Consider the following 54,621-nt stretch of genomic DNA (forward strand, 5'->3'; position numbering starts at 1 on the left):
GCCGCATGAGCACCCTCACCGAGGTCGCCTCCGGTTACCGGGCGGGCCGCACCCTGCCGTTGCGGGTGGAGCTGGCCCGCCAGCTGGGGCGCCGCCGCACCCTGGTGATGGGCGCGGTCCTGGCCGCGCTGCCCTTCGTCCTGCTCATCGCCTTCGCGATCGGCGGCGAGCCGGGCGGCCGCAACGACAGGCTCACCCTGATGGACACGGCGACCGCGTCCGGCGCCAACTTCGCCGCGGTGAACCTGTTCGTCTCCGCGGGCTTCCTGCTGGTCATCCCGGTCGCCCTGTTCTGTGGTGACACCGTGGCCGCCGAGGCCGGCTGGTCGTCCCTGCGCTATCTGCTGGCCGCTCCGGTGCCGCGCGCCCGGCTGCTGTGGTCCAAGCTCGCGGTCGGGCTGTTGCTCAGCCTCGCCGCGATGGTCCTGCTGCCGGTGGTCGCGCTCGCCGTCGGCTCGGCCGCCTACGGCTGGGGCCCGCTGGAACTGCCCACCGGCGGGGCGCTCGCCGCCGGCACGGCCGCACAGCGGCTGCTGGTGGTCGTGGCCTACCTCTTCGTCTCCCAGCTGGTCACCGCGGGCCTCGCCTTCTGGCTGTCCACCCGGACCGACGCGCCGCTCGGCGCGGTCGGCGGCGCCGTCGGCCTGACCATCGTCGGCAACGTCCTGGACGCCGTCACCGCCCTCGGCGACTGGCGCGACTTCCTGCCCGCGCACTGGCAGTTCGCCTGGGCCGACGCCGTCCAGCCCACCCCCGAGTGGTCCGGCATGGTCCAGGGCGCCGCCGTCTCCGTGACGTACGCGCTGGTGCTGTTCGCCCTCGCGTTCCGGGGGTTCGCCCGCAAGGACGTGGTCTCCTAGGCCGGCCGCCGCGGCTCGCCACCGGCGCGCCGGCCGTGCCGCGGACGACGAACGGCGGGCCACCGGAGAACCGGTGACCCGCCGAGGGGGAAGCGGCCTGACTCAGCCGTTGCCCGCGCCGTTGCCCGACAGGGCCGAGATGTCGTCCAGGATGTGCGACAGCGGCTCGTCGCCCTTGGCCTGGGTGGAGTTCTCGACGCACTGCTGGTTCTGCGGCGCCGACAGGACCGGGATGTCCTGCACGCCCACGTTGGCGGGGGCGAGGATCGACTGGGTGTTGAGCTTCGCTGGCAGGCCGATGCACGGCTTGTTCAGCGAGCCCTGGACCAGCGACAGCTGCGGGCTCATGTCACCCTTGGTGACCGAGTTGCCGAACTCCTGCGAGGCGCCGTTGCCGCTGGCGGAGGTCGTGCCGCTGTCGTCACCGATGGCCAGGGCCTGGGTCGCGGTGGCACCCGTCAGGCCGGCGACGGAGGCGGCGAGGGCCGCGGTTGCCCACAGCTTCTTCATGTTCGTTCCCTTTCGAAAGGCGGACTCCGGGGGAGGAGCTGCGTGTTCGTCAACGCCCGCGCAGCCGGGAAGGTTGCGGCTTTGCCCCGATTGGCCCAGCGCGTCCGCGGCGAGCCGCGCGCCGTCCTCACCGGCACGCGCGCGCCACCCCGCACGGGCGCCGGTGAGCCGCGGTGGCCGTGGTTCGAGGCGGCACGCACGACGGCGGGCCGCCGGAAGACCGGCGGCCCGCTGAGGGGACGTCGAGGTGCGCCCCCGGGCTCAGTGGTCGAACCCGTTCACCCGGCGCGGCTCAGTTGTTGGCGGCGCCGTTGCCCGCGAGCACCGAGATGTCGTCCAGGATGTGCGACAGCGGCTCGTCGCCCTTGGCCTGGGTGGAGTTCTCGACGCACTGCTGGTTCTGCGGGGCGGACAGGATCGGGATGTCCTGGACGCCGACGTTGGCGCCCGCCAGCGACTGCAGGTTGACCTTGGCCGGCAGGCCGATGCAGGGCTTGTTGAAGGAGCCCTGGATGAGCGCCATCTGGGGGCTCATGTTGCCGTAGGTGGCCGAGTTGCCGAACGACTGGGACGCGCCATTGCCGCTGGCGGACGTCGTGCCGCTGTCGTTGCCGATGGCGAGCGCGGGGGCGGCGGCGGCAGCCGAGACGCCGACGACGGAAGCGGCGATCGCGGCGGATGCCAGTACCTTCTTGATCACTTGCTGGTCCCTTCTGGATGAACCCCGTGCACCGGAGCGCTCTGACCAACTGCCCGACGTGCCGCCGGTTCCGCCCATTCACTCCAATGGCCCACATTCGGCGCAGGGGGAAACCGAATGGGTGAAGGTCCGCAACCAAACCTGGCGCGCCGGGTTGAGTCGGGGGCAGGCACACGGTCCTGGCCGCGGGCCGGGACAGCGAAAGAAGGAAGAGCGAAATGCTGAAGAAGGCGATGGCCGCGGCGGCGGTCGCCGCTTCCGTCCTCGGCGCGTCGGCGGCGGCGGCCCCCCAGGCGCTTGCCATCGGGGACGACAGCGGCACCACCTCCGCCAGCGGCAACGGTGCGCACTCGGCGTTCGGCAACTCGGCGACCAAGGGCGACATGAGCCCGCAGGCCACCCTGGTGCAGGGCTCGCTGAACAAGCTGTGCGTCGGCCTCCCGGTCAAGGCCAACGTCCAGTCCGTCCTCGCCCTGGTCAACGGGGGTGTCCAGGACATCCCGGTCCTGTCCGCGCCGCAGAACCAGCAGTGCGCCGAGAACTCCACCCAGGCCAAGGGCGACGAGCCGCTGTCGCACATCCTGGACGACATCTCGGCCCTGTCGGGCAACGGCGTCGCCAACGGCTGACCTTCGCGCGCGTGAGGCGTCCGGGCGGTCCGTCCCTTCCTGCGCGGGCCGCCCGGACGTGATTTCGACGAGGCGAGGAATCGTCACTTCAGGTCGCTGCGGAACCTTTTCCCTTACTGCGTTCCACTGATCATATGAAGGCGTTCGAGTGAATTCCTGGACGGCACGCGTTCCGGAGTTTCTTCGGACGTCTATCCCTCGTTTTGCAGCCCGCAGGTCATGGTGCGAGCCGTTCCGGCTGTGCTCGCTCGGTTATCCGACCGTCATTCGACGTGACCGCAGAGAAGGGAATGTCATGAAGAAGAGCGCTGCTGTCGTCGCGGGGCTGGTCCTGGCCCTGGGTGGGGCCGCACCGGCCTTCGCCGACGCCGGTGCCAACGGTGCGGCCATCGGGTCGCCCGGTGTCCTCTCCGGCAACGTGGTCCAGATCCCGATCCACGTGCCGATCAACGTCTGTGGCAACTCGGTCAACGTGACCGCGGCGCTGAACCCCGCGTTCGGCAACGTCTGCGTCAACGACTGACGACACGTCACTCCGGCCCCCGGGCTGGGCTGAGGCCGGCCTTGGAGACACCGCACGCGTTCCAAGGCCGGCTTTTCCCACTTCTTCAAGCAGGAAGACCACGAGATTGCGACAGACCCTGAGCAGGGGAATGGTCGCGGCGGCAGCCGCGACGAGCATTCTGTCCCTGTGCGGCAGTCCCGCACTCGCCGACACGCAGACGAACGACACGCAGGCCAAGGGCACCACCAGTGGCTCACCCGGCGTTCTGGCCGGCAACACCGTCGAGAGCCCGGTCGAGATCCCCCTCAACGCCTGCGGCAACACCGTCGACCCGGTCGGCGCCCTCAACCCGGCCTTCGGCAACTCCTGCGCCCACACGGGCCGGCCGGAGGGCCGCGGCGGCCCCGCCGACGACGACGGATACGGCGGCGACGGTCATGGTGACGGTGGCTACGGCCATGGTGACGGTGGCGACGGTCGCGGTGACGGTGGCTACGGCCATGGTGACGGTGGCGACGGTCGTGGTGACGGTGGCTACGGCCATGGTGACGGCGGCGACGGTCGCGGTGACGGTGGCTACGGCCATGGTGATGGCGGCGACGGTCGTGGTGACGGTGGCTACGGCCATGGTGATGGCGGCGACGGTCGTGGTGACGGTGGCTACGGCCATGGTGATGGCGGCGACGGTCGTGGTGACGGTGGCTACGGCCATGGTGACGGCGGCGACGGTCGCGGTGACGGTGGCTACGGCCATGGTGACGGCGGCGACGGTCGCGGTGACGGTGGCTACGGCCATGGTGACGGCGGCGACGGTCGCGGTGACGGTGGCTACGGCCATGGTGACGGCGGCGACGGTCACGGTGACGGCGGCGACGGCCATGGTGACGGCGGCTACGGCAGCCCACCGGGCGGCGGCGACCACGGGACCCCGCCCGGCGATGACTGCGAGGAGACCCCTCCCGGTGGTGGGGATACGCCTCCTGGCGGGGGTGACACGCCTCCGGGTGGTGGGGATACGCCTCCTGGCGGGGGTGACACGCCTCCCGGTGGTGGGGACACGCCTCCTGGCGGGGGTGACACGCCTCCCGGTGGTGGGGATACGCCTCCTGGCGGGGGTGACACGCCTCCCGGTGGTGGGGACACGCCTCCGGGTGGTGGCGGACACGAGACCCCGCCCGGCGGTGGTGACCACGCCGTGCCGCCCAGCATGGCGGAGACCGGCAGCGAGGGTCTGCTGGCAGCGTCCGGATTCAGCGCGGCGCTGATCACCGCCGGCGCCCTTCTCTACCGGCGGGGCCGGGCCGCGTCCCGTCGATGACCGCACCGGGTGCCGGACGCCCAGCGCCCGGCACCCACCCCGCCCGTCAGCCCTGCGGCCCCGCGGTTACGCGGGGCCGTTCGGCGTCTCCGGGCGACGCCGGGCCGTACTCGGCGCACCCCAGCAGGGCGCCGGCCGCCGACAGCGGGTCGTCGTGGCCTGCCGGGCGTGCCTCGGGGCCTGCGGTCCGCGTCACGAGCCCCAGGTCGAGCGGTCGGTGGTGGGCCGGCCGGTGGAGGCGGGGGCGTGGGGGCCACGCCCGCCGCCGGCATTCTGTGCGTCACCGGCTGCCCGTTCGCTCCTCGTCGGTCGGCTCGGCCGGGTGCGGCAACGCGACGGACCGGGGTGACGCCTGACGCACCACCCGCGCCTGCTCGACGGCACCCGAACGGTCGGACGTTTCCGGCGCCGACCCGCCCCGCGCGCCCCCTCGCCCGCTCGCGCCCAGCGCTTCACCCGCCGTCTCGGCCGTCTCGGCCGACGTCCCGGCCGCAGGCTCCGTCGCCCCCGGCCGCAGCCGGGTCAGCAGGCGGCGGCTCACGTGGCGGCCCCACAGGGCCCACATGGCCCGCCCGGGCGCCGGGTCGTCGTCGGCGTGCCAGGCCGGCTCGCGGTCGCCCCGCGTACGGCGCAGCGCCGTCAGCGGCGCGTAGTTCTCCACCACGAAGACCCGCCCGGGCCGTTCCGCGCCCGACGGCAGCGGACGGTGGGTCAGGTCCAGGTGCTGGGCGCGGACGACGTCCAGCCCCGCGGTGTCGGTGAACAGCCGGAACTGAGCGCCGGCGCGCGGGTTGAAGTCCAGCAGGTGCGGCCGGCCGGCCGGGCCGTGGCGGCGGAAGTCCAGGTCGAGGATGCCCCGGTAGCCCAGTTCCCGGGCGAGGCGCTCGGCCGGCACCCGCACCGACGCGTCCGGCGTCCACTCGCCGACCGCCGTCAGTCCCGCGCCGCGCGGCCAGGCCAGCAGTTTGCGGCCGGTGCCGCCGGCCCGCACCGCGCCCGAGCGGTCGGCGTACCCGTGGAAGAACCAGTCACGGTCGTCACCCGGCGGCAGGAACTGCTGCAGCAGCAGGCGGCTTCCCGCCTCCTCGCGGCGCGCATACAGCTCGCACGCCTCCCGTGCGGAGCGCACCACCACCGTGCTGCGCAACCCCGACCCCGGCGGCAGCAGCCAGGGCCGGCTCCACTTCGCCACCATCGGCAGCCCCAGCCGCCGGGCGGCCGCGACGGCCTGCGCCGCGCTCTCCGGGACGAGCGTCACCGGGTGCGCCACGTCCGCCGCCGCGCACAGCCGGGCCAGCTCCGCCTTGTCGGCGACCCGTTCGGGCAGCCCGTCCGGCTGCGGTGGGAGCAGGTAGGCGGGCGACAGCTCCGCGCCGAGCCTGCTCACCGCGACCGCGCCCGCGTCGTCCAGCGCGATCAGCACGGCGGGCCGCGCCACCCGGGCCGCCACCCGCAGCAGGACGGCGGCGACCTCGGCGACCGGGGCACCCGGGGCGGGCGGCGGGTGCAACTGCCGTACGTAACGGGAGGCGCGCACCGGACTGCCCGTCACGTCCGCGACCAGGTGCACCTCCACTCCCGCTCGGCCGAGGGAGCGCACGGCGCCAAGCGTCCCATGGTGAAAGGGATTCGGGTCGATCCGCAGGAGAACGGCGGGGACGCGGGTGTCGAGTGGGGGCACGGGCATTTCCTCGGATCGTCTTTCGGGTCGGTTCACCGGGGTGAGCGACGGGGCCACTCGAAAGCCGTAGCCACGGTGGCGTACTTCCTTTTCATGTGACTTTCTGTGACTGGGCGTCAGTCGTATTCCGTGCTGAATCCCGTCCCGGTGCTTGCCGCGTTTCGAGAGTTGAGAGAGGAGCAGGCATGGCCCCACAGCAGCGACGCGCCCGGTCCCGGCGGCTGACCGTCGTGGCGGCGGTCGTCACCTCGGCCGCCCTCGCGTCCGGTCCCGGTTTCGCCGCGGGCACGGGGGTGATCCGGGCCGCCGACCCTCCCGCTCCGCCCACCCCGGCCGCACCCGCGCCGACGCCCGGGCCGGACCCGGCCGGTACGCCAGCCCCGGCGCCGCCCCCCGCCGCGCCGAAGCCCGCCTTCGGCGCCTACCTGGGCTACAGCCCCCGCGGCATCGCCCGGATGGCTGAGCTGAGCAAGTGGCTGGACGGCGCCGAACTGCGGGTCGGCCACACCTACCTGCCGGGCGACCGGTGGAGCAACATCGAGGGCAGGCCGGGGTTCCTGGCCGACTGGGCGCGCTGGCGGCGTGAGAAGGAGGACCGGATCTTCGTCCTCAACGTGCCCATGCTGGAGCGCAACGAGGCCGGCGTGTCCGACGCCCGGGTGCGCTCGCTGCTGCGCAGGGGCGCCGCCGGCTGGTTCGACCACCACTACCGGGCCCTCGCCGAGCGGCTGGTCGCGCTGGGCGTGCCGGACACGGTGATCGTGCTCGGCTGGGAGATGAACGGCATCACGTACACCCATCGCTGCGGCCCGGACCCGGAGGCCTGGAAGACGTACTGGAACAGGATCGTCACCACCATGCGCTCCGTGCCGGGCCAGGAATTCAGGTTCGACTTCACGCCGAGCCGGGGCCGGGACGCCGTTCCGTGGACGCGGTGCTATCCGGGGGACGACACCGTCGACATCATCGGAATGGATTCCTACGACCAGCCGACGGGGCGGACCTTCGACGAACAGGTGACGGAACCGTTCGGCCTGCAGGAACACGTGGACTTCGCCGCGGAACACGGCAAGGCCATTTCCTATCCCGAATGGGGACTGTTCCGCAACGGCGACAACGCCGAGTACATGCGGCGCATGCTCGCCTGGATCGACGAACACCGGCCGCTGTACAACACCCTGACGGATTACTGCCCGCACGGCGTCTGGCAGTGCCGGCAGAACCCGCGCTCCTCGGAGATCTACCGCGCGGCCCTGTCCGGTCGCCAGGAGGGCCCGGCTCCGGAGCCCACCACGCCCGTCCCGGCCCCGAAGCCCGTCCCGACCCAGCCGCCCGCCGAACCCCCGGTGAACTGCGCGCCGCTGGACCTCGGCGACTGGGTCGAGTACTGGATCGGCGGCAGGCTGTGCGTCCGCCTCGACTGGTGGACGCGCAACGGGTGACCGGCCGACCCGGTGAGCCCGGGGTGGCGGCGGGCCCGCGTCAGGACCCGCCGCCACCCTCGGGCCTCCTCCCGGACCGCTGCTCCCTGCGAAGCAGCAGCTCCTTGCCCCGCCGCCGCACGGCCACACCGCACAGCGCCGCCGACAGCAGCGGCGCGGTGTGCCGCCGGGCCAGCAGCAGCCGCTGGTTGACGACCGGTTCGGGCCGCCAGTGGAGTTTGTAGGGCTCGTTGCCGCGCAGCAGGCTCAGCGTGCCGTGCGGGCCGCCGCCGGTGTGCTCGGCGCAGGCGTCGAGCAGCATCACCGCGACGTCCGCCTTGCGTTCCCGTAACCGGGGATGGGCGCCGTACAGGTAGCCGCCGGCCAGCCGCCGGGACACCAGGGTCAGATCGACGGCCACCACGTCGTCGTCCAGCCGGAACTCGGTGACCACCGCGTCCCCGGAGCGCACCATCGGCGCCACCGAGCGCACCAGGTGCTCGCAGAACCGTGCCTGAAGGTGCTCGCCGGTCACCTTGCGGCCCTGCCACTGCAGCCGGTGCAGCTCCAGCAGCCGCCGCAGCGCCGAGTCCACGCCGTCCGGCCGTACCACCGCCCGTTCGACGCCCAGCGCGGTCAGCTTGCGCAGCTTGGCGCGCACCCGCTGCTGGGCCTTGGCCGACGGCAGCCGGGCCACCAGGTCCGCCATCGGCACGGCGGGCAGCTCCAGGCACACCGAGTCGCTCACCCGGCGCCGGAGCCCGCTCCAGCGGTCGTAGACGTGCTCGACCGCGCTGCCGGGCCGTACCTCGCGGAAGTCGATCAGCGCGGTACGGGCGGCCGCCGCCAGACCCTCGGTCAGCGCGGCGACGGCCGCCTCGCCGTGCTCGTCGTCGACCAGGACGTCCCCGTAGTCGGAGATCGTGCCGCCCAGCGGCACCAGCGCCGGCAGCGGACGGCGTACGGCGGTCAGCGGGGCGGCGGCGACCAGCTCGCCCCCCGGGCCGCCGTCCCGCACCAGCAGGACCCGCAGCCGGCCGCGCCGCCCGTACGACAGCCACCAGGAGTGCAGCCAGGCGTGGCTCTGGAACGGAGTGGCCGCCGCGCACCGCCGGTACAGCCGCCCCCAGGCGGGCCCCAGCTCGGCGAACGCGCTTTCGTCGGTGAGCAGTTCGGTGGTGTACGCGGGGCTCACAGCGCCCCGTGGGTGTCGGCGGCCAGGGCCGGGCCGGGGACGGCCGCCGCGCGCCCGGTCTCCTCCTCCCGGCCGCGCCGCGGCCGCACCAGCAGCACCAGGCCGCCCAGCAGCCCGCCCGCGCTGACGCCCACCAGAGCGGTGACCGCCGCCGACGCCCCGGTCGGCTCGGCCGGCTCGACGGCCCGGGCGAACGGGCGCAGCTGCACGTGCGTGCCGTCCTTGGCCTTCGCGGCGTGCTCGGTCAGCGAGCGGGAGACCGCGTTGGCCATGTCGGCGGCCAGGTCGGGCTGGGCGGAGGTGGCGGTGATCGCCACCATCGGGGCGTCCGGGGAGGTCGCCGTGCGCACGCTGCCCTGGAGGGTGCGCACCGGCACCCCGGCCCACACCTGGGCGTCCCCGAGGACCGCGACCTGGGTGGCGACCCGCCCGTAGGCCTGCGCGAAGCCGAGCGCGGACGCCGGGTCGGACTCCTTGGTGGGGACGGCGACGACGTAGGCCGTCGCCGAGTACACCGGCGGCTTCAGCGCGCCGTACGCGCCGCCGAGCAGCCCGCCGGTGACCGCGCCGGCGACGAGAAGGGACCACGGGGGGAGGGCCCTGAGGCGGGCGGCAGCGGTCCGGCGGGGGTGCCTGGTCGGGTTGTCGGTCATGACGATGTGACTCCCTGGGATGCGGACGACGGTACGGACGACAGGGGCTGACCGGCGACGACGGCCGTGTACACGTCCATGAGCCGGGCGGCGCTGCGGGCGATGTCGTAGTGGCGGGCGGCGTCGGGCGCGGTACGCGGGCGGGGGCCCCGTGCGCGGTCCTCGGCGACGGCCCGGGCGAACGCGGCGGGGCCGCCCGTGACCCGGAGCGCGCCGGGCGCCGCGTGCGCGGGCAGGTCCTCGATCGCGGGGCACGACGTGTAGAGCACCGGCAGCCCGGCGGCGAGCCCCTCCACCACGGCCAGCCCGAAGGCCTCCTCGGCGGACGGCGCGGCGAGGACGTCCATGGCGCAGGTGAGGGCGGGCAGGTCGGGGCCGGGGGTGCCGTCGGGGACGTAGGGCCGTTCCCCGGTCAGCAGGACGCGGTCGGCGACGCCGGCGTGGTACGCGGTGCGCCGCAGCACGCTCTCCTCGGGGCCGCCGCCGACCACCAGCAGCCGGCAGTCCGGGGGCAGCAGGGCCAGCGCGCGCACCAGCACGTCGAAGCGCTTGCCGGCGGTGAGCCGGCCGACGGCGCCGATGACGTGGGCGTCGTCGGGCAGGCCCAGGCGCCGGCGGGTGCGGTGCCGGACGGCCGGGTCGAAGCGGAACCGGGCCAGGTCGATGCCGTTGGGCACCACCTCGATGCGCGGCCCCGGCACACCCCAGTGCCGGAGGCGGGCGGCGACCGTGGGGGAGACGGCGACCGTGGCGCGGCCCAGCCGTTCCCCGGCCAGATAGAGCGCGCGGACCCCGGCGCCGAGCCGGCGCCCCTCCATCTGGGACTCGCCGAGGGAGTGCTCGGTCGCCACGATCGCCCGCACCCCGGCGAGCCGTGCCGCCAGCCGTCCGTACAGGCAGGCCCGGTAGAGGTGGGTGTGGACCAGGTCGTAGCCGCCGGAGCGGATGATCCGCGCCAGCCGGGGCAGCGCGGCCAGGTCGCGGTTGCCGGCCATGCCGAGGTCGGTGACGCGCACCCCGTCCGCGGCCAGCCCGTCGGCGACGGCGCCCGGGTGGGTCAGGGTCACGACGTCGCACGGGACCGGCAGATGCCGCAGCAGCAGCCGCAGTTGCTGCTCGGCGCCGCCCACGCCCAGCCCGGTGATGACGTGCAGCGCCTTCATCCCAGCCCCTCGACGGGTCGCCGGCGCAACGGGTGCAGCCGGTGTTTCAGGAACAGCCGTACGGTGCCGTCGCGCTGCCCGACATGCACCCGGGGCAGGGCGTGCCGACCGGTCAGGGGGCCGGGGTCGATGGCGCACCCGTATCCGTAGCCGGCCTCGCGCACGGCGTCGGCGGTCCGCCGGTCGGCGGCCCCGTACGGGTAGCAGAACCCGGCCACCGGCGCGCCCAGCAGCTCCTCCAGCGCGGTGCGGCTGTCGACGGTCTCCGCCTTGAGCGCGAGGTCGTCGGCGCCGGTCAGGTCGATGTGGGTCAGGCCGTGCGAGCCGATCTCGACACCGCGGGCGGCGGCCTCGCGGATGCCGTCGGCGGTCAGCAGCGGCTTGCGCGGGCCGCGCGGGTCCCAGGCGTTGTCGCCGCCGAGCCGGCCCGGCAGCACGAACAGGGTGGCGGTGCAGCCGTGGCGTTCGAGGACGGGCAGGGCGCCGGTGAGGAAGTCGGCGTACCCGTCGTCGAAGGTCAGGCCGACCAGTCCGGCGTCCTCGCCCCGGGCGCGGGCGGCGAGCAGGTCGGCCACGCGCACGCCGCGCAGGCCGCGGCGGCGCAGCCACGCCAGCTGGCCGTCCAGTCGCTCGGGTGTGACCGTGACGCGGTACGGGTCGTCGGAGCAGTCGCCCACCGAGTGGTACATCGCCACCCAGGGGGCCCGGCCGGGCCGGTGCGCGGGCCGTCTTTCGATGTCAGCGGGAACGGGCATACGGCAGCCTTCGGGTCGCGGAACGTACGGATCTCAGCGCGGTGGCGACGCCCTGGGCGCCGAACGCCCGGCCGAGCAGGACGAAGACGGCGGTCACGGTGAGGGCACCCACGGCGAACGCCGCCACCGGGCCGGCGAACCGGCTCGCGGCGCACGTCCCCGCGACGGTGGCGGCCACCGCGGCACCCACCGGGCGGCTCAGCTCGCGCAGCACCGAACGCACCCGTATCGGCACGGCGCGCGGCCGGGCGTGCCGGGCGGACCCGGTGAGACCGGCCAGCAGCACCAGCGCGGTCACGGTGATGCCGGCCGCGTTGGCGGCGGCGATCCCGGCGACGCCCCAGGGGCGCACGGCGAGCGTGCCCGCCCACGCGGTGACCACGATCCCGACGGTCATCGCGCCGACCGGGTACCAGGTGGCGCGGCCCGTCGAGAAGTAGGCGCGGGCCAGCGTGCCCACCAGGGTCTGGCCCAGCAGCCCGAGCGCGTACACCCGCATCACACCGGCCGTCGCGGCCGTGTCCCGGGCGTCGAACGCGCCTTGCTGGAAGAGGAGTTCGACGATCGGCCGGGCGCAGGCGATGACCACGGAGGTGCCCAGCAGGACCATGCACGCGGCCAGCGCCAGGTCCCGCTCCACCCGGCCGCGCGCCCGCTCGGCGTCCCCCTCGGCCAGTGCCCGTGCGACCACCGGGAAGGTGACGGTGCACAGCATCAGGGAGAGGATCATCGGCATCTGCGCGACCTTCTGCGCGTAGTTGAGGTGTGAGATGGCGCCGGCGGGCAGCCGCGAGGCGAGGAACCGCTCGACGAGGACCTGCGACTGGCGGCACAGCGCGAACAGCAGGACCGTCGCGACGACGGCGGCGCCGAGCGGTCGCGGCTCCTGTCCGGGCCCGGCCGCCCCGGCGTCCGCCGCAGCGCCCCGCCGACGCAGCTGCCGGAGCAGGGACGGCAGTTGTACGAGGACCATCAGGCACCCGCCGACCGCCACGCCGGCCGCCGCCGCGCGCACGCCCCAGCGTTCCCCGAGGGCGACCATGCCGGTGATGATGCCGACGTTGTACGCCACGTAGATCGCCGCCGGGGCCACGAACCGGCGGTGGGCGCGCAGGGCGGCGCTGCAGTACCCGGCGAGGCCGAAGCTGACCACGCAGGTCGCGGTGAGCCGGGTGCAGTCGACGGCGAGCACCGGATCGGGCAGGCCGGGGGCGAGCACCCCGACCACCTGGGGCGCGAGCACGGCGACCAGGGCGCCGACCGCGACGAACGCCAGCGACAGCCGGGGCAGCGTCCCGGCGACCAGGGCGCGCACCGGGTCGCCGGGGGCGCCCCGCGCGCGCCGGGCCAGCGCCAGGCTGAACGCCGGGATCAACGCGAACGCCAGTCCGTCCTCGATGAGCAGCGTGGCCGCGAACTCGGGCACGGTCCACGCCACGAGGAAGGCGTCCGTGCCCGGGCCCGCTCCGAACATCCGCGCCAGCGCCTGGTCCCGCACCAGCCCGAGCAGCGCACCCGCCACCGACAGCCCGGCGGTCACCAGGGCTGCCTTGGCGAGGAACCCGCGTGAGACCGGCGGCAGCGCGCCGGCCGCGGCAGACGCCACGGGCGTCCGGTGCGGTGCGGCGGTCGGGGGCGGTACGGCCGGCACGGGGGGCGGTGCCGGGGGTCCGGGTGGCGTGCCGGGGGCGGGTCCGCGGTGGGGCCGGGGTGTCCCCGAGGGGGCCGGGACCGTCATCGGGGGAGGACCCTCTCGTGCCGGGAAGGCGCCGGGCGGGCGGAGGCGGGCTCGGGAGAGCGGGGTTCTGGGGCAAGGGACCACCACGCCGTGAGGCCGAGGCAGACGGCGGTCAGCACCGTGGAAGGGCCGCCGATGTCGGCGTACAGGAAGTCGGTGAGCTGCCAGATCAGCAGACCGGAGGCGACCAGCGCGCAGTCCAGGCCGGGTCTGCCCCGGTGGGTCCGCAGGACGCCCCGCAGCGCACGCACCAGCAGCGCCAGCCAGCACCCGGCGAGGGCGAGCAGCCCGATGAGGCCCTGCTCGCTGAGGATCAGCAGGTACATGTTGTGCGGGGAGAGCAGCGGCTGCTTCACGAAGCCCGACCCCGCGCCGTCGGTGTCGCTGCCGGCGGACAGCGCCACGGAGGCGTGGCTGTCGCGGTACTCGGGGAAGCCCTTCAACCCCACGCCGGTCAACGGCCGTTCCCACCACATGTCGGCCGCCGCCGCCCACATCGTGTACCGGTCGGTGACCGACTGGTCGGGCGCGTCGGTGACCTGGGTGATGCTGCCGACCCGCTCCTGCAACATCGCCGTACCGACTCCGAACCCGCCGACCAGCACCACCCCGAGCGCCGCGACGACCGCCCCGACCGCGAGCGCCCGGCGCAGCCCGGCCAGCACCAGCTGCGCCGAGCAGGTGACGGCGGTGGCGATCCAGGCGCCCCGGCTGAAGGAGAGCGCGAGGGGCAGCAGGAGCGTGGCCGCGCACAGGGCGGCGACCACCCGCCCCCGGCCGCGGCCGCGCTCGCCCGCCAGGCGCCGGTCAGCCGCCGCCGTACGGCCCAGAGCCAGACCCACCGCGCAGACGATGCCGAAGGACACGACCGTCGCCATGCCCATCACGTCCTGCGGCCCGAAGGTGCCGACCGCGCGGATCGGCCGGCCCTGGTAGGACGCGCCGGTCGCGGTGACGTACTGGTGCACGCCGACCGCGCCCTGCCAGCCCGCCAGCCCCACGAACGACCAGGCCAGCAGCCGGAAGTCGCGCCGGTCGCGGATGAGCAGCAGTACGGCGGCCGGGACCAGCACGAAGATCTGCAGGTACCGGCCGAGGCCGGTGATCCCGGCCCCCGGCGACACCGCGCCCGCCGCCGCCAGCGCCGCGCCCACCACCGGCAGGCCGAACACGAGGGCGGCGGTACGGGACAGCGGGCGCCGCCGCTGCCGCAGCAGCCGCACCCCGCAGTACAGGACGACCAGCGCGGACAGCGCGTCGGCCGGGCCCGCGCCGCCCTCGCCGCCGGGGCCGGCGGGCAGCGCGACCAGGCCGATCACGGCGGCCACGGGGAGCACCGGCGACCAGGATCGGGGTGGGTCGAGGGGCAGGGCGAGGGCCATCGGTGTCAGCTCCCGGTCGGTCGCACGAGGGCGGCCGCGGTGCGCAGCAGGATGCACACGTCCTGCCACAGCGACCAGTTGTCGATGTACGCGTTGTCGAAGCGGGCCCGGTCCTCGATCGAGGTGTCGCCGCGCAGCCCGTGGATCTGGGCCAGGCCGGTGATGCCGGTGCGCATGCGGTGGCGGGCCGCGTAGCCGGGGTAGATCTGGCTGAACTGGCCGACGAAGTAAGGGCGTTCGGGGCGCGGGCCGACCAGACTCATGTCGCCGCGCAGGACGTTCCACAGTTGCAGCAGCTCGTCGAGGGAGGACTGCCGCAGGAAGCGGCAGAAGGGGCGCATCCGCTGCTCGCCGGCGACGCTCCACCGGGTCGCCGCCTCGTGCTCGTCGGCCGGGCGGTGGGTGCGGAACTTCAGCAGGGTGAAGGGGCGCCCGTCCTTGCCGACGCGCTCCTGCCGGAAGACCACCCCCGGCCCCTCGGTGAGCCGCAGCACCGCCGCGCACACCAGCAGCAGCGGGCTGACCACCAGCAGCAGCGACCCCGACACGGCGATGTCGAGCAGCCGCTTGCCGAGGCTGCCCCGGCGCCGGACGCCCAGGTCCAGCCGGCGGCAGGCGAACCCGGCGAGCTGGTCGCGGGCGGCGTACGAGGGCGAGTCGGCGTCGAGCTCCCACACCGCGCAGCCGGACTCGGTGAGCGCCCGCAGCAGCGGGCCCCGCGCGGTGCGCACGGCGGGGTGGACGCACAGGACGTCCCGGACACCGTTCTGGATGAGGGCCCGCTGCACCTCCTGATCGGTCGTCAGCACCGGCAGCCCTTCGGTGCCGTCCGGGCGGTCGGCGACGATCCCGACCGGCCGCACCCCGCAGCGCGGATGGCGCAGCACGGCGGCGGCGACCCGCTGGGCGGTGCCGGCCGGCCCGACGACGAGCGCCGCGCGCGGGTGACGCAGCAGGGACCGGCGGCGCCGGGCGTGGACCACGGCCCGGCCCGCCGCCGCCAGCGCGCACTGGCCGGCGAGACCGGCCACGAGGGTGCGCGCGGTCAGTGCGTGGGCCGGGGCGTACGCCGCGACGAGCGTGCCGAGGGCGAGCCAGGCGACCGCGATCCGGCCGCAGACGGCGGGTAGTTCGTCGAGCACGCCGGCCACCGGCCGGGTCCGGTGCGGCCGCACCAGCAGGGTGGCCGCGACCAGGAGCGCGGCGAGCAGCGGGTGGCGCCGCGCCTCGGTCAGCGCCGCGGCGGCCGCGAGGGCGGCGAGGCCGTCGGTGAGCAGCAGTGGCAGTGGTGAGGCGGGCCGGGCCGGGGGCCGCCGGAGCGGGAACCGGAAGCCGGCGCCGGTGTCCCGCCGGGGCAGGACCGAGACGGACGCGAACCCGGGCTGCGCGCCGGAGGAGGGGACGGTGCTTTCCGCGGTCACGAGTGGATGGACTCCCTGCACTCGGTGGGCTCGGCGCGCCCTACGTCTGGTCCGGCCTCCGGAGCGCCACGGCCGGTGTCGGTGGCCCGCCCGGCGGCCGGGCGGGTGCCGAGCAGTTCGCGGTAGAGGTCCGCGAACCGCTCGGCCGTGTGCCGCACGTCGTGCGTGGCCAGCACGTGCCGGCGCGCCCGGCGGCCGAGCGACGCGCGCAGCGGCGGATCGAGCAGCAGGCCGGCGACGGCCCCGGCGAGCGCGCCGGGCCGTCCGGCGGGCACCAGGCAGTGCTCGGCGGACCCGGGCGGCAGGCTCTCCCGGGCGCCGTCCACGTCGGTCACCACCACCGGCCGGCCGCAGGCCATCGCCTCCAGCGGCGCGAGCGCCATGCCCTCCCAGCGCGAGGGAAGCACCACCAGGTCGGCGGCCCGGTACCAGGGGGCGGCCTCGTCGACGGCGCCCGCGAACAGCACCGACTCCGGCGCCCCGGCGCGCAGGGCGGCGCCGTCCGGCCCGTCGCCGACCAGCACCAGCCGGGCGCCGGGCACCCGGGCCCGTACGGTGTCCCAGGCGGCCAGCAGCACGTCCTGGCCCTTCTGCCGGCACAGCCGCCCCACGCACACCACCAGCGGTGCCGCCGGGTCCAGGCCGGGGAGGAGCGCGGTGCGCACGCTGTCGGCGGGGGCCGGGCGGAAGCGGCCGGGGTCGATGCCGTTGGGGATGACCCGGTACCGCGCGGTGACTCCGGCGCGCTGCCCGGTCTCCCGCTCCGCCTCGCTCACGCAGACCAGCCGGTGTGCCCAACGCGCCCCCAGCCGCTCCCACTTCAGCGACAGCGCGGCCATGGCCCCGCCGACCGCCTCGAACGACCAGGCGTGCGGCTGGAACACCGTCGGGATCCGCCCGCGCACCGCGAGCCGCCCGGCCAGACCGGCCTTCGCGCTGTGCGCGTGCACCAGGTCGGGCCGTACGGCGCCGACGACGCGGGCGAGCCGGCGTACCTCGCCGGGCAGCGCGGCCCCGGGTGCCCGTGCCGCCTCCCACCGCCGTACGTCCGCGCCCAGCGCCACCAGGGTCTCGGTGAGCGGTCCGGCGGGGCAGGCGACCGTGACCCGCAGCCCGGCGGCGAGCTGGGCCCGCGCCAAATCCGTCACGACGCGGGCGACCCCGCCGTCGACCGGCTGGGTCAGATGCAGGACCCGCGGTTGCCGGTCGGGTGCTGGCTGGTGCATGGCACGTCTTCCTCGCTCACGGACGGTGCTCGGGACGGGCGGGAACGCGCCTGTGGTCACTTCCGCGCGTCGGCGGCGGCGAAGAGCCGGCCGGTCCCCGCCGCGTCCCGCTGGGGAACGAGCCGGACCGCAGGCTGGTCACCGCCGCCCGCCGAACAGCCGCCCGGATCGAACGCATCCGCACCGGCTCCGAGGGGGTCGGCGTACGCCGGGACACACGCCGCCGGAGCCGCCCCCGGCTCGCTGATCGCGCGGTTCCGCGCGGAGTCGGCGGGCTGGGCGGGAGCCGCCGACGAGAGGCCGGCACGGTGAACGGTCGAGAACGTGAGCGAATCTCCCGTACGGCCGCGGCCCCCGCCGCCGCCCGGCGCAGCGGCGGACGCGGTGGGCCCGGGGGGACCGGGGAAGTGCCCATGACCGACGTGACCCTTTCGTGCGATTTGCTGGCTATAGGGGTGCCTCGGACGGGCCGCAACTCTAGCGACTGTACGGACTAATCGGGTGAAACCGGTCAAGTGTGTCGGAATCGCAGGACCGGGCTCTCGGGTACATCACCCCATTGGCGGCACAACCCCCGGCGGCGTGCGGCGTTGACACAGCGCCGGGCATCCCCGCCCGGGTGTTTGTGTCAAAACCCCAAGGAGCACCTCTCCATGTCGCGTATCGCGAAGGGCCTGGTCCTGACCTCCGTTGCCGCCGCGGCCGTCGCCGGCGCCTCCGGCATCGCCGCCGCCGACAGCGGCGCGAACGGTGTCGCCGCGCACTCCCCGGGCGTGCTGTCGGGCAACGTCGTCCAGGTTCCCGTCCACGTGCCGGTCAACGTCTGCGGTAACACGGTCAACGCGCCCGGCCTGCTGAACCCGGCCTTCGGCAACATCTGCGTCAACGACTGACCTCGGTCTGACGTTCACCGACGGACGGCCGCCCTCCAGCCGGGAGGGCGGCCGTTCGCGTTGCTCCGAACGGACGGCCCGCCGTGCGGGACCGCCGACGGGCCCGGATGACACCGCTCGCCTGTGCGGATGCGGCCGTGCGGGTGGTGGCCCGGGGTTAGGGATCTGTTGCGGAGCGTGAGTGACGCTCGCACGGGGGGTCCGACGCACCATCGAAAGGAACCCTCATGCGTTGTCTGCCCGTCCGGCGTATCGCGTCCACCGCACTGTGCGCCGCTCTGGTCATCGGGATCGCCGGCCCCGCCGCCGCGGCCGCCGACGGAACCCCCGAGCCGGGAACGCGCCCGTGCGGCGTCCCGAGCGCCCGTCCCCGGCGCGGACGCGCTGTCCTCCCGGAGCAGGACGCTCGGCGATCTCGGTTCCGTCCTCACCCCGGTCACGGAGCTGCTCGACACCGTCCTGAAGGCCGACAACGGCCAGCTCACCCCCGAGCAGGCCACCCGGCTCGGTGACGCCGTCAAGACGGCCGTCGCCGGGATGGCGGCGGCCCCGGCCGTGACCCTGCCGCAGACACGGACCCCCGCGCTGCCGCAGACCCCAGCGCTTCCCGCGCTGCCCGAACTCCCCGCCCTGCCTGCCGTACCCGCCGTGCCCCCGCTGCCGCTGCCGGCCGTCAAGAGCGGTCAGGCGGACGACAAGGCGGACGCCCGGCGGGCGGCGTCGGCCGATGTCCAGGACGACGCGATCGCCGCCGTCCAGAAGGCGGTCGGAGAACTGCTCGCGGCGGCGACCTCGGGCGACGTCGGCAAGGTCGTCCCCTCGGCCACCGGCGTGATCAACAGCCTGGTCGACCTGGTCGCCGCGACCCTGCTCGGCGCCGGACTGCCCGCCGCCGACATGACCGGCCTGCCCGAGCTGGCGAGCCTGCCCGCCGATGCCGCGTCCCTGCCCGCCGCCGAGACGCCGTCGTTGCCCGCGGAGGTGCCCGCGCTGCCGGCCGGCATCCTGCTGCCCGCGTCCTGAGCCCGACGGCACCACGGGTACCCGTGCCGCTTGCCGCACCCCGGAAATCCGGACGTCAAGTCCGGGCCTCATGTGCGGATCCCGTGCGAGGACGGGAAAGGCCGATGGACCGCCCCCTTCGATCGGGTGGCCCGCCGCCGGGGTGCGGAAAGTCTCCGCGCACGGGGTTTCCGCCGCGCCCGGGAATCGTTACGCACGGCGTAAGGAACTCCCTGGTGACTTGAGTTGCCGAGTTGCCGGGTTGCCGAAGAAAGGAACCCGATGAAGTCCCTGAAGGCTGCCGCTGTCGTTGCCGGAACCGTGGCCCTCGCCGGCGCCGCCGCGCCCGCGTTCGCCCACAGCACCGCCGACCTCACGCCCACCAGCCTCAACGGCGCCGTGAACACGCTCACCAAGGGGCCTCTGGGCACCCACGACCTGATGCCCCTGCAGCACCAGTCGGACGCCCTCGACACCGAGAACCAGGACTCCGTGCTGAGCACCGTCAAGGGCGCCACCGGCGCGCTCAACTCCGGCAACGCGCTGCTCGGCGGGCTGCCCCTGAAGGGCTGACCGCACGACCCCGCGCACAGGGCCGGTTCCGTACCGCACGGGACCGGCCCTCGGCGTCGCCCGGCGACCCGGACCGGGCGGGCGCGCCGGGTCGTTCGAAGCGGGCCCGTACGGGTCCCTCGTTCGTGTGGAGCCCCCCGGCCGCGTCCTCCGCTCGGGTGAGAACCCGTCCGGCGGCCCCCGGCGCGTCGATAAGGTCGCGCGGTGACCTCAACCTCAAGCGAAACCCGCCCCTTCCGCCCCGCCGACCTGGGCACCCTGGTCGTCATGCCGTGGAGCGGCGAGGCCCCCGACGGCACCGACATGCCCTACCTGCTCGCCTACTCCCTCGGCGACGGCCCGGAGGGCCCCGAGGCCGCCACCGCGGCCATCGAGCGGATGCTCGCCGACCAGGGACTGCCCGTAGGCGGCGACGTCGTCGACGGCACCGGGCGGCCCAGCCTGCCCGTCACGCTCCTGGTGGAGTCCGGTGCGGCCGTGCTGAACATGCCGAGCCTCAACGCCCAGTGCACGCCACCGCAGGAGTGGCTGGCCGCCGTCGACGAGCGCGGCTACGCCTACCTCGTCTTCACCAGCCGTCCCTGGCCCGAGGCGGAGCCCGGCAAGGCCGTGGAGCCGGAGGCGCTGGCCGCGTTCGCGGGCGCCGAGGAGACCCTGAAGGCCGCCGCCCACGTCGTCCTGCCCGCCCGGAGCCTGCGCGCCTGACCCCTCCCGGACAGCGCGACCGAGAATTCCGGCGACGTGGTCGGCTGAGTTGACAATTCGGCTTTCGGGCGAATAGCGCACCCGGGGGAAATGTGGACTGGGTCGTTTCGCCGCTCGTTACTCGGTACGCACGCACAGCCCGCTCCGCACACCGAAAGGGTCCGGACCCGAGATGAAGTCGACCACCCGAGGAACCGTCGCCGCAGTACTCATGGCGGCCGGCGCCGCCACCGCGACCCCCGCCGCCGCGGTCGGAACGGTCCCCGTGCCCGTCCCCCTGGACGGCGTCGAGAACTCCCTCAACGTGGAACTGCCCCGGATCGGCGGCGAGGTACCGCTGCCCGTGCCCGGGGTGCCCAACGGGCCGCAGTACGTCGAGGGCCGGCTCATCCCCGAGCGGGTGATCCCGCAGCTGCCGGTCGGCGCCGGGCTTCCGGGCGCCCAGGTGCGCGCCCCGCTGCCGGAGATCCTCGGCGACGAGTTCAACCATGTCGGTGTCTCGGCGCCCGCCTCCGACCTGCGCACCCTCGGCCCCGGCGTCGCGCTGGACGCCCCCCTCACCCCGCCCAACGCCGACAACTTCGGCCTGCCGGACCTGAAGCTGCCGCAGGCCGGCGTGATCACCCCGGTGCTGCAGGCGGTGCCCGGCGCCGACCTGGGGCTGGGCCCGGGCCTGTAGCCGGCCTCCCGCCGCGTCGGACGGGTCCGGGCACGCCGGCCCGGACCCGTCGCCCGTTCCGCGCCGGTCGGGCGGCCCGTCGGGGGTCCGAGGGTGACCGGGCGGCCCCGCCGGCGGTTAGCGCTGTGGACGACGTACGGCCCCACCGGACGAGGAGCACAGCATGGTCGTAGACGTGAGCGGACTGCCCGTCGGCGCGGAGCGCCCCCGGGCGGACGCGGTGAGACCGGTACGCGGTAGAGGGGTGCGCCGCCGGGACCTGGTGCGCGGACTGCTCGGGGCCGCGGCGGCAACCGCCGCCATCGTCCCCGTGGCCGCCGCCTCCCGCCCCCCGCACGACCCGGGCGGCGGCGCCGGCGACACCGGCTTCGACGAGTTCTACCGCGGCCGCCGCCTGGTGGGCGTACCGCCCGCCACGGACCGCGTCGCCGCCGGCCCCGCCGACGACGACGGACGGTGGCGGGTCACCGTGGACGGGCGCCCGCTGCACCTCATGCGCCGCGCCGACGGCACCTGGCTGAGCATGGTCGACCACTACCGCTCGTACGCCACCCCGCTGGCCGCCGCTCGCGCCGCCGTCGACGAACTCGGTCCCGGAGAGCACCTGCTCGACACCCGCACCGGCCATCCGCACCTGGGGGGACACCATGGTCTACACCCGTAAGGACGTCAGCACGCTCACCGCCGGCGAGCGCCGCCGCTTCGTCAGGGCGCTGCTGGAGCTCAAACGGCGCGGCGAGTACGACGACTTCGTGCGCATGCACATCGACTACTACGTCTCCGACGGCGAGCACGGCCTGCGCACCGCCCACATGGCGCCCTCCTTCCTGCCCTGGCACCGCAGGTTCCTGCTGGACCTGGAGCGGGCGCTGCGCCGGGTCGACGACTCGGTGACCGTGCCCTACTGGGACTGGACGCGGGACCGGTCGGCCGGCGCGATCCCCTGGACGGCGGACCTCCTCGGCGGTACCGGGCGGCCCTCCGACCGCCGGGTGACGACCGGGCCGTTCGCCTACGCCACCGGCGACTGGACGCTCACAGTGGGCGTCACCGACGGGGAGTTCCTCACCCGCGACCTCGGCCGGTCCCGCGACCCGATCGAGCTGCCCACCCGCGGCGAGCTGGAAGGGGCGCTGGAGGACCCGGTGTACGACGCCTCGCCCTGGAACTCCACGTCCGGCGAGGGCTTCCGCAACAAGCTGGAGGGCTGGGGGAGCGGGCGCGGCAGCGCCTCCTGGCGCAACCACAACCGAGTGCACCGCTGGGTCGGCGGGGTGATGGTCGGCGGGGCGTCGGTCAACGACCCCGTCTTCTGGCTCCACCACGCCTTCGTCGACCTGCAGTGGAGCCGCTGGCAGCGGCGCCACGCCGAACACCGGTACCTGCCGGCCGAGCCGCCGGGCTGGGGCGACCTCCAGCACGGCCGGATCGTCGCCCGGCACGAGAAACTCCCGCCGTGGGACGTCACCCCCGACGAGCTGGAGGACGTCAGCGGGATCTACCGCTACGGCTGAGCCGCGCCACGGAGGCTCGCCGGGCGGGCCTCACACGGAGAAGAGCCCCGGCGCTCAGGGTGCCGGGGCTCCGTCATGCCCGAAGGGGCGCGCGGCGCGGGTGCCGCGCGGGACGAACGGTCGGACGGACCGTCAGTCGCCGTAGGCGCCGCCGCCGCTGTGGTCGTCGTCCCCGCCGTTGTTGACGCAGCTGTTGCCGAACGCCGGGTTCAGCAGACCGATCACGTCCACGGTGTTGCCGCAGAGGTTGACGGGGATGTTGACCGGGACCTGGACGACGTTGCCCGACAGCACACCGGGGGAACCGACGGCCGCGCCGTGCGCGTCCGCGTCGGCCGAGGCCAGGGCGGCCCCGCCGAGGACCATGGCGCCGGTGCCGACGGCCACCGCGGTCGCCTTCGCGATGCGAGACATCACGTACTCCTTCTTACTCGGGACGTGCGGCAGCAGGTGGCGCGGCCGCACGCCCCGTTCAACGCCGCCGCTCGGGGCGGGTCACGCACGGATCGGCCGGATCGGTGCGGATCACCCTTCTGCCCACCACCGCCGCCCGGGGGACGGGCGGTCAGTCGATGCCGCGGCAGATGTGCGGTTCGAGGTCGCACTCGTCGTCGTAGCCGGCGAGCAGCAGCGGCGGTGAGGGCTGCTGCCGGTCGGGCGGGGGCTCGGCGCCGGCGCGGTGTCCGGACGGGCGGGGCGCGGGCGCGGGGGGCGGGGGTGTCGGGGGCGGGGCGGTGCGCGCCGGGTGCGTCATCTCGGCTTCTCCTTCTGTCTCCTCCGCAGGACTTCCGTCGGTCCTACGCCGGTCCTACGTCGGTCCTCCAGCGGACCGCGGCCGGACGTCCAGCCGTTCCCGACGCCCGGTCGGCACGCTGGGCGGCATGGACGGTTCTTCACCGCGCAGCTCGCTCCTGAGGTCGGTCGGGTGGGCCGTCGTCCACTCCCTGGTGGCCGTCGGCTCGCTGTACATGGCGGTGCCGGAGGCCTGGGCCGCGCTGGCGGAGCATCGGCGGCGCCGGGCGGCCGGCCGGGACGGGGCGCGGCCGCTCGCCGGCCCGCCCGCCGGCCACCCGGAGCGGCTGAGCCCCGAGGTGCCGCTGAGCCCGCTGGAGCGGTGGCTCTCCGAGGAACTGCTCCGGCAGCCGCCCAAGCGCCCCGGGAGATGAACCGCCGCCCCGTCAGCGGGGGACCGGCCGCTGGAACAGCTCGCTGCGGACCGTGATGTCCCGGTTGCCGAAGGCCAGCTGGTCCAGCACCTTGCGGTAGACCGGGGTGCGGGAGACCAGCGCGGCCATCCTGGGGCGGACCACCGAGGCGAGCCCCCCGGTGGACAGCATCATCCGGCCCTGCGTCGCCTGCAGCCGCATCACTCGTCGCACGTCACGCCGCCGCAGGACCGCGTACCGGTCGAGCGCCCCGTCGTCACCGGAGCGCAGGGACGCCAGCAGCGCGGGATGGGCGGCCACCGCGTCCTGGACGGCCAGGTTGATGCCCTGCGCGCCGATCGGCCCGTGGGTGTGCGCGCTGTCCCCGATCAGCAGCAGCCCCGGGCGGGCCCACTCGCGCGCGATGCCGGAGAACACGTCGAGCAGCGACAGGTCCCGGAACGAGGTGATCTCCTCGTCGATCCGCTCCGCCTGGTCGGGAACGGCCGCGCGCAGCCCCTCCTTGATGTGGTCCAGGCCGCGCGCCGACAGCTCCCGGTACGTGCCGTGCGGCAGCGTCCAGCCGATCTGCACGGCCCCCGGGTGGGACGCGTACGCCAGGGCCGGGTTGCCGCCCGCCCGGAAGATCCGTACCTCCCTGGGGGCGGTTCCCCGCGCGGGCAGCCGGAACCAGAGCACGTCCTGGTCGAAGACGTCGTGCCGGTCGTAGCCGATGGCGGCGAGCCGGCGGACCTTGGAGTAGCGGCCGTCCGCGGCGACGACGCGGTGGGCGTGCACCAGGACGTCGCCGTCCGGGCCGCGCCCGAGGGCGCCGCGCACCCGCTGCCGGGTGTCCTCGACCAGCGCCGAGCAGCGGGTGGCGGACAGGTACTCGAAGCCGTCGTGGGCGCGGCACTGGGTGAGCAGCTCCTCCAGCAGGTGCCGTTGCGGCAGGCTCAGCAGGCAGTTGAACGGCCCGGGCAGCCGGCGGTAGTCGCCGTCGATCAGGACCCGGCCGCGCTCCTGCAGAAGGAAGCGGTCGTGCTCGTGGCAGCCGCGCTCGCGCGCCCCGTCGAGGACGCCGAGCGCGTGCAGCAGCGCCTGGCCGCCCGGCTGGAGTATCTCGCCCCGGTACTCGCGCTCCAGCGAGCTCACCTTCTCCATGACGGCGACCCGGACGCCGGAGCGCAGGAGCAGCAGGGCGAGCGTCAGGCCGGCGGGGCCGCCGCCGACGACGCAGACATCGGTGTACGTCTCGGTCACCGCTCACCTCACATGTCGAGGACGACGTCGTACTCGGTGAGCCAGGCGTTCAGCCACAGGGCCATCTCCAGGCTGCCGCGGTCGTAGGGCCGGCTGATGTCGCCGAGCGGGCGCTCGACCGCCCGGGCCGCGCGGGCCCGGTCGAGGAGCGGGAGCACGGGGGCGTCGGAGTCGGCCAGCACGTCCCGCAGTTCGGCGCGCAGGGCCTGCTCGTAGGCCGGGTCCTGGGTGGCGGGGTAGGGGCTCTTGACGCGCTGGAGCACCGACCGGGGCAGCAGATCCGCGGCCGCGGCGCGCAGCAGGCTCTTCTCCCGCCCGTCGAACGACTTCATCGCCCACGGCGTGTTGAAGACGTACTCGACGAGCCGGTGGTCGCAGAACGGCACCCGGACCTCCAGCCCGACGGCCATGCTCATCCGGTCCTTGCGGTCCAGCAGGGTCTGCACGAACCGGGTCAGGTTGAGGTAGCCGACCTTGCGCATCAGCCGGTCGTCGGGGCTGTCCCCGGGCAGCACGGGCACCTCGGCCAGCGCCTCCCGGTAGCGGGCCTCGCGGTAGCCGGGGATGTCCAGCTTGTCGAGGAAGCCCCGGTTGAGCAGGGCGAGGCCGCCGAAGTAGCGGGCCGAGCCGGAGGTCAGCCAGGGGAAGGTGTCGGCGTGCACGGCGCCGGGGTTGCGGAACCAGCGGTAGCCGCCGAAGAGTTCGTCGGCGGCCTCGCCGGACAGGGCCACCGTGGAGTGCCGTTTCACGGCGCCGAACAGCAGGTGCAGGGAGGGCCACATGTCGCCCCAGAAGGCCGGCGGCTGGTCGACGGCGCGCAGTACGGCGGCCCGCAGCTCGGCCCGGGCCAGTTCCTCGCTGCCGAGGACGACCTCGGTGTGCACGGTGCCGACGTGGTCCGCCAGGTCCCGGACGAACGGCGCGTCGCGCATGCCGCGCACCGCGTCCGGTTCGAAGCCCTCGTCGGCGTGGGTGAAGTCCACCGAGAAGGACCGTACGGGGCCGCTGCCGCGGGCCGCCGCCGAGCGGGCGGCGAGGGCGGTCACCGTGGAGGAGTCCAGGCCGCCGGAGAGCAGCAGGCACAGCGGGACGTCCGACACCATCTGGCGGTCGACGATGTCCTCCAGCAGGCCGCGCACCGTGGAGATGGTGGTCGGCAGGTCGTCGGTGTGCTCCCGGGCCTCGAGGGTCCAGTAGGCCCGCTTGCGCAGCCCCTGCCGGCCGATGCGGACCAGGTGGCCCGGCCGGACCTCGTACATCCCCGAGAAGACCGTCGCCTCCGGGGTCTTGACCATGTCCAGGACCTCGCACAGGCCCTCCACGGCCACCCGGCGCGGGGTCAGCGGATTGGCCAGGAGGGCCTTGGGTTCGGAACCGAACAGCACGCCGTGCTCGGTGGGCAGGTAGAACAGCGGCTTGACGCCCATGCGGTCGCGCAGCAGCAGCAGTTCCTCGGTGCGCGGGTCCCAGACGGCCAGCGCGAACATGCCGTTGAGGCGGGGAGCCAGCTCCTCGCCCCACTGGAGGTAGCCGCGCAGCACGACCTCGGTGTCGCTGGCCGTGCGGAAGCGGTGGCCGAGGGTGGTCAGCTCGGCGCGCAGCTCACGGTAGTTGTAGATCTCCCCGCAGAAGGTGAGCACGGCCAGGGTGCGGCCCTCGTCGTCCTGCGCTGTCATGGGCTGGCGCCCGCCCGCCAGGTCGATCACGGAGAGCCTGCGGTGGCCGAGCGCCGCGTGCCGGTCCGTCCACAGCCCCTCGGCGTCGGGGCCGCGGCAGGCCATGGTCCGGGTCATCGCCCACGCGGTCGCCGTCTCCCGCGTCAGGTCGCGCTCGTAGTCGATCCATCCTGCAATGCCGCACATCACCGATCTCCCTCGGATGGGGGCCGCCGGCGGGCACCGCGGTCCGGGCGCGGATCCGCGGTGCCTCGGCGGCCTGTGGTGGGGCGGACGCTCATGCCCGCTGGTCGATACCGGCGCTGACCAGGTCCAGCAGTTGCCGGGGCGTCTTCAGCTCGCCGACGACGTCGTCGGGGAGTTCGACCGCGTAGTCGCGCTCGATGCGGCTGACGGTGTTGAACAGGGCGAGCGAGTCGTAGCCGAGGTCGGCGAAGGCGGTGTCCAGGATGTCGCCGTCGAGGTCGACGGCCTCGTCCTCGCCGGCGCACTCGCGCAGCAGCTCCACCAGGTCCTTGATCTCGAACGTGGCCATGGCAGGAAGTCCTTTCGGGTCGGTCGGTACGGGGGTCAGGCGCCGGTGCGGACCACCAGCGCGGAGTTGAAGCCGCCGTGGCCGCGGGAGACGACCAGGGCGCTGCGCAGGGGCAGCTCGCGCGGGGTGTCGCGGACCAGGTCCAGCAGGTCCGGGTGGGCGGGGTCGGCCACGTTGACCGTGGGCGGCACGACGCCGTCGCGCAGGGACAGCAGGGCCGTGGCCACGTCGAGCGCGGCGCCGCCGGCCAGCAGCCGGCCGGTCGTCGTCTTCGGCACGGTGACCGGCACGGCACGCGGCCCGAACACCGTGGCGAGCGCCTCCGCCTCGACGCGGTCCAGCTCGGGCACGGCGTAGCCGTCGGCGAAGACGACGTCGATGTCCGCGGGGGCCGTCCGGGCGTCCGCCAGGGCGAGTTCCACCGCGCGGCGCAGCCCCGGTTCCCGCCCGGAGCCGGGACGGGGGTCGAACGTGGCCGCGTAGCCGGCGAGTTCGCCGTAGACGCGGTCCACTCCGCGGGCACGGGCCTGCTCGGCGCTCTCCGCGATCAGCAGGGCGCCGCCCTCGCCGACGACGGCGCCGCGCGCCCGCCGGTCGAACGGCAGATAGGCGGCGGCCGGGTCGTCGGCGGTGCTCACCCGGCCGGAGCGGATGACGCACAGCCAGCTCCACGGGGACAGCGAGCCGTCCACGCCGCCGGTCACCATCAGCGCGGTGCCGGCGCGCACGTGGCGGCGGGCCTTGGCCAGCGCGTCCAGCCCGCCGGCCTGGTCCGCGACGATCGCACCGCCCGGTCCGCGCAGGCCGTGCCGGATGGAGATCTGGCCGGTGTTGACGGGGTAGAACCAGGCGAACGACTGGTAGGCGCTGACGTACTTGCCGCCCTTGGACCACAGGGCCTCCAGCTCCTTCTGCCCGAACTCGAAGCCGCCGGCCGAGGCGGCGGTGACCACTCCGCAGGCGTACGGCGGCAGCGAGGCGGGATCGGCGCCGGCGTCCCGCAGCGCCTCCTCGGCCGCGATCAGGGCGAGCCGGGTCATCCGGTCGGTCTGCGGCAGCAGCCGGCCGGGCAGCCGGCCGGCGGCCGGGTACTCGGGCATCTCCCCGGCGACCCGGGCGGAGTAGCCGGTGGGGTCGAAGCGGGTGATGCGGCGGATGCCGCTGTCCCCGCGCAGTACGGCGGACCAGTAGTCGGCGGTGGTCAGGCCCGTGGGGGCGACGACGCCGATGCCGGTGAACACGGTCGGGGACGGCGGGCCGGCGGGGCCGTCGGGCCGGGCGGTGCGGGCCGGCGCCGGTGCGGGCGGGGAGGTCGCGCGGCTCACGGTGTCACCCCGGCCGGACGGCCGAGCACCAGGGCGCTCTGGAAGCCGCCGAAGCCACTGGCCACACTGAGCACCGTGTCGACCCGGTGCTCCCGGGCGGTCAGCGGTACGTAGTCGAGGTCGCACTCCGGGTCCGGCTCGTGCAGGTTGGCCGTGGGCGGGACCACCGAGTGCTCGACGGCCAGGGCGCAGGCGGCGGTCTCCAGCGCGCCGATGGCGCCGAGCGAGTGCCCGATCATCGACTTGATGGAGCTGACCGGGATGTCGTAGGCGTGTCCGCCGAGGCCGCGCTTGAGGGCGTTGGTCTCGTGGCGGTCGTTCTGCTTGGTCGCCGAGCCGTGGGCGTTGACGTAGTCGATGTCGGTCGGGTCGCGGCGGGCCATGTCCAGGGCGGCGGTGATGGCGTCCGCCATCTCCAGGCCCTCGTCGCTGAGCCCGGTCATGGAGTACGCGTTGCACCGGGAGGCGTGGCCGGTGATCTCGGCGTACACGTGGGCGTCGCGGCGCCGGGCGTGCTCCAGTTCCTCCAGGACGAAGACGGCGCAGCCCTCGCCGAGCACGAAGCCGTTGCGGGTGCGGTCGAAGGGCCGGGACGCCGTTTCGGGGCTGTCGTTGCGGGCGGTGGTCGCCTTGATCGCGTCGAAGCAGGCCACGGTGATGGGGGAGATCGCGGCGTCCGACGCGCCCGTCGTGATGACGTCCGCGTGCCCCTCCCGGATCAGGTCGGCGGCGTGCCCGAGGACGTCGACGCCGGAGGTGCAGCCGGTGGAGACCACCCCCACCGGTCCCTCCGCCTCGGCGATCCAGGCGAGTTCGGCGGCCATGGAGGACGGCACGAAGTAGTCGTACAGGTAGGGCGAGGCGTGGAACTCGTCGACCAGCCAGGACTTCCCCTCGTCGCTGACCAGGGCGTACTCGCTGTCCAGGCTCATGGTGCTGCCGCAGGCGGTGCCCATCATCACGCCGGTGCGGTGCGGGTCCGACTGGCCGAGCACCCCGCTGTCCTCCAGGGCCTCCCTTCCGGCCACCACGGCGAACTGGGTGGTGCGGTCCCACTGCCTGCTCTGCCGGCGGGTGAGGCCGGCGGCTATCGGGTCGAAGTCGCATTCCGCGGCCACCCGGGAACGGAACGGCGAGGCGTCGAACAAGGTGATGGTCCGGGTCGCCGTCCGCCCCGAGGTGAGGAGTTCCCAGTACTGTTTTCTGCCGATTCCGCCAGGGGACACCACGCCGATTCCGGTGATGACGACGCGGCGCCCCTCGGGTATTCCTGTCACCGTATCTCCCTCCACTGGCGCTTCCCGGGCCATGGCTGTCCGCGGCCTGAGCGCCGGGCCGGAGTCGAGAATGCGGTGACGCGATCGAGGGTGCTTCGAAACCCGATCGACGGACCGCGGACGATCGGATCTCGAACGGGCCTCGAAGACCCCTTGGTCCACTGATCCGGCACACCGTCGTCGGAGCGAAGGGGAACGTGAATATGCGGCGCGACGAAGGAACGTACGACGTCGTCATCGTCGGAACCGGTCTGTCCGGGACGATGCTGGGCGCCATTCTGGCGAAACACGGATTCCGTACGCTGCTGCTGGACGGAGCCCAGCATCCGCGCTTCGCCGTCGGGGAATCCACGATCGGGCAGACGCTGTTCATTCTGCGTCTTCTCGCACACCGTTACGGGGTGCCCGAAATAGGTCACCTCGGAAGCTTCGACAGCGTGCTGAAACACGTGGGCTCCGCGCACGGCCAGAAGAGCAATTTCGGATTCATCATCCACCGGGACGGCGAGGAGCCGGACCCGCGCGAGACGAACATGTTCCGGCTGCTCGACGTCACCGGCAACGCGGCCCACTTCTTCCGCCAGGACAGCGACGCCTACATGTTCCACACGGCGCTGGCCTACGGCTGCGAGGCACGGCAGAACTACCGGGTCTCCAAGGTGGACTTCGCCGACGACGCCGTCACCGTCATCGGCGCCGACGGCTCCAGCTACCAGGCCCGCTACATCGTCGACGCCAGCGGTTTCCGCTCGCCGCTCGCCGAGCAGTTCGGGCTGCGCGAGGAGCCGGGCAATATCAGGCACCACGCCCGGTCCGTCTTCACGCACATGATCGGGGTCGAGCCGGCCGACGACCACCTGCTGCACGGGGACGAGGACCGGCCGCCGGTGCCCTGGCACACCGGGACGCTGCACCACATGTTCGACCGGGGCTGGCTCTGGGTCATCCCGTTCGACAACCACCCGGGGGCGACGAACCCGCTGTGCAGCGTGGGGCTGCAACTGGACGAGCGGCGCTACCCGGAGGAGCCGGGGCTGTCCCCGGAGGACGAGTTCTGGAAGCACGTACGGCGCTTCCCGGCCGTCGAGCGGCAGCTGGCCAACGCCCGCAGCGTCCGGGAGTGGGTGCGCACGCCGCGCATGCAGTACTCCTCGACGCGCACGGTCGGCCCGCGCTGGTGCCTGATGTCCCACGCGGCCGGCTTCATCGACCCGCTGTTCTCGCGCGGTCTGTCCAACACCTGCGAGCTGATCAACACCCTGGCGTGGCGGCTGATGGAGGCGCTGCGCGAGGACGACTTCGAGATGGCGCGGTTCGAGCCGGTGGAGCGGCTGGAGCTCGGGCTGCTGGACTACAACGACAAGCTGGTCAACGCCTCCTACATCGGCTTCCAGAACTACGACCTGTGGAACGCGGTCTTCCGGATCTGGGTGGCGGGCAGCGCGGTGGGCAGCAAGCGGTTCCTCAACGCGCTGGCGGCCGCCAAGGCGTCCGGCGACGACGGGCCGCTGCGCGCGCTCGACGACAGCAAGTACCCCGGGCTGTGGTGCCCCACCGACTTCAGCGCGGAGCTGTTCGAGGAACTCGTCGCGCAGTGCGACGCGGTGGACGCGGGCCGGGTGCCGGCGCAGGAGGCCGCGGACACCATGCTGCAGCGGATCCGGGAGTCCGACTGGATGTTCCCGGCGCTCGGGCTGAACCGGCCCGAGGAGCGGTTCATCAGCCCCACCGCGGAGAACATGCAGGTCGTCGCCGAGTGGGCCAAGAACCACCCGCGCCAGGAGATCCGCGACCTGCTGGCGGTGTCACCGCAGAAGGTGCAGTCGACGCTGTGAGCCCCGCACCCGGCTTCCCGGGCCGATGACGGTGCCCCGGGCCGATGACGGTGCCCCGGTCTGACGACGCCGTGCGGGCGGTCTGACGACGCCGTGCGGGCGGTCTGACGACGCCGTGCGGGCGGGCCGACCGCCCGGGCGGACGTCGTGTGCCGCCACCGGAGATGTCCGGTGGCGGCACGTCGTGTTCGGGGCGGGGAGCGGGCGCGGGGCGTGTTCGGGGCGGGGAGAGGGCGCGGGAGGGGATGGGGCGTGTTCGGGGTGGGGGCCGGTGGCGGGGGTGCGGTGGCGGGTGCGAGGGCATCGGTGTGCGGGGCGCCCCCTGGTGTGGGGTCGCCCCGTCGTGTGGGTGGTTCCGGGGTGCGGGTGGGTGGTTGGGTGACCGTGTCGGGTGGTGGCCGCGTCGTGCCGGTGACGTCCGGGTGCGGGGCGCCGCGAGCCACCGGGATCGCGGGACGCGAGCCGGGGCTCGGGACGGAATCGCCGGTCAGCCTTCCGTGGCCAGGGTCAGCCCGGCGCCGAGGGCCTCGCGGTCGGGCCAGGCGGCGTACTCGCGCCGCCAGTACATCAGGGGGCCGTGGGTCCGCAGCGCGTCGCCGCCGACGATGGTGCCGATGACGACGGTGTGGTCGCCGGCGGCGATGGCCGAGTCCAGCCGGCACTCGGCGTAGGCGACGGTGTGGTCCGGCAGCCAGGGCAGACCGAGCGAGTCGGTGGGCCGCCAGTCGACGGCGGCGAAGCGGTCCGCGTCGCGGGCGGCGAAGTGGGCGGAGACCCATTCGCGGTTGGCCCGCAGCATGTTGACGGCGAAGGCGCCGGCGCCCAGCATCTCCCGCAGGACCCGGCTGCCGCTGTTGACGCACACCAGCAGCAGGGGCGGGTCCTGGGACACGCTGCACGCCGCGCTACAGGTGAAGCCGCACGGGGCGCCGTCGGCGTCCACGGTGGTGACCACGGTCACGCCGGTGGGCAGCGCCCCCATGACGGCGCGGAAGGTGTCGGCGTCGACGGGAACGGCCGGGCCGTTCGGGCGGTGCTGGACAGCCATGGGACATCCTCGTTTCCGGAGTGCTACAGGGCGGGGGCGGAGGCGCGGCGGGCTGCGGGACGCGGGGGCAGGGGGAGGCGGGGGTGCGGGGCGCGGGCGCGGACGTCGGCCGCGAGGATCTCCTGGTGCAGCTGCCACAGTTCCGGTGAGGGCTCCAGTCCGAGCTCACGCCGCAGCAGGTCGCGGACCTTCTGGTAGGCGTGCAGGGCCTCGCTGCGCCGTCCGGAGCGGTGCAGGGCCGTGATGAGCTGGCCGTGGAACCACTCGTTGAGCGGGTGCGCGGTGACCAGGGAGCGCAGATCGGCGATGAGTTCCCGGTGGTTGCCCAGGTGCATCTCGGACCGGACACGCAGTTCCTGGGCCGCTATATGGCGCTCCTCCAGGTTCACCACATAGCCGTGCAGTACGTTTCCGCACTCGACGCCGGCCAGCGGGGAACCCGTCCACAGGGCGAGTGCCTCTTTCGCGTAGCGGGCGGTGGTCCGGAAGTCCTCGGCCGTCGCGGAAACCTGTGCGCCGGCCATGAGCGAGTCGAACGCGGTGATGTCGAGGGAGCTTTCCTCCACCTGGAGGACGTAGCCCGGCGCGGCGGTCCTGACGATCTCCTCCGCCTTTTCCGGGCCGACCGCGCGTGCCAGTGACTTACGCAGGTGGTAGACGTACGTCTGCGTGGTGGTGACCGCGGTCTGCGGTGACTTCTCGCCCCAGAGTTCCTCGATGAAGGCGTCGAGCGGGACGACCTGATTCGCCCTCAGCAGAAGAAGTGCTAAAACCTTCTTCACCTTCGGGGCGCGGGGGGTGTATATGTGCTGATCGTGCGTCACTTCCAGTGGGCCGAGAAGCTTGTATTTCACTCAGCTGTCCTTCCGGTGGAAATTGCCGGTTGCTCGACGAGCACTGGCCAGAACTTTATGGCTTGTCTAGATCACCAGCAATGGAGCCTTCTGAAGGTTGGCCTCGGTGGGCCGGGCGGATCAACGGCGATGTAACTTTCGATGTAGCGGGACGGAAGGAAATCACCACGTTTGGTGAGATGTGCCCGACTCGGGAAACTGGCTGGAATGACGCCCTCCGCAACTTCGGCCCGCGGCGTCCCTCGTCCGGCGCTGGATCACCCCTAGGACCGCCGGTGCGACGGTGTGCGCTCCGTCCACGTTCGAGCGACGCAGGGGAGTGCCATGCCGATCGCCCTGCCGGTGACCCCCATCCCGGCCCACTCGCTGCTGGTGTTCCTCCTCCAGGCCGGACTGCTCGTCCTGCTGGCCCTGGTGCTCGGCCGGCTGGCCGTGCGCTGCCGGCTGCCCGCCGTGGTGGGGGAACTGTCCGTCGGCGTGCTGCTGGGGCCGACGGTGCTCTCCCACGCCTGCCCCGCGCTGTCGGACTGGCTGCTGCCGCAGCGCGCCGACCAGTTCCACCTGCTGGACGCGGTCGGGCAGTTGGGCGTCCTGCTGCTGGTCGGCGTCACCGGGATGGAGCTCGACCTCGGACTGGTCCGGCGCCGGCGGCGCACCGCGCTCGGTATCAGCGTGACCGGGCTGGCGCTGCCGCTCGGACTGGGCTTCCTGGCCGGCTGGTACGCGCCGGGCTCCTTCGTCGGCGAGGCGGTGCGGGAGCGCTACGTCTTCGCCCTCTTCCTCGGCGTGGCGCTGTGCGTCAGCGCGATACCGGTCATCACCAAGACGCTGGCCGACATGAACCTGCTGCACCGCAACGTCGGTCAGCTGACCCTGGCGGCGGGCGTGATCGACGACGTCGTCGGCTGGATCCTGCTGTCGGTCGTCTCGGCCGCGGCGACCACCGGTGTCCGGGGCGGGGCGGTGGCCGCCTCGCTGCTGTGGCTGGTCGTGGTGGTGGGCGCGGCGGCGACGGTGGGGCGCCGGCTGGTGGGCGCCGCCATGCGGGCCGCCGAGCGCGGCCGGGCGCCGGGCTCGCCCGTCGCCGTGGCGGTCGCGACGGTCCTGCTGTGCGGGGCGGCGACCCAGGCGGCCGGGCTGGAGGCGGTGTTCGGAGCGTTCCTGGCCGGCCTGCTGCTGCGGCCGTCCGGGGCGGCGCAGTACGCGCGGCTGGCGCCGGTGCGCTCGTTCGTGATGAGTGTGCTGGCGCCGCTGTTCTTCGCCACGGCGGGGCTGCGGGTGGACCTCTCGGCGCTGGGGCGCCCCGCGGTGCTGGGAGCGGCCCTGGCGGTGCTGGGGCTCGCCGTGGCGGGGAAGTTCGTCGGGGCCTTCCTGGGGGCCCGGTTCAGCCGGCTCAGCGGGTGGGAGGCGCTGGCGGTGGGCGCGGGCATGAACGCGCGCGGGGTGATCGAGATCGTCGTGGCGTCGGTCGGGCTGCGGCTCGGGGTGCTGACGACGCAGTCGTACACCGTGGTCGTGCTGGTGGCGGTCGCCACGTCGGTGATGGCCCCGCCGGTGCTGCGCCTGGCGACCAACCGCATCGAGCACACGGCGGAGGAAGCCCTCAGGGCGCGCGTCACCGAGCGGACCCGCGGCGACGAGACCCAGATGGACCCGGCCTGACCCTCGCCGGGGCCCGACCCGTGGACGACGTCGTCCCGGCCGAGCCTGCCCCCGGGACACGCGCTTCCGCGAGCGCGGTCGCGGCCCGGGCGGGCTGCGGTGCTCCCGGTGGTGGGCGGGGCGCGGTGCCGTCCCCCTCGGCCCCGCGGCCGGTCAGCCCGTGAGCAGCGCCGACACCGTGGAGCGGATGTGCTCCCGCAGTACGTCCGTGCTCAGGTCCTCGTAGAACGACGTGTACATCACCAGCGGGCCCATCATCGCCCCGAACGCGCACCCCAGCCGGATGCGGTCGGCCGGCGGCAGTGAGGGGTCGGCGAACAGTCTGCCCAGCGGCTCGCCCTGCGCCTCGATCTGCGGGCCGAGCACCGGATCGTCGGCGAACAGCTTCTGGAAGGCGTCGTCGTTGCGGTCCCAGACCATGAACAACTGCCGGTTGGCCAGGGCGATCTCGATGATCTGGTCGAACGCGCGCTGCCAGGCCGCCGCGTCCTTCCCGGCCACCGCCAGGCGGTCCGCGATCCCGCCGTTGACCTCCATGATCTGTTCGACGATGGAGCGCGCGATGTCCTCCTTCGTCCGGAAGTGGTAGTAGATCGCGGCCTTGCTCACGTTCAGCCGTTCCGCGATCTCGCGCAGCGAGGTGCCGCCGTATCCCTGGGTGGTGAACAGTTCCCGGGCCACCGCGAGCAGCCGGTCGCGGGTGTTGGCGGCCGGTTCCTTCCTGCTGACCTGGTCCTTCACTGTCTGGCTGGCCATGTCGACAGACGTCTCCTTGACGATCGGCTAGTGCTTGGCTTACCGTTTGGCAAGTGACCGCTGGCCGCTCTACCAAGTCGGAACTTGCCGCTAGGGCCAATTATCCGCTGAACAGTAGCAAGTAGGAATCCACGCGCGGTCGCGCCGGACCGGCTCCGCCGGTCGCATCCCCCTGACCACTGTGCGATGAGGAGAGGACCGTGTCGGTTTCCGTCGGAGGTGACACCGCCATCAGCGTCAAGGGCCTCGTGAAGCGGTTCGGTGACTACGAGGCCCTCAAGGGCGTCGATCTGGACGTGCCCACGGGCTCCGTCGTCGGCGTCCTCGGCCCGAACGGTGCGGGCAAGACCACGACCGTCCGAGTGCTCACGACGCTGCTGCGGCCCGACGCCGGCCAGGTGCTGGTCGCGGGTCACGACGTGCTCAAGAACCCGGGCGGGGTGCGCCGCGCCATCGGGCTCACGGGCCAGTACGCCGCGCTGGACGAGTTCCAGAGCGGCCGCGACAACCTGGTCATGATCGGCCGCCTGGCCGGGCTGCCCCGGCGCGCCGCCCGTGACCGTGCCGAGGAGCTGCTGGAGGAGTTCGACCTGGTCGAGGCCTCCGTCCGCCCCGTGAAGGGGTACTCGGGCGGTATGCGGCGCCGGCTCGACCTGGCCGCGAGCCTGGTCGCCCGCCCCCGCATCCTGTTCCTGGACGAGCCCACCACCGGCCTGGACCCGCGCAGCCGCAACGTCATGTGGGACGTCATCCGCGACCTGGTGGCCGACGGGACGACGCTCTTCCTGACCACCCAGTACCTGGAGGAGGCCGACCAGCTGGCCGACCAGATCGTGGTGATCGACCGCGGCCGGACCGTCGCCAAGGGCACCCCCCGCGAGCTCAAGTCCGTTCTCGGCGGCGCCCAGTTGGAGGTCGTGGTGTCGGCCGGCAGCGATCCGGCCGCCGCCGCGCTCGTCCTCGGCCAGTTCGGCACCGGTCCGGCCACCATCGACTCCGCGACCCGTCACGTGCAGGTGCCGGTGGCCACCCGCGCCCGGCTGGCCACCGATGTCGTCCAGGCGCTGCACGTCTCCGGGATCGACCTGGACGACTGCTCGGTACGGCGCCCCTCCCTGGACGACGTCTTCCTCGCGCTGACCGGTCACTCGACCCTCGGCGAGGACCGGGTGGCGTTCGAGAGCGACACCGTCGTCCAGGCCGGCTGACCCCGCACCGCAGCATTGGAGAACACGAGATGACCACCCTCACGGTTGCCCCCGGAAGGGGCACCGGCGCCGGGCCGCACCCGGTCGCCCGGATCAGCCAGGTGCTCGGCGACACCGTCGTCCTCGCCCGCCGCAATCTGGCGCGGACGCTGAGCGAGCCGGAGTCCCTGATCGACGTGACGCTCACCCCCGTGGTGTTCACGCTGCTCTTCGCCTACGTGGTGGGCGGCGCCATCGCGCTGCCCGACGGGGTCAGCTACCACGACTACCTGATCCCCGGCATGTTCGCGATGACCATGGCCTCGGCCTCCACCGGCACCGCGACCGCCGTCAACCACGACATGGCGAACGGCATCATCGACCGGTTCCGCTCGCTGCCGATGTCCCGGGCCGGGGTGCTGGCCGGGCAGAGCCTCGCGGACCTGCTGACCACCGTCATCGCCGTCGTCGTGCTCGCCGCGACCGGCCTCGCCATCGGCTGGCGCATCCACACGGACGCCGCGCACGCGGTCGAGGGCTTCGCCCTCATCCTGCTCTTCGCCTACGCCCTCAACTGGGGCATGGCCTGCCTCGGCATGGTCTTCCGCAGCGCCGAGGGCGTCCAGCAGTTCGGGGTGCTGATGATGCTCGGACTGACCTTCGTCTCCAGCGCCTTCGTCCCCACCGAGGGCATGCCGGCCTGGCTGCGCGAGGTGGCCAACTGGAACCCGCTCAGCGCGCTGTCCGCGGCGATCCGGGAACTCTTCGGGAACCCCAACCCGGCGAGCGGCGTCCACGCCTGGCCGCTGCAGCACCCGGTGCTCGCCACCACCGTCTACTCCGTCGCGATGATCGTGCTCTTCGCCCCGCTCGCCGTACGGCTCTACCGGACCCGCACCGCAAAGTAGTCAATTCAAGCGAACACAGACCCCTCTCATCTTTGAGCGGGGTCTGCCGGTTATTCCCCGACGATCGCACTCGGCGCGGAGGGGCTAATTCCGCATGCCCTCACCGCCCGGAAACGGTCTTCATTGCCCAACCTTTACTCCAGGAAACGGAGGTGTCCGATAGGATGCGTCAGTAATGGCCTATCTGCACATGTTGGCGCTCCGCTCGATCGGTTAACGTCCCGGCATTGTTCGAGTCGTACTCACGGGGGTTCAACGGATGTCGTCGAAGCAGATCCGGATACTTCTGGTCGATCATCAGACGCTGCTCAGAGAGTCGCTCGGCGCGCTGCTCGCCGCCGAGCGGGACCTGGTGCTGGTCGGGTGTGTCGCCGGCGCCGACGAGGCGGTCGCCCTGGCGGGGCGGACCCAGCCGGAGATCGTCATCTTCGACGCCGACCGGCCGGAGCGGGTCAAGGAGGTGTACCTGCGACTGCGCCAGGCCGCCCGCGACTCCCGCTTCCTGGTGCTCAGCTCGCACGACCACCCCGCTCTGCTGCAGGAACTGCTGGCCGTCGGGGTCAGCGGATATCTGACCAAGACCGTGACCGTGCTGGAACTGGTCACGGCCATCCGCACGGTCGCCGCGCGCGACGGGCGGGTGGTCCTCTCGGTGGCCCGCTCCAGTATCGAGGGACTCGGCCGGGCGGAGGACGACGGGGGGCTGTCCCAGCGGGAGAAGGAGATCCTCAGGCGCATCGCGGACGGTCTGAGCAACGGGCAGATAGCCCGTCGGCTCGCCATTTCCGAAGGCACCGTCAAACGCCATGTGCACAGCATCTTCGTCAAGCTCGGAGCGGTCTCCCGAATTGATGCGGTGAATAAATACACGGGCACTCTGTCCGGGCGTGTGAAGCTCTACGAGCCCGCCTCCTGAAAGGCGTCGGGCAATTCGTCCGATCGGCTGAAATCATCTCTGTACGCCTATAGATGACTCCTTTACCTTGCGCCTATGGCCCAGAGTCGATATCGGAGTAAATATCGCCCGGAATTCGATGGGATCAGAGCACTCGCCGTGCTGGGCGTGCTCTTCTACCACGTCGGACTCGTGCCCTGGGGATGGGTCGGCGTCCCTCTCTTCTTCGTCCTGAGCGGGCACTTCGTCACCCGCACGCTGCTCAAGGACCCGGCCGCGACCCGCACCCGGCGGGCCCGCGGCTTCGCCCGCAACCGGCTGCTCCGCCTGGCCCCGCTCCACCTGGCGTTCTGCGCGGTGCTGACCGTGCTGGCCGCCGTCCACTACGGCGACGGATCGATCGGGCGCAATCTGCCCTACCTGTGGACGTGGACCTTCGATCTGACGACCATGGCGCACGATTTCCGGCCCACCTCGATGCAGCTCTACACCCACATGTGGTCGCTCGCCGTCGAGGTGCAGGCCTACGTCCTGTGGGCCCTGCTGGCGCTGCTGCTGCCGCGCCGGTGGCTGGTGCGCACGCTCGTCGTCCTGGCACTGGCCGGTCCGGTGCTGCGGGTGGCGCTGTGGCTGGTGCTGACCGGGACCGGCCATCCGCCGGAGCTCCGGCCGGTGACCCTCTACACCTCGCCGGTGACGTACGCCGACGCCTTCGCGGCCGGGGCGCTGACCGCGCTCGACGAGGTACGGGCGCGGCTGCGCACGGTCGCACGCGTGATGCCGGCGCTGTTCGCCGCGGTGACCGCCGGCCTGGCGGTGCACGCCCTGGCCGACGGCCGGGGCCTGCCCGGCGACCTCGGCTTCCCGATCCTGCTGGCCGACCGCTACGGCTGGGTCTGGCAGTACACCCTGCTCGCCTGGGTCTTCGCGGCGGCCGTCCTCCTGGTCCACGACCGCCCCGCGTCGGACGCCGGCCTGCTCGGCCGGGCCCCGCTGGTGCGCGTCGGCGTGATCTCCTACGGCGTCTACGTCGTCCACGTGCCTCTGCTCGGCGTGGTCCAGCGGGTCCGCGGCGGTGAGGACGTCCCCTGGAGCACGGCGGGCCTGCTGGTCGCGGTCACCGTCCTGGGCGCGGCCCTGCTGCTCGCCGAAGCCAGCTACCGTCACCTGGAGCACCCCTTCCTCCGGCGGAAACGCGACGGCCTCCTCTCGCCCCCGGCACCGTGACCCCGGCGGTCGCCCACGGCCCGCAGGCCCCGCGCCCCCGGGACAGGGGTGCGGGGCCGGGCGGCCGACGGGGTCAGACGCGGACCTCGTCCGGGGTCCCGCCGCCGCCCGGGGCGGCGGCGGGGGCGTCGGGCACCGGGAAGCCGGCCTCCAGGTCGGGCAGGCGGCGCAGCAGAGCGGGCACGTGCCAGTTGCGTTCGCCCAGCAGGACCATCACGGCCGGGAGCAGCATGCCGCGGATGACGGTGGCGTCGATGAGCACCGCGATCGCCAGACCGAGGCCCATCTGCTTCATGCCCTGCAGGGACAGGGTGCCGAAGATCGCGAAGACACCCACCATGATGACCGCCGCGCTGGTCACCACGCCCGCGGTGGTGGAGATGCCGTGCGAGATCGCGTCGCGGGTGGTCATGCCGCGCAGCCGGGCCTCGCGGATCCGGGAGACGACGAAGACGTGGTAGTCCATGCTCAGCCCGAACAGGATGACGAACAGGAACAGCGGCAGCCACGACTCGATGGCCCCGACGCCCTCCGCCCCGATGAGCGACGCCCCCCAGCCCTTCTGGAAGACGGCGGTCAGGATCCCGTAGGCGGCGCCCACCGACAGCAGGTTCAGCACCGTGGAGGTCAGCGCGATCAGCGGCGAGCGGAAGGACAGCAGCATCAGCAGGAAGGCGAAGACGACCACGAAGACGAGCACCGGCGGCACGCTGGAGGACAGCTTGTCGGCGAAGTCCTTGGAGGCCGCGACCGATCCGCCGATGGGCGCCTCCACCCCGTCGACGGTCCCGAGGGTCGCCGGGCGGACCTCGTCGCGCAGCACCTCCAGGCTCTTCTCGCTGCGCGCCTGGGTGTCACCGACCAGCGGCACCTCGATGACCGCCAGGTTCTGCTCCTGGTGCACGGTCACCCGGACCGGCCCGTCCGAGGCACCGGAACTCACCGCCCGGGTACGGAAGTCGGCGATCGCCCGGCTCACCCCGGCGTCGGTGATGTCGGCCGCGCTCACCACCACCTCGGCGGGTTCGGGCCCGCCCGGGAAGGTGGCGTTGATGTCCTCGTAGGCCCGCACCAGGGCGTTGTCACCGAGTTCCTGCTTGAGGGTCAGCTCCGCCGGGTGCAACGCGGTCGCGGGCACCGCCAGCGCGATCAGCGCGCCGGCGCCGACCAGCAGGGAGAGCTTCGGGCGGTGCAGCACCGCACCGAGGATGGCGCGCCACACCCGGCTCTCGCCGTCCGGGTCGCGCGGGGTCCTGCGGCGCAGCGGCAGCCTGCCCTTCTCGACGCGGTCGCCGAGCAGCGACAGCAGGGCGGGCAGCACGGTCACCGAGCCGATCATGGCCACCGCCACCACCAGCAGTGTGGCCAGCCCCATCCCCTCGAACTCCACCATGCCGGTGAGGAACATGCCGGCCATCGCGACGATCACGGTGCTGCCGGAGACCAGGATGGCCCGCCCGGAGGTGGCGGAGGCGATCGCCAGGGCGGTCTGCGCATCCCGCCCCCGGGCCCGCTCCTCGCGCTCGCGGCGCAGGTAGAACAGGCAGTAGTCGACGCCGACGGCCATGCCGACCAGCAGCATCACGATGCCGGAGCTGTCGCTCATCGGCACGGCGTGGCTGGCCAGCGCGATCAGTCCGGTGGTGGCGACCACCGCGGTCAGCGAGAGGATCACCGGCAGCACGGCCGCGACCAGCGCGCCGAAGGCGATGAACAGGATGCCGATGGCGAGCGGCACCACCGAGTACTCGGCCCGCGCGAAGTCGTCGTTGAAGGCGTCGCCGATGGCCTTGTCCGCGCTCGCGGCGCCGAACTGCTCGACCTGGACGTCCGGGTGGCGGTCCGCGGCCTGGCGCACGGCGGTGAGTACGGGCCCGACCCGGTCCCCGGCGGTCGCCGGGTCGCCCTCCACCGCGAACTGGACGAGGGCGGCGTGGCCGTCCTTGGAGAGCGCCCGGGTGTCGTACGGCGAGCGGATGTCCGTCACCCGCCCGGTGCCCCGCAGCGAGGTGATGACGTCGTCGACCGCGCCGCGCGCCGCCGGGTCGGTGACCGGGCCGTCGGTGCGGACCAGGACGGTCTCCAGCGCGGGGTCCGCCACGCCCGCGTCGTGCAGGGTCTTGACGACCCGTCCGGCCTCGCCGGGCAGGGTGTCGTGGTCGGCCGCGTCGATCTGGCCCACCGCGCCTCCGACGATCACGGAGATCACGGCGAACAGCAGCCAGGCGCCCACGGCCGTCCAGCGGTGCCGGGCGCTCCAGACGCCCATGCGGCCGGCGATGCCGTGCGGGTGGACGGCCGGTGGTGCTGCGGTGCGGCCCGTGGGCCCGGTCTGGCGTTGTCCGCGTGCTTGCGCCACGGTTCCGCCCCCTTCGGGTGGTTGAGGTGGTGACCAGCTGAGCGCTGGCGGGAAGGGCTACGCAGACACGCGGGGTCGGCCGCCCGCCGCTGTCTTATTGGCAAGTAGCTACTTGCCAATAGGTAAGCAGGCTGCTGTACGATCGTCAAGTGAGCAATTGCGTCAGCGCCTCCTGGAAGAACGGCAGGTCGTCACCGGCGCGGGGCGGCAGCAACGGCACCACCCGGCTGTGCCGTCCGCGCACCCGCGGATGCCGGCGGGCCAGCATCGACAGCCCCTGTCCGGGGCCCGTCTCCACCAGCGTGAAGTCCCCCTCGGCCAGAAGGTTGTCCAGCGCCGGCCAGAACAGCACCGGCGCGGCCAGCTGGTGGGCCCAGAAGGCCGCCTCGACGGCTTCGGCCGCGCTCACCGGCCGCCCCGTACGGGTCGACCACACGGGTACCGCCGGCGGCCGCAGCGCCACCCCGGCGAACGCCGACTCGAACACATAGGCCGCCTCGGCGATCGCCGGACTGTGGAACGCCTGCCGGGCGGGCACCCGACGGGCCGCCAACCGGGCCTCCTTGAGCGTCTGCTCGACCTCGCTGAGGTGCGGTTCCAGACCGCTCAGCACGGTCTGCGCGGGCGCGTTCACCGCCCCGACGGCCACCCCGCCCGCCGCGCCCGCCGTGAGCAGCGGCGCCAGCTGGGCCGGCCCGGCCGCCACCGCCACCATGCCCCCGGGCCCGGTGCCGGCCATCGCCGCGGAGCGGGCGGACATCAGCCAGCCCGCCTCCGCGAGATCGAACACCCCGGCGAGCGCCGCCGCCGCCAGCTCCCCGACGCTGTGCCCGAGCAGCACGGCGGGCCGTACCCCCCGGTCGAGCAGCGTGCGGCCGATGGCGTACCCCACGGCGAACAGCAGCGGCTGGGCGCGCGAGGCGTCGTCGAGCGGCACGCGCGGGTGGTCGCTCAGCCAGTCCCGCCGCAGTTCCTCGCCCTCGGCGCCCATCGCGGCGAAGAACTCGTCCAGTACGGCGGTGAACACCGGTTCCTTCTCGTAGAGCCCGGCGGCCATGCCGGGCTGCTGCGCCCCCTGCCCGGGCAGCAGCAGGGCGACGGGACGGGCGGGGACGGCGGGGGTGGCGGGATCGGGGGACGGCATGAGAACTCCTCAGGGCGGTGGACGGACATGCCTCGCCGCCCGCACGGACGTCCGTACGGGCGGCGAGGGCGTTCGGGGAGGGCCGTTGGGCCGGACGGGCCCGGTGACTGCCGCCGGAGCGGTGCCGCCGGGCGCGGTCTTGTCAGGCGGGCACGGTCGACTCGAAGAGGTGCAGGTAGGAGTTGACCGGGCGGATCGAGTCGACCCGCAGGCCGGCCTCGGTCATCAGCGCCGCCAGACCGTCCTTGGTGTGCTTCTTGCCGCCGACGTTCAGCAGGAGCAGCAGGTCCATGGCGGTGGTGAACTTCATCTCCGGACTGCCGTCCACCAGGTTCTCGATCACCAGCACCCGGGCACCGGGGCGGGCCGCGGCCACCGCGTTGCGCAGGGCGGTCACCGTGCTGCGGTCGTCCCACTCCAGGATGTTCTTGAAGATGTAGACGTCCGCCCGGACCGGTATCTCCTTCAGGCAGTCACCCGGCAGCAGCCGGGCGCGCTCCGCCAGCGTGCCGCCCGCCGCCAGCCGGGCGTCGGGCTGCGCCACCACGTCGGGCAGGTCGAGCAGGGTGCCGTGCAGCCCCGGGTGCTTCTCCATCAGGGTGGCCAGGACAAGGCCCTGACCGCCCGCGATGTCGGCGACGCTGCTCACCCCGGTCAGGTCCAGCTGCTCGGCGATGGCCCGCGCCGACAGCCGGCTGGACTGGGTCATCGCCTTGTCGAAGACCTCCGAGGAACGCGGCGCCCGGCTGTGCAGGTAGGAGAAGAACTCCTCGCCGTGCAGCGAGGTGAACACGCCCTTGCCGGTGCGGACCGCCTCCTCCAGGTGGGCCCACACCTCCCACGTCCACGGCTCGGTCGCCCAGACGACGTTGTACTTGATGCTGTGCTCGGCGTCCTCGCGCAGCAGCCGGGACTCCGCGGTGTGCACATAGGTGCCCTCGGCGGTCTCGGCGAAGACGCCGTACGTCGTCAGCGAACGCAGCAGACGCACCAGCGCCTCCTCGTCCGCGCCGACGGCGGCGGCCAGTTCGGCCGCCGAGGCGGGCTCCTCGCCCAGCGCCTCGGGCAGCCCGAGCAGGGCGGCGGCGCGCACGGAGGCGGCGCAGGCGGCGCTGTGCGCGAGCTCCCTGAGCCGCATCACCGGGCCCGGTACGGCGGTGGTCGCATCGGTCATGACAGTTTCCTTCCGTTTCCTTCCGTCCAGTGATGCGGGGGCACGGGCGGACCGGCCGGCGAGGGGGAGGCGCCGGCCGGCCCGCCCGCGCGGTCAGGCGTCCGTCGCCGCCTGCCGCTCGCCGACCAGGCGGTAGGGGCCGGGCTCGGCCTGGGCGAGCTTCATGACCTCCATCACCGGGCCGCGGAAGCCCTCGCCGCCGATGGCCTGCTGGTGCGCGGCGGCGTCGGCCCACTCCGCGGTCTCGACGTAGACCGCCGGGTCCTTGACGGACCGGTACAGGCGGTAGGAGCGGAAGCCGGGCTGCCCGGCCATGTAGTCGGTGATCTTGCCGAGCAGCCGCTCGAACTCCTCCGGGTCGCCGGTCACGGTGAAGCGGTTCACGAAGTGGTGCATGACGGTGGTCCTCTCCTCGGTGGGTGCCGCTGGCGCGGTCGTGGACGGGTCGGGCAGATAGGGGGACGCGGCGGTGGTCGCGGGCCGCGTGCGCAGTTCCTCGCGCAGCTCCTGGCGGAGCACCTTGCCGGTCGGGGACCGGGGGATCCGGTCGGTGAGGTCGAGGTGCTCCAGGTGCTCGTAGTACGGCAGGCCGGCGTTGACCTCGGCGGCCAGCGCGGCCGGGTCCGTGCCCCGGGCGCCCTCGGCGAGCACCACGAACCCGTGGGCGACGGCCCCGCTGAACGGATGGGGGCGGTCGATCACGGCGCAGTCGGCCACCGCCGGGTGCCGCAGCAGCACCCGCTCGATCTCGGTCGGCGACACCAGCCAGTTGTCCCGCTTGAAGACGTCCTTGAGCCGGTCGACGACGTACAGCCGGCCTTCCTCGTCGAGCCGGCCGATGTCCCCGGTGGCGAACCAGCCGTCGGCGTCGGTGTCGTCGGACAGCTCACGGCCCAGGTAGCCCTTCATCAGCTGCGGGCCGCGGACCTGGATCTCGCCCTTCTCGCCCACCGGGCACACCCGGCGCGAGTCCACGTCGACGATCCTGCACTCCGTGCCGGCCACCGGCGGTCCCGACGAGCCGGGCCGGGGCGCCGCCAGGACGTCGAAGTGGGTGGACGGCGAGGTCTCCTGCAGCCCGTAGCCCTGGGCCACGGGCACCCTGAAGTGCTCGCCGAGCGCCCGCACCGCGGTCAGCGGCAGGGCGGAACCGCCGGAGAGCACCGCCCGCAGCGAGGGACAGGCCAGTTCCGGCAGCCGGGGGTGCACGGCCAGCCGGGCCAGCCGCACCGGCAGGCTGTAGAAGTGCGTGGCCCCGGCCCGGGCGGCGGCCTCCAGCGCGTCGGCCGGGTCGGGCTCGGCGCACAGCACCAGCGTGGAGCCCGTGGACACCGTGATGGTCAGGTGCATCAGGTGGAACGTCGGCAGGTAGTTGAACACCACCGACCCGGTGTCCACCCCGTGCGCCCACGCCGACTGGGCGGCGTTGACCACCAGGTTGCGGTGGCTCAGCAGCACCGCCTTGGGCGGGCCCGTCGTACCGCTGGTGAACTGGACGCAGGCGACGGCCTCGGGATCGTCGTCCGGGGGCGGCAGCGGTGCCCCGGCGGGCAGTTCGCCGAGCGCCGGCGGGCCGTCCGGGCCGGCACCGTCCGGGCGGTGGGTGGGCACGAGGTGCCGCAGCTCGGGCAGCCGGGCCCGGACCGCCGTCAGCCGGTCCGACAGCTCCGGGGGCGCCAGGACGGCCCGCGCCGCGCTGATGCCCAGCACATGGGCCAGGCCGTCCTCCCGCAGCAGGGGGTTGACCAGGGCCGGCACGTGACCCGCGCGCAGGACGCCGAAGAAGGCGGGCGCGAAGTACCGGTCCAGGGTGGTGGTCAGCGCCACGACGCTCCGCTCCCCGCCGAGCAGCGCGCGCAGGCCGACGGCGTACCGCTCGACGAGCCGTTCCAGCTCCGCGTAGGTGACGGTCTCGTCCCCCACTCGGACGGCGGGGTGCCCCGGCGCGGCCGCGGCGGCCCTGCGCAGCAGGTCGTCGACCCGGGGGCCGCCGATGAGGCCGGCGAGGGAGTCGAGCGGGGCGCCGACGGCCACCCCGTCACGCGGCGGTCCACCGGCCGTCATGAGAGCACCCCTTCGGCCTCCGTACGAGCACGGGCGTCTGACGTCCGACCGGGGGCGCCGGTCGTCCGTGCCCCGGCCGTCTGACGGGCGGTCACAGGGGCCTGGATTCCGGGTATGCGCGTCCGCCGCGCCGTCACCAGCGCCTGCGTTCCGGGCGCGGTCACCCGCACCGCAGTCACGAGTGGCACACGCGTCTGCCGCGCCGTCACGAGCGGGGCAGGTCGTCGCGGTACACCTGGCGGCGGCGCACCAGCAGCCGGCCGTCCTGGCGCACCAGCAGGTCCTCACAGGCGCAGCTGAGTTCCAGCTCCGCCCTGCCGCCCTGCCGGGTGGCGAGGACCTGCGCGTACGACAGGGCCGTCACCGTGCCGTCGGCGTTCGGGGTGACCTCCAGCATGCCCAGCCAGTGCCGGCGCTGGACGCCCTGCTCGGCGAGCTTGCGGGTGGCCTCCGTGGCGCCCCGCAGGATCGCCGGCCGGCCCTCCTGCGGCCGGGGGTGGGCGTTGGCGCTGAACACCCCGTCCACGGTGAAGGTCTCGGCCCACTCCGCGACGTGTCCCTCGTCGAGGCTGCGCATCTGCTTGGCGTAGAAGTGCAGGACTTCCTGGTACAGCGCGCTGTCCTGGGCGCTGTCCGCGAGCGGCGCTGACAACGGCATGCCAGGCCCCCTTTCGATCATGGTGGCGTGGTGTCCAGCAGAGGCTGGCAGCCGGTCGTCCAGAACCGTTGGAGACCCGTTCGCCTGCCCGTCCACACCGCCCGGGGCCCTCGAAGCATCCTCGGCCGCCGTTCGAAGCGGGTCCGGAAGGCTGCCCGGGACCCCCGACGGAGGAGGACGACATGACCCCTGCACCTGCCCCGGACCCGACGGAGTCGGCCCGGCCGCCCCGGGTCGCCCTGGTGACCGGCGGGACCAGCGGCATCGGACTGGCCGTGGTGGAACGGCTCGCCCGGCGCGGCATCCCGGTGTTCCTGTGCGCGCGGACCCAGGAGAACGTGGCCGCGACCGTCAAGGAACTGCGCGCCCAGGGACTGGAGGTCGACGGCGCGGCCGCGGACGTACGGTCCACCGCGTCGGTGCGGGACCTCGTCCGGGCCGCCGTCGACCGCTACGGACCGGTGACCGTCCTGGTCAACAACGCCGGCCGCAGCGGCGGCGGCCGCACCTCGCGGATCGCCGACGAGCTGTGGGACGACGTGATCGAGACCAACCTGTCCAGCGTCTTCAAGGTCACCCGCGAGGTGCTGGCGCACGGCGGCCTGGAGGGCTGCGGGGACGGGCGGATCATCAGCATCGCCTCCACCGGCGGCAAGCAGGGCGTCCCCTTCGGCGCCCCCTACTCGGCGGCCAAGGGCGGGGTGATCAGCTTCACCAAGGCGCTGGCCAAGGAGCTCGCCACCTCCGGGATCACCGTCAACGCGGTCTGCCCCGGCTACGTGGAGACCCCCATGGCGGTCCGGGTCCGCGAGTCCTACGCCGGTACCCGGCAGATCTCCGAGGAGGAGGTGCTCGCCGAGTTCCAGGCCAAGATCCCGATGGGCCGCTACTCCACCCCCGAAGAGGTGGCCGGCCTCGTCGACTACCTGGTCACAGACACCGCCGCCAGCATCACCGCTCAGGCCCTCAACGTCTGCGGCGGCCTCGGCATCTTCTGACCCCGGCCGACCGGGAGAAAGGCAAGGCTGAGCAATGCTGCGCACCGGAACCCACCGGACCACGCACCACATCGACGTCGACGCGCCCGCCGACACCGTCTACCGGATCATCGCGGACGTCACCGCCTGGCCCGTCCGTTTCGCCCCCACCATCCACGTCGAACGCCTCGAAGGGACCGACCCCGCGCTGCCGGGCAGCGAGCGCATCCGCATCTGGGCCACCGCCGGCGGCGAGGCCAAGTGCTGGACCTCGCGCCGGGAACTGGAGCCGGGCCCGCGCCGGATCCGGTTCCGCCAGGAGGTCTCCTCCCCGCCGGTGGCGTCGATGAGCGGCGAGTGGACCGTGACGGCCGGTGAGACGCCCGGCACCGCACGGCTCACCCTGCTGCACACCTACAGCGCCGTCGACGACGACCCGGCCGGCCTGGAGTGGATCGACCGGGCCACCGACCGCAACAGCAAGGCCGAGCTCGCCAACATCAAGGCGCTCGCCGAGAGTGCCGAGGACGACGCCGACCTCGTCTTCGACTTCGCCGACTCGACCCTGGTGCGCGGCGACGCCGAGACCGTCTACCGGTTCCTGCACGAGGCCGCCGCCTGGCCGGACCGGCTCCCGCACGTCTCCCGGATGCGGCTGCGCGAGGACACCGAGAACGTGCAGTGGATGGTGATGGACACCGTCACCAAGGACGGCTCCGCGCACACCACCGAGTCGGTCCGCCTCTGCTTCCCCGACCGGCGGCGCATCGTCTACAAGCAGCACGTCACACCCCCGCTGATGCACGCCCACATCGGCGAGTGGACCGTGACGTCCGGCGCCGACGGCGTCACCGCCACCTCCTGGCACCGCGTCCGGCTCAACCCCGACGCCATCACCCGGGTGCTCGGTCCCGACGCCACCCGCGCCTCGGCCCGGGAGTTCGTACGGCGGGCCGTCGGCGGCAACAGCGCGGCCACCCTCGCCCTGGCCAAGGCGTTCGCGGAGACCCGCCATGAGTGACGCCCCGCACGGCGGCCCCGCCGGCCCCGATGCCGGCCGAAGCGGGATCGACGCGCTCGTCGTCGGCGCCGGCCCCGTCGGTCTGACCGCCGCCCACGAACTGGTCCGCCGCGGGGTGCGGGTCAGGGTCGTGGACCGCGCCCCGGGACCGGCCGCCACCAGCCGTGCCCTCGCCGTGCACGCCCGCACCCTGGAGATCTGCGAGCAGATGGGCGTCCTGGACGCGCTCCTGCCGCGCGGCCGCCGGGTCGAGCACTTCACCCTGCACCTGCGCGGACGCACCCTGATCCGGTTCGACACCGACTACTCCGCCATGCCCACCCGCTACCCCTTCAGCCTCATGGTCGACCAGGTGATCACCGAGCGGGTGCTGCGCGAACGGCTCGCCCGGCTCGGCGTGCGGGTCGAGTGGGGGGTCGCCCTGGACTCCTTCACGCCGCACGACGACCGGGTGACCGTACGCCTGACCGCCGCCGGCGGCCGGGTGGAGACCCTCGACGTGCCCTGGCTGGTCGGCACCGACGGCGCGCACAGCACCGTCCGCAAGCGCCTCGGCCTGAAGCTGCTCGGCGACGCCACCGAGACCTGGCTCAACGCCGACGTGGAGATGGACGCCGGCCTGCCCGGCGACAGCAACCACCTGGTGCACACCGGCCGCGGCACCCTGCTGCTGGTGCCCTTCCCGCAGCCCGGCAAGTGGCGGGTGGTCGACACCCAGGACATCGACCAGGCCGACGACCCGGAGGCGGTCAGGGCCCGGCTGGAGCGGAAGGTCTCCGCCGCGCTGCGCCGACCGGTGACGGTGTCCACACCCACCTGGATCTCCGTGTTCACCGTGCAGCAGCGGATGATCGGCAGCATGCGGGTGGGCCGCTGCTTCGTCGCCGGCGACGCCGCCCACGTGCACAGCCCGGCCTCCGGACAGGGCATGAACGCCGGAATGCAGGACGCCTACAACCTGGCGTGGAAGCTCGCCGACGTGATCCGCGGCCACGCCGAGGAGCGGCTCCTGGACAGCTACAGCGCCGAACGCGTGCCCATCGGCGAACGGCTCCTCGGCTCCACCCGGATCGCCACCGCCCTGGTCGCCCTGCGCAACGCCCTCGGCCCCGTGCTGCTGCCCGTCGGCCTCGGGTTGGTGCGCCGCGTCACCCCGCTCAAGCGCAAGCTGGAGCGCAAGATGATCCGCGGCTTCTGCGGACTCGCCGTCGAGTACCCGGACAGCCCGCTCAGCCTCGGCGGCGACACCGCGAACAGCGGCAGCGGCGGCCCCGGCATCCGTCCCGGCCAGCGCGTGGGCTGCACCGCCGAGGACCGCCGTACGCACCCCGGCTGGCGGGACCTGTGCGAGGAGCTGCACGACCCCCGCTGGACCCTGCTGGTGCCGGCCGGCCCCGAACCCGGGGCCACGCGCGACCTGCTCACCCACCTCGAACTCGCCCACGGTGCCGCCGTGTCGGTCCGCGCCCTGTGCGACACCGCCCACGACCGGGCCGGCCCCCGCCCCCTGTCCGACCCGGACGGGGCGCTGCGCCGTGCCCTCGGGCTCGGACCCGACGACTTCGCGCTCGTCCGGCCCGACGGCCACCTCGCCGCGAAGGGCCCGGTGGCCGCCGGGAGCGGGCCCGCCGACGCGCTGCGGGCCGTCGGGCTGACCGCGCGGGACGACGAGACCCACCCCTTCGCCGAAGCGACGACCCGTTGAGACGACCTGTCAAGGCGACCCGACCAGACGACCGTTGACGAACCGCCAAGGAGCCAGCGATGTCCCAGACCCAGCAGGACCCCTACCGCAAGCTGCTCGCCGAACGCAGCGGCGGCCGCGGGGTGCTGGTCACCCTCAAGCGTGACGGCCGCCCCCAGCTGTCCAACGTGGGCTACAGCTACGACCCGGCGACGGACATCCTCCGCGTCGCCACCACCGCGGACCGGGCCAAGGCCCGCAACGCCCGCCGCGACCCGCGGGTCTGCTTCCACGTGACCACCGAGGACATGTTCGCCTACGGGGTGTTCGAGGGCACCGCCTCCGTCTCCGAGGTGGCCGCCGACCCGTACGACGAGGTGGTGGACGAACTCGTCGAGATGTACCGCGCCACCCAGGGCGAGCACCCCGACTGGGACGAGTTCCGGCGCACCAAGGTCAAGGACCAGCGGCTGGTGCTCCGGATGAGTGTCGAGCGGTCCTACGGCTTCATCTTCCAGAAGGGCTGACGATGACGGCCCTCCCGGCACCCGCCGTCACCCGGCAGAGCCTCCTGGAGACCCTCCAGGCGTTCAAACGCACCAGCCTGCTCCGGGCCGCCGTCGACCTCGGTGTCTTCGACGCGCTCGCCGCCGGCCCCCTGGCCGAGGAACCGCTCGCCCGGGCCGTCGGCGCCGACACCCGCGCCCTGCGGGTCCTGCTCGGTGCCCTCGCCGCCACCGGACTGCTCACCCGCGACGGCACCCGGTACGCCCTGCCCCCCGGCGCCGCCGACCTGCTGGTCAGCACCAGCCCCCAGTACGCCGGACACGCGGTGCGCGTCAACGTCAGCGACTGGGAGTGGGAGGCGATGCGCGACCTCGCCGCCGTGGTCCGCAAGGGCGGCACCCTGCTCGACCCGGACGCCACCGGGCCCGGCTTCACCTACTGGCGGGACTTCGCCGCCGACGGCACCTTCGTCACCCGTGCCGCCGCCGCGGCGCTGGTGGCGGAGACCCGGGAGTGGGCCGCCGCCCGGGACCGGCCGAAGGTGCTCGACGCCGGCTGCGGACACGCCCTGTTCGGGCTGGAGTTCGCCCGGCTCCACCCCACCGCCGAGCTGCACGCGCTCGACTGGCCGGACGTCCTGGAGCAGGCGCGCGGCCACGCCGAGCGGACCGGGCTCGCCGACCGCACCTCCTTCCTGCCGGGCGACGTCTTCACCGCCCCGCTCGACGGACCGTACGACCTGGTGATCGTCGCCAACCTGCTGCCGATGTTCTCTCCGGAGCGCGGCACCGAGCTGCTGCGCCGGCTGGCCGGCGTCCTGCGGCCCGGCGGCCGGCTGGTGACCGTCGGCTTCGCCGTCGACGGCGGCCCGCCCGCCGAGGAGCACGCGGCGCACCTGCTGTCGCTGCTGATGCTGCTGTGCACCCCCGGCGGCGAGGCGCACTCCACCGAGACGACCCGGCGGATGCTCGCCGGTGCCGGGCTCGCGGAGGTCTCCACCCGCCGCGTCGACCCGCTGCCGGTCCGCCTGCTGACCGCCGAACCCCTCGTGACCAGCCCTGCCGCCGCACCGGAAGGAACGACGCCATGAAGTACGCACCGCTGGGCCGCAGCGGCCTGATGGTGAGCCGGATCGTCTACGGGAACGCCATCACCCACGGCGACCAGGTCGACGAGTCCGTCGCCCGGGAGTGTGTGCGGGCCGCCCTCGACAGCGGCATCACCACCTTCGACACCGCCGACCTGTACGCCCGGGGCGCCGCGGAGGAGATCCTCGGCCGGGCCCTGGCCGGGGTGCGCCGGGAGGAGGTGGTGGTGTGCACCAAGGCGGGCCGGTGGGCGCGGCCCGGCGACCCGAACTCCGGGCGGCTGTCGCGCAAGCACCTCGTCGAGTCGCTGAACGCCTCCCTGCGCCGCCTCGGCATGGACCACGTCGACCTCTACCAGGCCCACCGGTACGACGCCGACACCCCGCTGGAGGAGACGGTCGCGGCCTTCGCCGACATCGTGCGGTCCGGCAAGGCGCACTACGTCGGCGTCTCCGAGTGGCCCGCCGACCGCATCCGGGCCGCCGCCGAACTGGCCCGCGAGCTGCGGGTGCCGCTCGTCGCCAACCAGCCGCAGTACTCGATCCTGTGGCGGGTAGTCGAGGCCGAGGTGCTGCCCGCGAGCCAGGAGGCCGGGGTCGGCCAGATCGTGTGGATGCCGCTCGCCGGGGGTGCGCTCACCGGGAAGTACCTGCCGGGCAAGCCGCTGCCCGCCGGCAGCCGGGCCGGCGCCTCGCAGGGCGGCGCGAAGTCCATCGGCCGCTGGGACTACCTCAACGAGAAGGTCCTCGCCGCCGTCGCCGACCTGCGGCCCCTGGCCGCCGAGGCCGGGCTGACGCTGCCCCAGATGGCCGTCGCCTGGGTGCTGGGCCGGCCCGGCGTGAGCGCCACGGTGATGGGCGCCTCCCGCCCCGAACAGCTCCGGGAGAACGTCGCGGCGGTCGACGTCACCCTGGACGCGGAACTGCTGCGCCGCATCGACGCCGTGGTCGCGCCCGTGGTGCGCAGCGACCCCTCGCTCACCCTGGACCCGCTCGGTCCGGCCGCGCGGCTGTGACGGGGGAGCCGGGATGAGTTTCACGGACAAGGAGATCGCCTACCTCACCTCCCAGCCGTTCGGACGGCTGGCCACGGTGGGCGCCGCCGGTGACCCGCACGTGGTCCCGGTGGGCCTGCACTACAACCCCGAGCTGGGGACGATCGACATCGGTGGCATCGGCCTCGGCCGGAGCCGCAAGTACCGGGACGCGCGGGCACGGCCCCGGGTCGCCATCGTCGTCGACGACCTCGACCCGGACGACCCGACGGCACCGCGCGGCATCGAGATCCGCGGCACCGCCGAGGCGCTCGCGCGGGGCGGCCGGGCGCTGGGCGGCCCGGTGGCCGACGAGCTGATCCGGATCACGCCGACGCGCATCGTCTCCTGGGGCATCGAGGAGCACTGGCAGGCCGGCCCGTTCGCGCGGTCCGTCCCGGCCGCCGACCGACCGACCGAGGGTTCCCACAGCCGAACCGAGGAGTCCCACGACCGAGGAGAGAGCCCCATGGACGAACTGACGCACGAGATCACCGCGGCGGCCCCCGCCCGGCTGCTCTACGACCTGGTCGCCGACGTCGTGGCGGCGCCGCGGTACTTCCCCACCCACTTGCACGCGGAGGTCGTCGGCGAGCCCGCCGGGAACCGGGACCTGGTGGCGCGCTGGGTGATCGACAACGGAGCGGTCCGCGGCTGGCGGCTGTGGCGCACCCAGGACACCGACAACCTCGTCATCGCCTTCGAGCACGAGACGCCCAAGCCGCCGCTGAGCGCGATGCGCGGCGAGTGGCGGTTCGAGGAGACCGCCGGCGGCACCCGCATCCGGGTCCGCCAC

General features: G+C 73.8%; 54 protein-coding genes and 1 pseudogene (2 of these 55 cut by a window edge). 28 read left to right on the forward strand and 27 right to left on the reverse strand.

All coding sequences use genetic code 11. From position 1 onward, the window contains the following. Both ACSLTV_RS07740 and ACSLTV_RS07745 read left to right on the forward strand, forming a co-directional pair. On the forward strand, window positions 1-9 hold the final stretch of the coding sequence (locus tag ACSLTV_RS07740) for an alpha/beta fold hydrolase (RefSeq protein WP_435611871.1). 2,631 nt of this gene lie to the left of the window's left edge; 9 of the gene's 2,640 nt are visible here — the last part of the coding sequence; its start codon lies beyond the left edge, outside the window; the stop codon is at window positions 7-9. Continuing rightward, window positions 6-860 (forward strand): ABC transporter permease, encoded by an 855-nt coding sequence (locus tag ACSLTV_RS07745; RefSeq protein ID WP_432133107.1) that lies wholly within the window; start codon window positions 6-8, stop codon window positions 858-860. Before ACSLTV_RS07740 ends, ACSLTV_RS07745 begins: the two co-directional genes overlap by 4 nt. Window positions 861-962: 102 nt before the next feature. On the opposite strand, the gene ACSLTV_RS07750 is transcribed toward ACSLTV_RS07745, so the two are convergent. Next, window positions 963-1,370 carry a rodlin gene (locus ACSLTV_RS07750; RefSeq protein ID WP_432133106.1) on the reverse strand — a complete coding sequence of 136 codons (408 nt, stop codon included), beginning with the start codon at window positions 1,368-1,370 and terminating at the stop codon, window positions 963-965. A gap of 292 nt (window positions 1,371-1,662) precedes the next feature. Beyond that, window positions 1,663-2,070: a rodlin gene (locus ACSLTV_RS07755; protein ID WP_432133105.1), complete on the reverse strand. Its 408-nt coding sequence runs from the start codon at window positions 2,068-2,070 to the stop codon at window positions 1,663-1,665. A 218-nt stretch (window positions 2,071-2,288) separates the two neighbouring features. Between ACSLTV_RS07755 and ACSLTV_RS07760 the strand changes: the two genes are divergently transcribed. From ACSLTV_RS07760 to ACSLTV_RS07770, 3 genes and pseudogenes are all read left to right on the forward strand, one after another. Further along, a complete protein-coding gene (locus tag ACSLTV_RS07760) occupies window positions 2,289-2,699 on the forward strand; it encodes a rodlin (RefSeq protein ID WP_432133104.1) in 411 nt (136 codons plus the stop codon). 295 nt (window positions 2,700-2,994) lie between these two features. Further along, window positions 2,995-3,222 (forward strand): chaplin, encoded by a 228-nt coding sequence (locus ACSLTV_RS07765; RefSeq protein ID WP_432133103.1) that lies wholly within the window; start codon window positions 2,995-2,997, stop codon window positions 3,220-3,222. Between the two features lie 130 nt (window positions 3,223-3,352). After that, window positions 3,353-3,517 (forward strand): annotated as a pseudogene (locus tag ACSLTV_RS07770) (chaplin family protein); the annotation flags it as partial. Here ACSLTV_RS07770 and ACSLTV_RS07775 read toward each other — a convergent pair. Beyond that, the gene (locus tag ACSLTV_RS07775; RefSeq protein ID WP_435611907.1) at window positions 3,458-4,084 is read right to left on the reverse strand and encodes a hypothetical protein; all 627 of its coding nucleotides are present in this window, start codon (window positions 4,082-4,084) and stop codon (window positions 3,458-3,460) included. The pseudogene ACSLTV_RS07770 and the gene ACSLTV_RS07775 sit on opposite strands and share 60 nt — an antisense overlap. Before the next feature lie 315 nt (window positions 4,085-4,399). On the opposite strand from ACSLTV_RS07775, the gene ACSLTV_RS07780 reads away from it, so the two are divergent. After that, on the forward strand, window positions 4,400-4,522 hold the full coding sequence (locus ACSLTV_RS07780) for a hypothetical protein (protein ID WP_432156694.1): 123 nt from the start codon (window positions 4,400-4,402) through the stop codon (window positions 4,520-4,522). A gap of 280 nt (window positions 4,523-4,802) precedes the next feature. On the opposite strand, the gene ACSLTV_RS07785 is transcribed toward ACSLTV_RS07780, so the two are convergent. Next, complete coding sequence (locus ACSLTV_RS07785; protein ID WP_435611872.1) at window positions 4,803-6,209, reverse strand: ATP-grasp domain-containing protein; 1,407 nt, start codon at window positions 6,207-6,209, stop codon at window positions 4,803-4,805. 179 nt (window positions 6,210-6,388) lie between these two features. Here ACSLTV_RS07785 and ACSLTV_RS07790 point away from each other — a divergent pair, with 179 nt between their 5' ends. Continuing rightward, window positions 6,389-7,645 (forward strand): glycosyl hydrolase, encoded by a 1,257-nt coding sequence (locus ACSLTV_RS07790; protein ID WP_435611873.1) that lies wholly within the window; start codon window positions 6,389-6,391, stop codon window positions 7,643-7,645. Window positions 7,646-7,685: 40 nt separating this feature from the next. Here the strand turns inward: ACSLTV_RS07790 and ACSLTV_RS07795 are convergent, their stop codons facing one another. The 8 genes from ACSLTV_RS07795 to ACSLTV_RS07830 are packed head-to-tail and all read right to left on the reverse strand — an operon-like array spanning window position 7,686 to window position 17,157. Next, on the reverse strand, window positions 7,686-8,819 hold the full coding sequence (locus tag ACSLTV_RS07795) for a GNAT family N-acetyltransferase (RefSeq protein WP_435611874.1): 1,134 nt from the start codon (window positions 8,817-8,819) through the stop codon (window positions 7,686-7,688). Continuing rightward, window positions 8,816-9,472 (reverse strand): lipopolysaccharide biosynthesis protein, encoded by a 657-nt coding sequence (locus ACSLTV_RS07800; RefSeq protein ID WP_432133099.1) that lies wholly within the window; start codon window positions 9,470-9,472, stop codon window positions 8,816-8,818. Before ACSLTV_RS07800 ends, ACSLTV_RS07795 begins: the two co-directional genes overlap by 4 nt. Further along, window positions 9,469-10,635, reverse strand: coding sequence for a glycosyltransferase (locus ACSLTV_RS07805; RefSeq protein ID WP_432133098.1), 1,167 nt, complete (start codon window positions 10,633-10,635; stop codon window positions 9,469-9,471). Before ACSLTV_RS07805 ends, ACSLTV_RS07800 begins: the two co-directional genes overlap by 4 nt. Further along, window positions 10,632-11,390, reverse strand: coding sequence for a polysaccharide deacetylase family protein (locus ACSLTV_RS07810; protein WP_432133097.1), 759 nt, complete (start codon window positions 11,388-11,390; stop codon window positions 10,632-10,634). Before ACSLTV_RS07810 ends, ACSLTV_RS07805 begins: the two co-directional genes overlap by 4 nt. Further along, the gene (locus tag ACSLTV_RS07815) at window positions 11,374-13,128 is read right to left on the reverse strand and encodes a lipid II flippase MurJ (protein WP_435611875.1); all 1,755 of its coding nucleotides are present in this window, start codon (window positions 13,126-13,128) and stop codon (window positions 11,374-11,376) included. The genes ACSLTV_RS07810 and ACSLTV_RS07815 overlap by 17 nt, the downstream gene beginning before the upstream one ends. Beyond that, entirely contained in the window at window positions 13,125-14,510 is a 1,386-nt protein-coding gene (locus tag ACSLTV_RS07820; protein WP_435611876.1) for an O-antigen ligase family protein, read from the reverse strand. Before ACSLTV_RS07820 ends, ACSLTV_RS07815 begins: the two co-directional genes overlap by 4 nt. A 5-nt stretch (window positions 14,511-14,515) precedes the next feature. Beyond that, window positions 14,516-15,931: an exopolysaccharide biosynthesis polyprenyl glycosylphosphotransferase gene (locus tag ACSLTV_RS07825; protein ID WP_435611877.1), complete on the reverse strand. Its 1,416-nt coding sequence runs from the start codon at window positions 15,929-15,931 to the stop codon at window positions 14,516-14,518. Beyond that, a complete protein-coding gene (locus ACSLTV_RS07830) occupies window positions 15,928-17,157 on the reverse strand; it encodes a glycosyltransferase family 4 protein (protein WP_435611878.1) in 1,230 nt (409 codons plus the stop codon). The genes ACSLTV_RS07825 and ACSLTV_RS07830 overlap by 4 nt, the downstream gene beginning before the upstream one ends. Before the next feature lie 653 nt (window positions 17,158-17,810). On the opposite strand from ACSLTV_RS07830, the gene ACSLTV_RS07835 reads away from it, so the two are divergent. The 7 genes from ACSLTV_RS07835 (at window position 17,811) to ACSLTV_RS07865 (ending at window position 22,523) form a co-directional block, all read left to right on the forward strand. Beyond that, entirely contained in the window at window positions 17,811-18,050 is a 240-nt protein-coding gene (locus ACSLTV_RS07835; RefSeq protein WP_432133092.1) for a chaplin, read from the forward strand. Window positions 18,051-18,227: 177 nt separating this feature from the next. Continuing rightward, window positions 18,228-19,073, forward strand: coding sequence for a hypothetical protein (locus tag ACSLTV_RS07840; protein WP_432156637.1), 846 nt, complete (start codon window positions 18,228-18,230; stop codon window positions 19,071-19,073). Between the two features lie 261 nt (window positions 19,074-19,334). Further along, on the forward strand, window positions 19,335-19,625 hold the full coding sequence (locus ACSLTV_RS07845) for a hypothetical protein (protein ID WP_432133090.1): 291 nt from the start codon (window positions 19,335-19,337) through the stop codon (window positions 19,623-19,625). A gap of 204 nt (window positions 19,626-19,829) precedes the next feature. Next, window positions 19,830-20,330 carry a DUF5949 family protein gene (locus ACSLTV_RS07850; protein ID WP_432156636.1) on the forward strand — a complete coding sequence of 167 codons (501 nt, stop codon included), beginning with the start codon at window positions 19,830-19,832 and terminating at the stop codon, window positions 20,328-20,330. A 172-nt stretch (window positions 20,331-20,502) separates the two neighbouring features. Continuing rightward, a complete protein-coding gene (locus ACSLTV_RS07855; RefSeq protein ID WP_432133088.1) occupies window positions 20,503-21,009 on the forward strand; it encodes a hypothetical protein in 507 nt (168 codons plus the stop codon). A gap of 163 nt (window positions 21,010-21,172) precedes the next feature. Further along, a complete protein-coding gene (locus ACSLTV_RS07860) occupies window positions 21,173-21,673 on the forward strand; it encodes a tyrosinase family oxidase copper chaperone (RefSeq protein WP_432133087.1) in 501 nt (166 codons plus the stop codon). After that, a complete protein-coding gene (locus tag ACSLTV_RS07865; RefSeq protein ID WP_432133086.1) occupies window positions 21,657-22,523 on the forward strand; it encodes a tyrosinase family protein in 867 nt (288 codons plus the stop codon). The genes ACSLTV_RS07860 and ACSLTV_RS07865 overlap by 17 nt, the downstream gene beginning before the upstream one ends. 132 nt (window positions 22,524-22,655) lie before the next feature. Here the strand turns inward: ACSLTV_RS07865 and ACSLTV_RS07870 are convergent, their stop codons facing one another. Together ACSLTV_RS07870 and ACSLTV_RS07875 are read right to left on the reverse strand one after the other, a co-directional pair. Continuing rightward, window positions 22,656-22,937 (reverse strand): chaplin, encoded by a 282-nt coding sequence (locus ACSLTV_RS07870; protein ID WP_432133085.1) that lies wholly within the window; start codon window positions 22,935-22,937, stop codon window positions 22,656-22,658. Window positions 22,938-23,088: 151 nt separating this feature from the next. Further along, window positions 23,089-23,277 (reverse strand): hypothetical protein, encoded by a 189-nt coding sequence (locus ACSLTV_RS07875; protein WP_432156635.1) that lies wholly within the window; start codon window positions 23,275-23,277, stop codon window positions 23,089-23,091. Between the two features lie 127 nt (window positions 23,278-23,404). Between ACSLTV_RS07875 and ACSLTV_RS07880 the strand changes: the two genes are divergently transcribed. Then, window positions 23,405-23,689 carry a DUF6059 family protein gene (locus ACSLTV_RS07880; RefSeq protein WP_435611879.1) on the forward strand — a complete coding sequence of 95 codons (285 nt, stop codon included), beginning with the start codon at window positions 23,405-23,407 and terminating at the stop codon, window positions 23,687-23,689. A gap of 12 nt (window positions 23,690-23,701) precedes the next feature. Here ACSLTV_RS07880 and ACSLTV_RS07885 read toward each other — a convergent pair whose 3' ends face one another. From ACSLTV_RS07885 to ACSLTV_RS07905, 5 genes are all read right to left on the reverse strand, one after another. Then, a complete protein-coding gene (locus tag ACSLTV_RS07885) occupies window positions 23,702-24,931 on the reverse strand; it encodes an FAD-dependent monooxygenase (protein WP_432156633.1) in 1,230 nt (409 codons plus the stop codon). Window positions 24,932-24,939: 8 nt separating this feature from the next. Next, the gene (asnB, locus tag ACSLTV_RS07890) at window positions 24,940-26,793 is read right to left on the reverse strand and encodes an asparagine synthase (glutamine-hydrolyzing) (protein ID WP_432156632.1); all 1,854 of its coding nucleotides are present in this window, start codon (window positions 26,791-26,793) and stop codon (window positions 24,940-24,942) included. Between the two features lie 91 nt (window positions 26,794-26,884). Next, complete coding sequence (locus ACSLTV_RS07895; RefSeq protein WP_432156631.1) at window positions 26,885-27,142, reverse strand: acyl carrier protein; 258 nt, start codon at window positions 27,140-27,142, stop codon at window positions 26,885-26,887. 35 nt (window positions 27,143-27,177) lie between these two features. Then, window positions 27,178-28,383: a ketosynthase chain-length factor gene (locus ACSLTV_RS07900; RefSeq protein WP_432156689.1), complete on the reverse strand. Its 1,206-nt coding sequence runs from the start codon at window positions 28,381-28,383 to the stop codon at window positions 27,178-27,180. An 80-nt stretch (window positions 28,384-28,463) separates the two neighbouring features. Next, on the reverse strand, window positions 28,464-29,777 hold the full coding sequence (locus ACSLTV_RS07905) for a beta-ketoacyl-[acyl-carrier-protein] synthase family protein (protein WP_432156630.1): 1,314 nt from the start codon (window positions 29,775-29,777) through the stop codon (window positions 28,464-28,466). Window positions 29,778-29,947: 170 nt separating this feature from the next. Here ACSLTV_RS07905 and ACSLTV_RS07910 point away from each other — a divergent pair, with 170 nt between their 5' ends. Then, the gene (locus ACSLTV_RS07910) at window positions 29,948-31,579 is read left to right on the forward strand and encodes an NAD(P)/FAD-dependent oxidoreductase (RefSeq protein ID WP_432156629.1); all 1,632 of its coding nucleotides are present in this window, start codon (window positions 29,948-29,950) and stop codon (window positions 31,577-31,579) included. Between the two features lie 487 nt (window positions 31,580-32,066). Here ACSLTV_RS07910 and ACSLTV_RS07915 read toward each other — a convergent pair whose 3' ends face one another. Both ACSLTV_RS07915 and ACSLTV_RS07920 read right to left on the reverse strand, forming a co-directional pair. Then, complete coding sequence (locus ACSLTV_RS07915) at window positions 32,067-32,627, reverse strand: flavin reductase family protein (protein ID WP_432158436.1); 561 nt, start codon at window positions 32,625-32,627, stop codon at window positions 32,067-32,069. Window positions 32,628-32,650: 23 nt separating this feature from the next. After that, window positions 32,651-33,481 (reverse strand): AfsR/SARP family transcriptional regulator, encoded by an 831-nt coding sequence (locus ACSLTV_RS07920; RefSeq protein ID WP_432158437.1) that lies wholly within the window; start codon window positions 33,479-33,481, stop codon window positions 32,651-32,653. Between the two features lie 324 nt (window positions 33,482-33,805). Between ACSLTV_RS07920 and ACSLTV_RS07925 the strand changes: the two genes are divergently transcribed. Continuing rightward, window positions 33,806-35,143 carry a cation:proton antiporter gene (locus tag ACSLTV_RS07925; RefSeq protein WP_432158438.1) on the forward strand — a complete coding sequence of 446 codons (1,338 nt, stop codon included), beginning with the start codon at window positions 33,806-33,808 and terminating at the stop codon, window positions 35,141-35,143. Window positions 35,144-35,296: 153 nt separating this feature from the next. Here ACSLTV_RS07925 and ACSLTV_RS07930 read toward each other — a convergent pair whose 3' ends face one another. Next, window positions 35,297-35,899 (reverse strand): TetR/AcrR family transcriptional regulator, encoded by a 603-nt coding sequence (locus ACSLTV_RS07930; protein WP_432133084.1) that lies wholly within the window; start codon window positions 35,897-35,899, stop codon window positions 35,297-35,299. A gap of 200 nt (window positions 35,900-36,099) precedes the next feature. Here ACSLTV_RS07930 and ACSLTV_RS07935 point away from each other — a divergent pair, with 200 nt between their 5' ends. The 4 genes from ACSLTV_RS07935 to ACSLTV_RS07950 all read left to right on the forward strand — a co-directional run bounded on the left by ACSLTV_RS07935 (window position 36,100) and on the right by ACSLTV_RS07950 (window position 40,116). Next, window positions 36,100-37,107: an ATP-binding cassette domain-containing protein gene (locus ACSLTV_RS07935; RefSeq protein WP_432133083.1), complete on the forward strand. Its 1,008-nt coding sequence runs from the start codon at window positions 36,100-36,102 to the stop codon at window positions 37,105-37,107. A 29-nt stretch (window positions 37,108-37,136) separates the two neighbouring features. Beyond that, window positions 37,137-37,994, forward strand: coding sequence for an ABC transporter permease (locus ACSLTV_RS07940; RefSeq protein WP_435611880.1), 858 nt, complete (start codon window positions 37,137-37,139; stop codon window positions 37,992-37,994). A gap of 259 nt (window positions 37,995-38,253) precedes the next feature. Then, window positions 38,254-38,910 (forward strand): LuxR C-terminal-related transcriptional regulator, encoded by a 657-nt coding sequence (locus tag ACSLTV_RS07945; protein WP_432158439.1) that lies wholly within the window; start codon window positions 38,254-38,256, stop codon window positions 38,908-38,910. A gap of 75 nt (window positions 38,911-38,985) precedes the next feature. Further along, the gene (locus ACSLTV_RS07950; protein ID WP_432158440.1) at window positions 38,986-40,116 is read left to right on the forward strand and encodes an acyltransferase family protein; all 1,131 of its coding nucleotides are present in this window, start codon (window positions 38,986-38,988) and stop codon (window positions 40,114-40,116) included. A gap of 73 nt (window positions 40,117-40,189) precedes the next feature. Here ACSLTV_RS07950 and ACSLTV_RS07955 read toward each other — a convergent pair whose 3' ends face one another. From ACSLTV_RS07955 to ACSLTV_RS07975, 5 genes are all read right to left on the reverse strand, one after another. After that, the gene (locus tag ACSLTV_RS07955; RefSeq protein WP_435611906.1) at window positions 40,190-42,385 is read right to left on the reverse strand and encodes an MMPL family transporter; all 2,196 of its coding nucleotides are present in this window, start codon (window positions 42,383-42,385) and stop codon (window positions 40,190-40,192) included. Between the two features lie 235 nt (window positions 42,386-42,620). Beyond that, complete coding sequence (locus ACSLTV_RS07960; protein WP_432158441.1) at window positions 42,621-43,619, reverse strand: acyltransferase domain-containing protein; 999 nt, start codon at window positions 43,617-43,619, stop codon at window positions 42,621-42,623. A gap of 142 nt (window positions 43,620-43,761) precedes the next feature. Continuing rightward, window positions 43,762-44,793 carry a methyltransferase gene (locus ACSLTV_RS07965; protein ID WP_432158442.1) on the reverse strand — a complete coding sequence of 344 codons (1,032 nt, stop codon included), beginning with the start codon at window positions 44,791-44,793 and terminating at the stop codon, window positions 43,762-43,764. Window positions 44,794-44,886: 93 nt separating this feature from the next. After that, window positions 44,887-46,857: an AMP-binding protein gene (locus ACSLTV_RS07970; RefSeq protein ID WP_432158443.1), complete on the reverse strand. Its 1,971-nt coding sequence runs from the start codon at window positions 46,855-46,857 to the stop codon at window positions 44,887-44,889. 205 nt (window positions 46,858-47,062) lie between these two features. Next, window positions 47,063-47,515 (reverse strand): nuclear transport factor 2 family protein, encoded by a 453-nt coding sequence (locus ACSLTV_RS07975; protein ID WP_432158444.1) that lies wholly within the window; start codon window positions 47,513-47,515, stop codon window positions 47,063-47,065. A 182-nt stretch (window positions 47,516-47,697) separates the two neighbouring features. Between ACSLTV_RS07975 and ACSLTV_RS07980 the strand changes: the two genes are divergently transcribed. The 7 genes in view from ACSLTV_RS07980 to ACSLTV_RS08010 are tightly spaced (at most 59 nt apart) and all read left to right on the forward strand, a layout consistent with a single transcriptional unit that may run on beyond the window. Beyond that, window positions 47,698-48,513, forward strand: coding sequence for an SDR family NAD(P)-dependent oxidoreductase (locus tag ACSLTV_RS07980; protein WP_432158445.1), 816 nt, complete (start codon window positions 47,698-47,700; stop codon window positions 48,511-48,513). A 34-nt stretch (window positions 48,514-48,547) separates the two neighbouring features. Continuing rightward, complete coding sequence (locus ACSLTV_RS07985) at window positions 48,548-49,513, forward strand: aromatase/cyclase (protein WP_432158446.1); 966 nt, start codon at window positions 48,548-48,550, stop codon at window positions 49,511-49,513. Next, window positions 49,506-51,218: an FAD-dependent oxidoreductase gene (locus ACSLTV_RS07990; protein ID WP_435611881.1), complete on the forward strand. Its 1,713-nt coding sequence runs from the start codon at window positions 49,506-49,508 to the stop codon at window positions 51,216-51,218. Before ACSLTV_RS07985 ends, ACSLTV_RS07990 begins: the two co-directional genes overlap by 8 nt. Before the next feature lie 59 nt (window positions 51,219-51,277). Beyond that, window positions 51,278-51,724 carry a PPOX class F420-dependent oxidoreductase gene (locus ACSLTV_RS07995; protein ID WP_432158448.1) on the forward strand — a complete coding sequence of 149 codons (447 nt, stop codon included), beginning with the start codon at window positions 51,278-51,280 and terminating at the stop codon, window positions 51,722-51,724. 2 nt (window positions 51,725-51,726) lie between these two features. Next, window positions 51,727-52,794, forward strand: coding sequence for a class I SAM-dependent methyltransferase (locus ACSLTV_RS08000; protein WP_432158449.1), 1,068 nt, complete (start codon window positions 51,727-51,729; stop codon window positions 52,792-52,794). Then, entirely contained in the window at window positions 52,791-53,807 is a 1,017-nt protein-coding gene (locus ACSLTV_RS08005) for an aldo/keto reductase family protein (RefSeq protein ID WP_432158450.1), read from the forward strand. Before ACSLTV_RS08000 ends, ACSLTV_RS08005 begins: the two co-directional genes overlap by 4 nt. 13 nt (window positions 53,808-53,820) lie before the next feature. Beyond that, a protein-coding gene (locus ACSLTV_RS08010; protein ID WP_435611882.1) for a PPOX class F420-dependent oxidoreductase crosses the window boundary here: on the forward strand, window positions 53,821-54,621 show its 5' portion. It continues 474 nt past the right edge of the window; only the first 801 of its 1,275 coding nucleotides appear in the window; the start codon lies at window positions 53,821-53,823; its stop codon lies beyond the right edge, outside the window.

It is taken from the genome of Streptomyces sp. bgisy159, assembly GCF_965341775.1.
Taxonomy (GTDB): domain Bacteria; phylum Actinomycetota; class Actinomycetes; order Streptomycetales; family Streptomycetaceae; genus Streptomyces.

What these genes read in the sequence shown, in the direction of transcription:
- ACSLTV_RS07745 (WP_432133107.1), top strand. Translation starts at nt 6, where the DNA reads ATGAGCACCCTCACCGAGGTCGCCTCCGGTTACCGGGCGGGCCGCACC.
- ACSLTV_RS07750 (WP_432133106.1), bottom strand. Translation starts at nt 1,370, where the DNA reads ATGAAGAAGCTGTGGGCAACCGCGGCCCTCGCCGCCTCCGTCGCCGGC.
- ACSLTV_RS07760 (WP_432133104.1), top strand. Translation starts at nt 2,289, where the DNA reads ATGCTGAAGAAGGCGATGGCCGCGGCGGCGGTCGCCGCTTCCGTCCTC.
- ACSLTV_RS07765 (WP_432133103.1), top strand. Translation starts at nt 2,995, where the DNA reads ATGAAGAAGAGCGCTGCTGTCGTCGCGGGGCTGGTCCTGGCCCTGGGT.
- ACSLTV_RS07775 (WP_435611907.1), bottom strand. Translation starts at nt 4,084, where the DNA reads ATGGCCGTCGCCGCCGTCACCGTGACCGTCGCCGCCGTCACCATGGCC.
- ACSLTV_RS07785 (WP_435611872.1), bottom strand. Translation starts at nt 6,209, where the DNA reads ATGCCCGTGCCCCCACTCGACACCCGCGTCCCCGCCGTTCTCCTGCGG.
- ACSLTV_RS07790 (WP_435611873.1), top strand. Translation starts at nt 6,389, where the DNA reads ATGGCCCCACAGCAGCGACGCGCCCGGTCCCGGCGGCTGACCGTCGTG.
- ACSLTV_RS07800 (WP_432133099.1), bottom strand. Translation starts at nt 9,472, where the DNA reads ATGACCGACAACCCGACCAGGCACCCCCGCCGGACCGCTGCCGCCCGC.
- ACSLTV_RS07805 (WP_432133098.1), bottom strand. Translation starts at nt 10,635, where the DNA reads ATGAAGGCGCTGCACGTCATCACCGGGCTGGGCGTGGGCGGCGCCGAG.
- ACSLTV_RS07810 (WP_432133097.1), bottom strand. Translation starts at nt 11,390, where the DNA reads ATGCCCGTTCCCGCTGACATCGAAAGACGGCCCGCGCACCGGCCCGGC.
- ACSLTV_RS07815 (WP_435611875.1), bottom strand. Translation starts at nt 13,128, where the DNA reads ATGACGGTCCCGGCCCCCTCGGGGACACCCCGGCCCCACCGCGGACCC.
- ACSLTV_RS07820 (WP_435611876.1), bottom strand. Translation starts at nt 14,510, where the DNA reads ATGGCCCTCGCCCTGCCCCTCGACCCACCCCGATCCTGGTCGCCGGTG.
- ACSLTV_RS07830 (WP_435611878.1), bottom strand. Translation starts at nt 17,157, where the DNA reads ATGCACCAGCCAGCACCCGACCGGCAACCGCGGGTCCTGCATCTGACC.
- ACSLTV_RS07835 (WP_432133092.1), top strand. Translation starts at nt 17,811, where the DNA reads ATGTCGCGTATCGCGAAGGGCCTGGTCCTGACCTCCGTTGCCGCCGCG.
- ACSLTV_RS07845 (WP_432133090.1), top strand. Translation starts at nt 19,335, where the DNA reads ATGAAGTCCCTGAAGGCTGCCGCTGTCGTTGCCGGAACCGTGGCCCTC.
- ACSLTV_RS07855 (WP_432133088.1), top strand. Translation starts at nt 20,503, where the DNA reads ATGAAGTCGACCACCCGAGGAACCGTCGCCGCAGTACTCATGGCGGCC.
- ACSLTV_RS07860 (WP_432133087.1), top strand. Translation starts at nt 21,173, where the DNA reads ATGGTCGTAGACGTGAGCGGACTGCCCGTCGGCGCGGAGCGCCCCCGG.
- ACSLTV_RS07865 (WP_432133086.1), top strand. Translation starts at nt 21,657, where the DNA reads ATGGTCTACACCCGTAAGGACGTCAGCACGCTCACCGCCGGCGAGCGC.
- ACSLTV_RS07870 (WP_432133085.1), bottom strand. Translation starts at nt 22,937, where the DNA reads ATGTCTCGCATCGCGAAGGCGACCGCGGTGGCCGTCGGCACCGGCGCC.
- ACSLTV_RS07875 (WP_432156635.1), bottom strand. Translation starts at nt 23,277, where the DNA reads ATGACGCACCCGGCGCGCACCGCCCCGCCCCCGACACCCCCGCCCCCC.
- ACSLTV_RS07880 (WP_435611879.1), top strand. Translation starts at nt 23,405, where the DNA reads ATGGACGGTTCTTCACCGCGCAGCTCGCTCCTGAGGTCGGTCGGGTGG.
- asnB (WP_432156632.1), bottom strand. Translation starts at nt 26,793, where the DNA reads ATGTGCGGCATTGCAGGATGGATCGACTACGAGCGCGACCTGACGCGG.
- ACSLTV_RS07895 (WP_432156631.1), bottom strand. Translation starts at nt 27,142, where the DNA reads ATGGCCACGTTCGAGATCAAGGACCTGGTGGAGCTGCTGCGCGAGTGC.
- ACSLTV_RS07905 (WP_432156630.1), bottom strand. Translation starts at nt 29,777, where the DNA reads ATGGCCCGGGAAGCGCCAGTGGAGGGAGATACGGTGACAGGAATACCC.
- ACSLTV_RS07910 (WP_432156629.1), top strand. Translation starts at nt 29,948, where the DNA reads ATGCGGCGCGACGAAGGAACGTACGACGTCGTCATCGTCGGAACCGGT.
- ACSLTV_RS07915 (WP_432158436.1), bottom strand. Translation starts at nt 32,627, where the DNA reads ATGGCTGTCCAGCACCGCCCGAACGGCCCGGCCGTTCCCGTCGACGCC.
- ACSLTV_RS07925 (WP_432158438.1), top strand. Translation starts at nt 33,806, where the DNA reads ATGCCGATCGCCCTGCCGGTGACCCCCATCCCGGCCCACTCGCTGCTG.
- ACSLTV_RS07930 (WP_432133084.1), bottom strand. Translation starts at nt 35,899, where the DNA reads ATGGCCAGCCAGACAGTGAAGGACCAGGTCAGCAGGAAGGAACCGGCC.
- ACSLTV_RS07940 (WP_435611880.1), top strand. Translation starts at nt 37,137, where the DNA reads ATGACCACCCTCACGGTTGCCCCCGGAAGGGGCACCGGCGCCGGGCCG.
- ACSLTV_RS07945 (WP_432158439.1), top strand. Translation starts at nt 38,254, where the DNA reads ATGTCGTCGAAGCAGATCCGGATACTTCTGGTCGATCATCAGACGCTG.
- ACSLTV_RS07950 (WP_432158440.1), top strand. Translation starts at nt 38,986, where the DNA reads ATGGCCCAGAGTCGATATCGGAGTAAATATCGCCCGGAATTCGATGGG.
- ACSLTV_RS07955 (WP_435611906.1), bottom strand. Translation starts at nt 42,385, where the DNA reads ATGGGCGTCTGGAGCGCCCGGCACCGCTGGACGGCCGTGGGCGCCTGG.
- ACSLTV_RS07960 (WP_432158441.1), bottom strand. Translation starts at nt 43,619, where the DNA reads ATGCCGTCCCCCGATCCCGCCACCCCCGCCGTCCCCGCCCGTCCCGTC.
- ACSLTV_RS07965 (WP_432158442.1), bottom strand. Translation starts at nt 44,793, where the DNA reads ATGACCGATGCGACCACCGCCGTACCGGGCCCGGTGATGCGGCTCAGG.
- ACSLTV_RS07970 (WP_432158443.1), bottom strand. Translation starts at nt 46,857, where the DNA reads ATGACGGCCGGTGGACCGCCGCGTGACGGGGTGGCCGTCGGCGCCCCG.
- ACSLTV_RS07975 (WP_432158444.1), bottom strand. Translation starts at nt 47,515, where the DNA reads ATGCCGTTGTCAGCGCCGCTCGCGGACAGCGCCCAGGACAGCGCGCTG.
- ACSLTV_RS07980 (WP_432158445.1), top strand. Translation starts at nt 47,698, where the DNA reads ATGACCCCTGCACCTGCCCCGGACCCGACGGAGTCGGCCCGGCCGCCC.
- ACSLTV_RS07985 (WP_432158446.1), top strand. Translation starts at nt 48,548, where the DNA reads ATGCTGCGCACCGGAACCCACCGGACCACGCACCACATCGACGTCGAC.
- ACSLTV_RS07990 (WP_435611881.1), top strand. Translation starts at nt 49,506, where the DNA reads ATGAGTGACGCCCCGCACGGCGGCCCCGCCGGCCCCGATGCCGGCCGA.
- ACSLTV_RS07995 (WP_432158448.1), top strand. Translation starts at nt 51,278, where the DNA reads ATGTCCCAGACCCAGCAGGACCCCTACCGCAAGCTGCTCGCCGAACGC.
- ACSLTV_RS08000 (WP_432158449.1), top strand. Translation starts at nt 51,727, where the DNA reads ATGACGGCCCTCCCGGCACCCGCCGTCACCCGGCAGAGCCTCCTGGAG.
- ACSLTV_RS08005 (WP_432158450.1), top strand. Translation starts at nt 52,791, where the DNA reads ATGAAGTACGCACCGCTGGGCCGCAGCGGCCTGATGGTGAGCCGGATC.